Below are 57107 nucleotides of genomic sequence, written 5' to 3' on the forward strand. Positions count from 1 at the left end.
CCCGGCGTTAAGGCCATAGAACGGCGTGGAGAAGTCGCTGATAAACTGGGCGCGGTCTTTACGCAGCCCGTCGCGAATGCCTTCAAACACGCTTTGATCCACACCCTGCGGGTAGTCGGCGGCTTTGCCGAAAATCGGCGTCACCGCGCCCAGCAGCACCAGCGCGTTGACGCGGGCGCTGCCGTAGCGGCCAATGTAGCGCGTCACGTCGCCGCCGCCCATGGAGAAGCCCACCAGCGTCACGTCGTTCAGGTCGAGGTGGTTAATCAGATCGTTGATGTCAGAGGCGAACGTATCGTAGTTATACCCTTCCCACGGCTGGTCGGAGCGGCCAAAGCCGCGGCGGTCAAAAGCGATAACGCGGTAGCCGCGCTCGGCCAGGAAATTCAGCTGGCTGTCCCACATATCCGCATCCAGCGGCCAGCCGTGGCTGAAGAGTACCGGTTTGCCTGAACCCCAGTCTTTGTAATAGATCTGAGTGCCATCCTGCGTCTTAATCGTGCTCATAACAAATCCTCAATGTGAGTAAAAGGCTTAAGGGAGTGACGTTGATGTAATGGGCGCTATCAGATAGCGAACTGCCGGCGGTTCCCCGCCCCGGTGATACGCCTGCACCTTGCCGATGAGCAGCAGGTCATTCACCGTATGGCGCTCCTGCTGGCGCAGATGCTCTATCCACGCGCCGAGCACGAACGTCTCCATAAACATGCCGGGGCGCTGAATATCTTCATACACAGACCAGCTCAGCGCGCCGCCGCGCTGGCGCACGCGGCGCATCTCCTGGATGGCGACCACGAAGTCATACACGTCGTCCTCATCAATTTGATACTCATAAATAACCATCACCGGACCCCGGTCGAGCGACACGTCCATCTCGCGGGCGCGGTTATCCACGTCGCGCAGGTCGAGGTTCAGGTCCGGGTTCTCATTGAGCCGCCAGCGTAGCGTCGTCGCGCTCGCCAGCACCATGCCTACCGTCGCCACGCAGAGCGAAAACGGAATGCTGAAGTGCGAAGCCAGTTGCCCCCAGATGGCGCTGCCTACCGTCATCGAACCAAAAAAGACGGTGAGATAAACCGCCAGCGCGCGCGCTTTCACCCATTTCGCCGCGCTGCGCTGCGCGCCCATGTTGAGCGTGGAGAGCACCGCAATCCAGGCGAAGCCGGTCAGGAACATAAACCCGTTCAGCAGCCAGAAATGACGCACGAAGGCGAGCGCCAGCGTGCTTGCCGCGAACAGCAGGCTGGTCGCCACCATCAGCCGGTCCGGGTTGAGATGGCGGCGAAGGCGTGGCAGCACCACCGCGCCGCAAATCGCGCCCAGCCCGATAAACGCCAGCAGAACGCCGTAACCGCCCGGGCCGAGGCCCAGCTCGCGGCGCGCCACCAGCGGGAGCATCGCCCAGCTGGCGCTGCCGAAGATAAAAAACGCCACGGTGCGCACCAGCACGTTGCGCAGCACAGGGGCGGCGTGAACGTAACGCAGCCCGGCGCGCACGGCGGGGAAGAAGTGCTCCGGCGGCAGCCGCTGAATGTTCGGCTCAGCTTTCCAGCGGTACAGCACCCACGCCACGCCCAGCACGGAGAGCGCATTCAGCGCGAACACCACCCACGGCCCGGCAAGAGAGAGGATAAACCCGCCCAGCGCCGGGCCGATGGCGCGGCTGATATTAATGCCAAGCGAGTTCAGGGCCACGGCGGGCGCCAGTTCGCTTTTCTCCACCAGATCCGGCACGATGGCCTGGAACGGCGGCGAGCTCATGGCGGCCCCGGCGCTCAGCAGGAACGCGGCCACCAGCAGCACGCCCGGCGTGACGTAGCCGGTAAACGACAGCAGGGTCAGCCCGGCGGCGGCGATAAACACCCAGAGCTGCGAAAAGAGCAAATACTTGCGCCGGTCGACGATATCCGCCATCACCCCGGAGGGGAGGGCGAACAGAAACATCGGCAGGCTGCTCGCCGCCTGGACCAGCGCCACGGAGAGCGGGTCGGCGCTGAGCGTCAGCATCGTCCAGTTCACCCCCACGTCGTTCATCCAGGAGCCGATGTTGGAGACCACCGTGGCAATCCACAGCATGCGAAAGACGCGGTTGCGCAGCGGCTGCCAGGAGGAGGCGGGCGCCGGGTGCGGTGCGGCGGCTTGCGCTGTCGCCGCGTGGATATCATTTACCTGCGCCATACGGCAGCTCCCGTGTCTGGGTGAGGCCGGGCCGCCAGCGGCCCGGGCCGGTTAACGCCAGCGTGGTGAAGATAATCAGTAGCAGCCAGCCGAACTGCCCTTCGGCGATGCTCCAGCCAGGATGCACCACCAGCATCGCCACCAGCAGCACGCCGATGACAGGCAGGCAGGCGAGCCGCGCGCCGACGCCGAGAATGATAAAGACCGGGCAGATGACCTCCGCGAAAATCGCGGGCAGCAGGCTCGCCCACGGTCCCAGGCCGAACGGATCTTCAATTCGGGTTAGCTCTTCGCCAAAATGCATCACCTTCGGCAGACCGTGCACGTAAAGCAAAAGCAGGCTGCCGGTGAGGCGCAGGAAGAACAGCCCCGCATCAACGCGGGGCGGCACAGCCGATGAACTTTTCATAGGCGTCAGAAGGCAAAGCAGCTGCAGCCGAGCGCGCCCCAGAAGGCGTTATCGTCTGAAACCGGAACGGAGGAGCGACGCGCCACGTCATGCTGGTGGCTGTGTACGCCGCACGGACCGCTGCAATGGTGCGCGGCGGGCATCATCCCCACGCGGCTTTGCTGCACCGGCGCGCTGCGGTAGTGGCCCGGCACGTTGACCACTGGCGACCATTCCGGCAGTACCGGCAGGGAAGGGGGCGCCTCCGCGCTGAAAGGGCCGGCGGCGTAAACCACGTCGCCGCCCACCACCGTCAGCACCGATTCGATGCCCTTGATCTCCTCTTCCGGCACGCGGAAATAGTCTTTGCTCAGCACGGCGAGATCCGCGAGCTGGCCGGTTTTAATCTGCCCCTTTTTGCCCTGCTCGCTGGAGAACCAGGCGCTGCCCTGGGTCCAGAGCATCAGCGCGGTGTCGCGGTCGAGGCGCGCGTTGACGTCATACATCTGCATGCCGCCGACGGTGCGCCCGGAAACCAGCCAGTAGAGCGCGGTCCACGGGTTGTAGCTGGCGACGCGGGTGGCGTCGGTGCCAAGGCCCACCGGCACGCCGGTTTCCAGCATTTTCGCCACCGGCGGCGTGTGGCGCACCGCCTCCATGCCGTAACGCTCGGCGAAGTACTCGCCCTGGAACGCCATGCGGTGCTGCACGGCGATGCCGCCGCCCAGCGCTTTAATGCGGTCGATGTTGGCCTGGGTTACCGTTTCGGCATGGTCGAAGAACCAGTGCAGGCCGTTGAACGGAATGTCGCGGTTCACTTTCTCGAAGACATCCAGCATGCGGCTTATCGATTCGTTATAGGTGGCGTGCAGGCGGAATGGCCAGCGGTGCTCGACCAGATGGCGCACCACGCGCTCCAGCTCATCCTCCATGCCCGGCGCGAGATCAGGGCGCGGCTCGAGAAAATCTTCAAAGTCGGCGGCGGAGAAGACCAGCATCTCCCCCGCGCCGTTGTGGCGGAAGAAATCGCTGCCCTGGCCCGGCGTCAGCATGTCGGTCCATTTTTCGAAATCTTCCAGTTCGTGGCCGGGGCGCTGGGTGAAGAGGTTATAAGCGATGCGCACGGTCATCTGCTTTTTGGCATGCAACTCGCTGATGACCTCGTAATCATCGGGGTAGTTCTGGAAACCGCCGCCCGCGTCGATGGCGCTGGTCAGCCCCAGGCGGTTTAGCTCGCGCATAAACTGGCGGGTGGAGTTGACCTGCTGCTCCAGCGGCAGCTTCGGCCCTTTAGCCAGTGTGGCGTAGAGGATCATGGCGTTCGGACGGGCTATCAGCATGCCGGTGGGGTTGCCGTTGCTGTCGCGCTGGATCTCGCCGCCCGGCGGGTTAGGCGTATCTTTGGTGTAGCCCACTACTTTCAGCGCCGCGCGGTTAAGCAGGGCGCGGTCGTAGAGGTGAAGAATAAATACCGGCGTGTCGGGCGCCGCGTCGTTAATTTCATCCAGCGTCGGCATGCGGCGCTCGGCGAACTGAAACTCCGACCAGCCGCCCACCACCCGCACCCACTGCGGTGAAGGCGTGCGCAGCGCCTGCGCTTTTAGCATCCGCAGCGCGTCGGCAAGTGAAGGCACCCCTTCCCAGCGCAGCTCCAGGTTGTAGTTCAGCCCGCCGCGAATCAGGTGCAGGTGCGAGTCGTTAAGGCCGGGAATGGCGGTGCTGCCTTTGAGGTCGATAATTTTCGTGCCTTCGGCCTGGTGTTGCATCACATCCGCTTCGCTGCCGACTTCCAGAAACTTGCCGTCGCGGATGGCGACCGCCTCGGCGAGCGGGTTCTCCCTGTCCACGGTGTGAAATTTGCCGTTGAGTAAAATCAGCTCTGCTTTACCGAGCGAAACCATAAGTCCTCCTGTCTGTGACGTCCAAAAGGCGGCGCGCCGCCGGACGGTAAGATGGTGTGCCCTGGCGTAGCAGAGCATCGAAGCTGGCGGGATTATGTTCAGCAGGAGAAAACGGCGTCTAGTTATACGAAGGTATAGGTATACGAACGTATAGTTATACACAGAGATAATAGTTCTGCCGGAAAAGGACTTTTACTATCCGTCCCGACAGCGACGTTCGGGCCGGACCGGCGAAAGCGTTACGCCAGATGAGCGATACCCCGGTCACTGTCAGTTTCCTTCCGCTTTCTCTTTCGCGGTTTACTTGCTACTTAACGACTATGGGTATTCTCATGACCAACACTAAGCTTGAAGTACTGACTCCTCAGAATTGCCAGATGATTTTCATCGACCAGCAGCCGCAGATGGCCTTTGGCGTGCAGTCTATCGACCGTCAGGTGCTGAAAAACAACGTCGTTGGCCTGGCGAAAGCGGCTAAAGTCTTCAACATTCCCACCACCATCACCACCGTGGAAACCGAAAGCTTCTCCGGCAACACCTTCCCGGAACTGCTGGATGTCTTCCCGGAACACGACATTCTTGAGCGCACCTCCATGAACTCCTGGGACGACCAGAAAGTGCGCGACGCGCTGGCGAAAAACGGCCAGAAAAAAGTGGTGGTGTCCGGCCTGTGGACTGAGGTGTGCAACAACACCTTCGCCCTGTGCGCCATGCTGGAGGGCGGCTATGAGATTTATATGGTGGCGGATGCGTCCGGCGGCACCTCCAAAGAGGCGCACGACTACGCCATGCAGCGCATGATCCAGGCGGGCGTTATTCCGGTCACCTGGCAGCAGGTGCTGCTGGAGTGGCAGCGCGACTGGGCGCATAAAGAGACCTACAACGCGGTGATGGACATCGTGAAAGAGCACTCCGGCGCCTACGGCATGGGCGTGGATTACGCCTACACCATGGTGCACAAAGCGCCAGCCCGCGCCAAAGGCTCTCACCACACCCTGGCACCGGTTCCGGCCAACAAATAAGACGAAAGGGCTGGCCGCGCGCCAGCCTTTCCCCTTTTATGGAGAACCCCATGAGCACAGGGCTTATCTCTCTTGGCGCGGGCGTGCTGATCGGCCTCGTCTATGCGTTGTTAAAAGTCCGCTCCCCCGCGCCCCCCGCCATCGCGCTGGTGGGGTTGCTGGGGATGCTGGTTGGCGAGCAGATCACTTCCGCGCTCGTCTCGCATAACGAGCCGCGCGCCTCGCAGGCCGCGCCTTCTCAGACGGCGAACCCCGCGTCGGGCTATACACGGACAGGCTGACTATGTTGAAATCCTATCTTGTTTCCCTGGTGACCGGTCTTCTGGCGGGTGTCATCTACGGCGCAATGCAGGTTCATTCGCCCGCACCTCCGGTCATCGCGCTGTTGGGGCTGTTCGGCATGCTGGTGGGTGAACAGCTTATTCCGGTAGGCCGACGGCTGCTTAACCGTCAACCGGTTACACTGGCATGGTTTCGTCATGAATGCGTGCCCAAAATCAGCGGCACTCCGCCTGCGCAAGACAAAAAAGCACCCTGAAGGAGCGCCGCTCACCGTCGCGTGAGCCCAGACCGAGGACAACAGCATGACGCTGTCAGCACGCATTGTCATTGTTGACGATGAACGCTCCGTTCGCAGCGGACTTAGCAATCTTCTGCTGTCGGAGGGTTACGATACCTGCGCCTTCGAGTCCGCGGAGGCGTTTCTCAATGACGAGGCGGCGCTGGCTGAGGCTTCCCTGCTCATTCTCGATGTTAAACTGCGCGGCATGAGCGGCCTTGAGCTTTACCAAAACCTCATCCTGCAACCGGCCACGCCGCCGGTGATATTTATCTCCGGCCACGGCGATGAAAATATGCAGCGCTACGCCCTCGGCTGCGGCGCCGTCGCGTTTTTACACAAACCCATCAATATTGATACGCTGCTGGAATACATTCGCCGGGAACTCGCTGCGTGAGGATTGCTATGAGTGAAAAACTGTCCGCCGCCGGAAGCGTGATGGAGGGTGAGGTATTCACCCTCACTGACGATACCCTGTTCACGCCGCTGGCGCAGGAAGGCGGCATCGCCTGGACGCTGTGCCAGCCGCTGCACGCCGCGGACAGCTTTATTCTCGCCAGCGCTGCCGCAGCCAGCGAAGAGGCGGTTTACCAGACGACCCAACTGCTGAAAAACGAATTCGCGCTGCGCATGCAGCTTTCCGGCGCGTGGGCGGTGAAGCCCATCAGCTCCACCAGCCACCACGGACGTTATGCGCTGGTTTACGCGCCGTTTCCTTTTCGCACGCTGGCGCAGTCGGCTCACTTAAAAATGGGCGGCATCGCCGATTTTCTCTCGCTCGCCATTCGTCTGTGCGCGCCGCTGCGCCAGATGCACGCGCAGGGGCTTATTCATAGCGATATCAAGCCCGGCAACTTTTTTCTCGACCCGGGCGGCAGCTACCGGCTGGCGGGTTTTGGGCTTGCCAGCGGGGCGGCGGATATCGCCACGCAAACGCGCCTTATCGTGTCGGGCGGCACGCTGGCTTATATGTCGCCGGAGCACACCGCCCGCACCCGGGACGCGGTGGACAGCCGAAGCGATCTCTACAGCCTTGGCATCGTGCTCTACGAACTGCTGACCGGCGCGCTGCCCTTTGCCCTCAGCGAAGGCGGGCAGGCGGAGTGGGCGCATCACCATATCGCCTCCGCGCCCCGGCCGTTGCAGGAGGTGCGTCCCGCCGTGCCGGCGATGCTCTGCGCCATTATCTTACGCCTGCTTGAGAAGTCGCCGGAGCGGCGCTACCAGACGGTGGAAGGGCTGATTGCCGATCTGCGCCGCTGCCAGGCGCACCTTGCAGAAAACGGCGAGATTGCGGTGTTTACGCCGGGCCTGCAGGATGTGGTGCCTGCGCCGCTGCGGCCCGATAACCTGTTTCTGGCGCACCCGCAGGATAACGAACTGACGGCGGCGTTTGAGCGGGTCGCCGCCAGCGGGACGCTGACGCTCGCCGCGGTCAGCGGGCCGCTTGGCATCGGCAAATCCTCGCTTATCGCCTCTGCGCTGCGAAAGCTTAGCCACCAGCCCGCGTTGCTTGCGGTCAGCAAAGCGGATCAATACTCCGCGGTGCTGCCTTATTCGGTGATAGCCGGCGCGTTTCGTTCGCTGGCGCTGCATCTGTTAGGGCTTGATGCGCAGGAGGTGGCGCTCTGGAAACGCCGTCTGGCGCACGCGCTCGGCAGCTACGCCGGGCTTGCGGTGAATCTGGTGCCGGAGCTGGGGCTGCTGCTTGAAAGTAAAACCTTTATGCCTGCCGACGTCCGCGCGGCGGATGCCCGCGCCCGCTGCAATCAGATGGCGGCGCGGCTGGTGGCGGCGCTCTCGAGCCGCGAATGCCCGCTGATTTTAGTGATTGAAGATTTGCAGTGGATTGACCCGGCGAGCCTGCATCTGCTGGAGTCGCTGGTGAGCAACAGCGAATCGCTGCCGCTGCTGATCGTGGTTTCGCATTGCGAGCCGGAGGCGTTCCCCACGGGCAACGCCGCGCATTATCTGGAAAAATTACGCGCCGGCGCGCGCCTGCTGGTGGATATCCGCCCCGCGCCGCTTAGCGTAAAGGCGATATCGCGCTGGCTTGCCGAGCTGTTCCAGGCCCGCGTTTCGGGCCTTGGCGAGCTGGCGGCGCTGATTCATGAAAAGACCGACGGCAACCCGCTCTTCACCCACGAATTTTTTCAGCGCATCGTCAAAGACGGGCTTATTAGCTACAACAAGCTGCACGGCAAGTGGCACTACGATTTGCCCGCCATCAAGGCGCGCAACTATACGGAAAATGTGGCGAGCCTGGTGTTGCAGCAGCTTGAGGAGATGCCGCTGACCGCACGCCGTTTGCTGGGCTGCCTCGCCTGCGTCGGCGGAACCGGCAAGCTGGCGCTGCTAAGCCAGATGCAAGGCCTTGCGCCGGAATGCCTTCAGGAGCAGTTGCAGCCCGCCGTCGTCGCGCGCCTGATTCGTTTTTCCGGCGATGAATACGCCTTTACCCACGACCGGGTGCACAAAGCGGCCCAGGCGCTGCTTGAGCCTGACGAAATCGAACGGCTTAATTTCGCCGCCGCCGGCCTTTTTACCGAGGCGCTGAACCAGAACGAAAGTAACGAGCAGCTCTTCCTGGCCGTACACCATATTACCCGCGCGCTACGGCATATCCGCTTTTCGCCAGAGCGCGACCGCTACCGGGCGGTTTGCCAGTTGGCCGCCCGACGGGCGCGCAGCACAGGCGATTACGCCTCTGCGGTGCGCTATCTGCACACGGCGAAAAGCCTGTATGACGATGCGTTAGTGAAAGCGCCGGACGAGGCGTTTCTGCTTGGCTTTGAAGAGGCGGAGTGCGAATTCCTGCAGGGCAACCTCTCTGCCGCGCTCACGCTCTGCAATCAGCTGATGATCACGCCCGGCAGCCCGCAGCAGAAAGCGGTGGCCGCCTGCATGATGGCGGAAATCCATATGCGGCAGTCCGATATGCCGCTGGCGCTTGAAACGGCGCTGGCGTGGCTTGCCGCCTTCGGCGTTCATCTGAACCGTCACCCCGACGACGGCGACTGCGAGACGGCATGGCGGGAGATAGAGGCGCGGGCGGGTGAAAATCCGTTTAAAACGTTCAACGAGCTGGCGCGTTGTGGCGACTGCGAAGCCGAGGCGATCATGAGCCTGCTGCTCAGCGCCAGCATGTTCGCGGCCTTCGCCTCGCCACGGCTGCATTTTCTGCTGTTGTGTAAAATCATGCACATGACGCTCGACAACGGCCTGTGCGGCGCTTCTACCTCCGCGCTCGCCTGGTACGGCGTGCTTATCGGCCGCCGCTATGATGAGTACAACAGCGGCTTTCGCTACGCCCTGCTGGGGCGTGACCTGGTGATGGAGCACCACTTCAACCCTTTTAAAAGCAGAACGCTGCTGGCGGTGGATCTGGCGAGCGCCTGGAAGCAGCCGCTGAGCTTTGCGGTGGAGAGCGCGAAAACGTGTTTCGCCACGGCGGTGGAGCAGGGCGACCTGACCGTCGCCTGTTTTATCATCCGCCATCAGACCATGAATTTCCTCACGCGCGGCGAGCATCTCGACAGCGTGATGACCACCATCGAACGCGGGCTGACCTTTATCCGCAAGCTGCGCTTCCCGGATGTGGAGATCATGCTGCAGCTTCAGCGTCTCTATGTGACGCAGCTGCGCAGCGGCGCTGCCGACGGCTTTACCGGCACGGATCTTTTTCCGGATTCGCTGCTGATAAGAGAGGGCGAAAAAGGGCGTCAGCCGATGCCGCTGACGCAGTTCTGGTTCTGGCTCTTCCGGGGGATGGCGCACTTTATGGCGGGCGAGCTTAGCGATGCTCGCCGCTGCCTGGCGCGAGCCGAACCCTTCGCCAGCGCGGTGCCGGGCTATATTCACCTGCTCGATTACCACTTCTACAGCGCGCTTTCGCTGACCCTCTCCCTGGCGCCGGGGCGCGTGACCGCAGCGGAGCTGGCGAAAATCACGGCGCATTATGAGAAAATCGCCCTGTGGGCGCGCCATAATCCAGCGACTTTTGCCGATAAAGAGGCGTTGATTAGCGCGGAGCTGGCGCGCCTGTCGCAAAAGAACGACGTGGCCGCCGCGCACTATGAGAAAGCCATCCAGCTCTCCGGCGGCGCGGAGTTTCACCACATCAACGGGCTCGCCTGCGAGATGGCCGGGCGTTTTGCCAGGACCTGCGGTTACCACATCGCTTCGGAAGCCTACTTTCGCAGCGCGTTCAGCGCCTGGCGCCGCTGGGGCGCGACGGCCAAATTGCGCCAGCTTGAGCGGCGCTATCCGCATCTCGCCCCCGGCGGGCAGAGCACCCCTTACGACACCATCGCCTTCGCCCAGAACGAGGTGATACACGATCTCGAAAGCGCGCTGCGGGCTATCCGCGCCATGACCGAAGAGATCAACCTCGACCGGCTGATCCACACGCTGATGACCATGCTGCTTGAGCGCGCCGGGGCGCAGCGCGGGCTGCTGATTCGCATTCCCGATAGCAACATTGCCGAAATCCAGGCCTGCGCGGAGACCTCCTCAGACGGCGTAAAGGTGCGCATTGTTAAAGAGGCGCCCACCGCCAGCGATCTGCCGCTCTCGATTCTTGCCGCGGTGATGCGCACCGGTAAGGAGATCCGCACCAGCAAGCCGGAGATCTTCAGCCCCTTTGGCCAGGATCCGTACCTGGTGACCTCCGGCGCGGCGGTGATGTGCGTGCCGATGTTTAAGCAGGCGCGAATGGTGGGCGTGCTCTACCTGGAAAACCGGGTGATGCCGGAGATGTTTACCGCCGAGCATTCGCGCATCGTCGGCATGCTCGCGGCCCAGGCGGCGGTGTCGCTGGAAACGGCGCGCCTGTACGCCGAGCTGCTGGAAGAGAACATCCAGCGCCGCAGGGTGGAAAAAGAGCTGCGCGCCAGCCAGACCTCGCTGATGCTGGGCGAGCGCATTAGCCACACCGGCACCTGGCGCTGGGATCTTGAGCAGGACCTGATGTTCGTCTCTGACGAATACGCCCGCATTCTCGGGCTGCCGGGGCGGCAGCGCACGCTCTCCATGGCGGATTTCCTGACGCTGGTGCATCCGGAAGATTATCCGCGCATCAGCAAGCTTGTGACCGACAGCGTCAGCAACGGCGTGCCGATGCGGGCGGAGTTTCGCGTTTTTCGCCCCGACGGCGACTGCCGCTACATTCTCGGCGTCGGCAACCCGGTGGGCGATGAAGCGAGCGTGGCGGAATATTTCGGCGTTATCACCGACATTACGGCGCGCCGCCAGTCGGAGGACGCCGTGCGCGTGGCGCAGGCGGATCTCGCCCGCGTTTCCCGCGCCACCACCGTCGGCCAGCTTACCGCCTCTATCGCCCATGAGATCAATCAGCCGCTGATGTCCATCGTCGCCAATGCGGGCGCCAGCCTGCGCTGGCTCAGCCGCGAACCGGCGATGCTGGATAACGCGCGCGCAAGCCTTGAGGAGATAATCAGCGAAGGGGAGCGCGCCGGGAACATTATTCGCGGCCTGCAGGCGCTGACGCGCAACCAGACGACAAGCTATTCGCGGGTCAACCTGCACCATATCGTCTACCACATCATGACCCTTTCGCGCAGCGAACTGGAGCGGCGGCAAATTCTGCTGGAGTACGAGCTCAGGGCTGCGCAGGCGTTTATCTACGGCGACAGCGTGCAGATCCAGCAGGTGCTGCTAAACCTGATTGTGAACGCCATTGACGCGATGACGGAGATCCACAGCCGGGGGCGCATTCTGACGATCCGCTCGGAGAACCCGCAGCCGGGCAAGATCCAGCTGGATATCGCCGATACGGGGTGCGGGCTGAGCGCGGAGGTGAAAGCGCGGCTTTTTGACTCGTTCTATACCACTAAAGCGCACGGCATGGGGATGGGGCTTAGCATTAGCCACGACATTATTGAAAAGCACAGAGGGAAGCTCACGGCGCACTCGCGCGAGCCTTACGGCAGCGTCTTTACCTTTATTCTGCCGACCGACAGCGACGATGAGTAAAAGGCCCGACGGTCGGGCCTTGTTATTACGGGCGGGACGCCGCCAGCAGATGGCGCAGCTCGCCGTGCGCCATCGCCACCTGGGGCGAAGCCTGCAGGGCATCGAGGTATTTCTGATGAAACTCGCTGCCGTTCTCCGGCCCCAGCGCCAGCAGGCCGCCCACGGTTTTACGCACGGTTTCCAGCGCCGCGGCGTCCACCGGCTCCTCTTTGTTATCCAGCCGCTCGTCAATCTCCACCAGGATTTCCGAAATTTGTCGCAGCCAGGCGAATTGCGGGTGGCTGGTGAGCAGTTGCAAATGTTCAAAGGCGCTGCCCGGGTCACCAAAGCGCACGGTTTCAAAATCCACCAGCGCTTTATGCAATTTTCTGAGGGTTGAGGAGAGGGCTTTAAGCTGCGCGCGCGGCTCGGCGATAGGGTCGGTGGTCATGGGGTCTCCTGGAAGTGTCAACGTTTGCGACCGCCGCAGCAAGGCTGCGGCAAACGGTTTAACGGCTTTGTGTTTTCGCGATATTCAGACGCTCCGCCGCGCGGACCAGATCCGTCAGCGAGCGAACCTGCATCTTCTCCATCACGCGTTTTTTATGCACTTTCGCGGTAATTTCGCTCACGCCGAGCGCAGTGGCGATTTGCTTATTGAGCAAGCCGCCGATAGCAAGCTGGAAAACTTCCTGCTCACGCGGCGTCAGGGAGGCGTAATGCGCTTTTAGCGTCTGTAATTCCCGCGTTTCGCCCATTCTGGTTTCGGAAAGTTTCAGCGCGTCCGCCACCGCTTTTAACAGCAGATTCGGCACCGCAGGTTTGGTCATAAACTCATACGCGCCTGCTTTCATCGCTTTTACAGTAAGCGGGATGGTGCCGTAGCCGGTAAGAAAGATCGTCGGGATCAAATAGCCGAGACTTGCGAGCGCTTCGGTAACGGAAAACCCGTCGGCTTCCGGCATGTTCATATCCAGGATCAGGCAGGCGGGATCGGGGCTGAAACCGTGCGCCAGAAAAGCGTCGGCAGAAGGAAAATCGGCCACCCGATACGCTTCCGCTGACAGCAGGCGGACCAGCGATTGCCTTACCGAAGTATCATCGTCTACAACGTAAACAATAGGATCCATAAGTCGTTCCTGGCTGGCATCAGGATATATGCAGGGTCTGGCACCGGTCAGTGGTGAGCCAATTGACCTTTCCTTCCTTAGATTACAGCCACATACATCCAGTTTTTACCAATATATAACCGGATATTAACACAATAATTCTCATTATCACCTTTAAAATAAGGTGAAAGCGTAAAGTTAACTAATCAATTGCGAAAAAAGTGGTAAGGCGGATAAGCATAGACGTGTTCTGAACAAACGCCCGTCTGTTAAACAGGCGGTTAGCTCACCTGCATCACTAAAACACCTGTTTTACAGCCCTCGCACCTTGCGGAACGCGCCAATAGCCGCATCAATACAAATGATAATCAATATCATTTTTGTTTACACAAATTATTTTTTTCTGCACACTGTCGCCGCTTTCCCATCAGAAGGGCCTTCGCCTGCGCAAACCCGCTGAATTAAAAGGGTGAATTCTGGTGGATTTTCGCTCATTACATGGAATGGATAACACGTTATGTCCCGCAGTTTACTCATCACGGCGGCCCTGTGCGCCGCCACGGCTTCGCCTTACCTCTTCGGCGCTGAACAAGACGAGATGGTGGTTACCGCAACGGGTTTTGCGCAGAAGATCCAGAATGCGCCCGCTTCTATCTCCGTTATTTCCAAACAACAGATTGAAGATAAAGCCTATCGCGACGTCACCGACGCGCTGCGGGACGTGCCGGGCGTGGTGGTCACCGGCGGGGCGAGCAGCAGCGACATCAGCATTCGCGGCATGTCCTCCCAGTACACGCTGTTCCTGGTGGACGGCAAGCGCATCAGCACCCGCAGTACTCGCCCGAATAGCGATAACTCGGGCATTGAGCAGGGCTGGCTGCCGCCGCTGGAGTCTATCGAGCGCATCGAGGTAATTCGCGGCCCGATGTCGTCGCTCTACGGCTCCGACGCCATGGGCGGCGTCATTAATGTCATTACCAAAAAGGTGTCGAACACCAAAAGCTGGACAGGCTCGGTGCACGGCGACGCCACTTTCCAGGAGAACCGCGATTCCGGCGATCTCTACCAGACCAACGCTTACGCCTCCGGGCCGCTTATTGACGGGCTGCTGGGGGTGAAGGTGAGCGGGCTCTTCTCGCGTCGCCAGGAGGACCGCATTGTCAACGGCTATAACGAGCAGCGGATGCGCAACGGCGCCGTTACGCTGAACGTTACGCCGGATGACAAAAACGATTTTGACCTTGATATCGCCCGCGAACTGCAGGACCGCAACAGCACGCCGGGCATGTCGACAGAGGCTGAAGTGTGTCGCGGCGCGACCTGCACGCCGAATGAGAAAAGCGAAACCCGCTACGAGCACACCACGTATGCGCTGACGCACCACGGTTATTACGACGATTTCAACTCCACCAGCTACATTCAGCAGGAGATATCGAACAACCCGGAACGTGAAATGAAGGCCTGGAACACCACGTTCAACACCCAGAACCAGATCTTCCTCGGCGACCATACGCTGACGGTAGGCGGGCAATATCGCTATGAAAAGCTGCGCGACAACGGCAACCAGCTGGAAGCGGCGCAGGGCCTGAGCAAACTCACCCGCTGGAGCTGGGCGCTCTTCTCGGAAGATGAGTGGGCGATGACCGACAGCTTCACGCTGACGGCGGGCCTGCGCATGGATAAAGATGAGAACTACGGCACCAACTGGACGCCGCGCGGCTACGGTGTCTGGCACCTCAATGACCAGTGGACCCTGAAAGGGGGCGTTTCCGCAGGCTATAAAGCCCCGGAGCTGCGCCAGTCTTCCGCAAGCTGGGGGCAGGTCACCGGCGGCGGCCGTCTTGACGGCATTATCGTCGGCAACCCGGATCTCAAGCCGGAAAAGAGCCTGAGCGAAGAGATCGCGCTGCTGTGGGATAACGGCGATAACCTGAACGCGGGCGTCACGCTCTTCAACACGGACTTTAAAGACAAAATCACCGAAGTGCGCCGTTGCAACAGCAGCGCCGACCCGGCCTGTCAGATTGGCAACCACCGCTACGATTTTGTCAGCGACCGCGTTAACGTGGATAAAGCCAATATGCGCGGTGTGGAGTCCACCTTCGGCTGGGAGATGGTTAAAGGCCTCAACCTGACGGCGAACTACACCTTTACCGAGTCGGAGCAAAAAAGCGGGCAGTTCTCCGGCAAACCGCTGAACAAGATGCCGAAGCATATGTTCAACACCACGCTCGACTGGCAGGCAACGCCGGATGTCGGCTTCTGGAGCCGCCTCAACTTGCGCGGCAAAAGCTCGGAATATTTAAGCCGCACCGCGATGGCGCAGGGCACGCCTTCTTACACGCAGGTTGATGTGGGGCTGCGTTATCACGCCGCGAAAGATCTGCTACTCACCGCCGGGGTCTATAACGTTTTCGATAAACAGATTGATTACGCCACCTACGACACCATTCTGGATGGCCGCCGCTATACCCTCGGCTTAACCTATAACTTCTGAGCCTTGTCACGCACGCGGCAAAGCCCGAACCCGTTTCGGGCTTTTTTATGTGCGCCGCAGCCGCCGGGTTGCAACTGCTAAGCTTATTGCATGCTAATCCGGAGGAATCATGAAATTAGGCTTCGCTTGTAAATTTTTAAACGCTGAACAAAAACAACTTTTTCCTTTCAAAGCGACGACCCGCACGCGATTCCTGAGCCTGGATAACGAAACCGGGGCCACGCTGCTTTATGAACTCGCCCGCGCCAACCTCACCAATCTGCGGCTTATCTTTCAGGCGCTCGCCCTTGAGCCTGCCGACCTGCGCATGATGCGCATCGGCAGCGATTTGCTGCCGCTGTATACGGTGCCGGAAGCGACGCGGCTCTATAACGAATTTTTGCCCGATCTCTATCCGTTGTTTGCCGACTGCGGCGATGTCGCCCGGGCGAACGACATCCGGCTCTCTTTTCATCCCGGCCAGTATTCCGTGTTAGCCTCCGATAACCCGGACGTGGTGGAAAGGGCGATAGAGGATGTGGAGTATCACGCCCTCTGCGCGCGGCTGATGGGCTACGGCAAAACCTTTCAGGATTTTAAAATCAATATTCACATGAACGGCAAAGCCGGATTCGCCGGGTTTACGCGCGCGTTCAACAAACTGAGCCCCGAAGCGAGGCGGATGCTGACGGTGGAAAACGACGAAATTTCCTGCTCGCTGGACGATGTTTTGCAGGCGCAGGCGCTCTGCCCGGTAGTGGTGGATATTCACCACCACTGGGTAAAAGAGAATGCCTTTATCAGGCCTGATGACCCGCGTATCGCGCAGGTTATCGACTCCTGGCGCGGCGTGCGGCCCGTGCTGCACTACTCCATTTCGCAGGAGGGGCTTATCCCGGCGCAGGGCTTCCCTGAACAAGCCGCGCTCGGCGTGCCGAAAACCAAACTGCGCGCCCACTCCGATTACTACTTCAACCCCACGCTGAATGACTGGGCGCTTTCGTTTACCGATTTCGACATCATGTGCGAGGTCAAAATGAAAAACCTCGCCCGCGACAGGCTTTACGCTTACGCGAAAAGCCGATAGCGCACCTGGCTGCTTGCTCCGGCGCGCCGATCAGGTTTTTGCCAGCGCAAGGCGCGCTCTGGCGCTGACGGCGGGCGCCTGCTGCTCCCTGATCTGCTCAAGCGGCGCCGGGCGGCCAATGTAATATCCCTGCAGGATGTCGCACTCATATTTTTTCAGCAGCTCTTGCTGCTGCGAGTTTTCGACCCCTTCCGCCGTCACGTTAAGGGAGTAGGCTTTACCCAGCCCAATCATGTTTTTGACGATAAGGCAGGCGCTTTCGGAATCAGCCATCGGAATAACAAAAGAGCGGTCCAGCTTAATGCCGTCGAACGGGAAGGTTCGCAGATAGCTCAACGACGCGTAGCCGGTGCCAAAATCATCAATCAGAAAACGCACGCCCATCGCCTTGAGCTGTCGCATCATCTCCAGCGCGATATCCGGCGCTTTCAGCGTGGCGTTTTCCGTCACCTCTATCTCAAAACGCGAGGGCGGGAAGCCGCTCTGTTCCAGCGCGCTATGGACCCGCTCAACCAGCCCGGGCGTCTGGAACTCGCTTGCCGAGATATTCACCGACAGCGCCAGCTCCGGTAAGGTTTGCTGCATCGCCCGGCACGCTTGCAGCATCACCCAGTCGCTCAGTTCGATAATCAGCCCCGTCTCTTCCGCCAGCGGAATAAACTGATCCGGCGTCAGCAGGCCAAGGCGAGGGTGCTGCCAGCGCACCAGCGCTTCCACGGCGTATACCTGGGCGGATTTGATGTCGTAGCGCGGTTGATAAACCAGCCGCAGCTGGTCTGCGCGTATCGCCTCGCGCAGCGCCTGCTCCATTTCACGCCGCTGCACAATCTGCTCGCTCATATCAGGCTGGTAAAACACCCACAGGTTATGCCCGCTGGTCTTGGCTTGATACAGCGCGATATCGGCAAAGCGCAGCAGGTCGTTGGCGTCGGTCGCGTCCTGCGGCGCCAGCGCGATGCCCATGCTCGCGCCGATAAAAATCTCATGGCCGTTAATCTGGTAGGGGCAGGTGATCGCCACGATCAGCTGCTGGCAAAGCGTTTCCACCGCCGCCCGGCTGCGAATATCCGGCACGATCAGGATAAACTCATCGCCGCCGTGCCGGGCCACCAGACCGTTATCCCCCAGACAGCGGCGCAGGCGGCTGGACATTTCATGCAGCACGTCGTCGCCCGCCGCGTGGCCGAAGAGATCGTTGACCGGTTTAAATTTATCCAGATCCAGCATGATCATGGCGAGCGGCCGCTCTGTCGTGGGTTTGGCCCGCAGCTTGCCTTCGAGAAACGCTTTCATCTGCACGCGGTTCGGCAGACCGGTGAGTTCATCGTGATGGGAAAGGTAGTCAACCCGCTGCTGCGCTTCTATCTCAAGCGTAACGTCCGTCGCGGTGCCGCGAAAACCGCGCTGGCCATTCATCATGGTGACGTTTTTCAGCGTCAGGTTACAGTAACGCTGGCGCTGCTGGCCTGAAAGATAGCGGCAGTGGGTCAGCGTCAGGTTGTTTGCAGACTGCGGGTTTTTCAGCCACTGCGTCAGCGCGAAGCTGTCGTTTTGCAAAAACTCCGTTAACGGCTGGCCCAGCCAGTCGCCGATGCGGTAACCGGTAATAGCCGGAAAGCGTTCGGAGATCCAGGTGAAGCGCAACTGCTCGTCCGTCTCCCAGATCCAGTCGGTGGCGGCCTCGGCGACATCGCGAAAGCGATTTTCGCTGGCCGCCAGCGCGAGGCGGCTTTGCTCCAGCAGAAAAGTATTTTCATCATTACGCTGCGCTTTCAACAGCGTATTGCGCATCAGCATGAAGGCGAATACCAGCGTGGCGAACATCAGGAACACCAGCAGCGGCAGCACCCAGGTCAGCAGTGCGCCGCCGGGGTTGTCGCTGCGCCAGACAAGCTGGATAGAGCCACCATAAACCGGCAGCGTCAGGCTCGCTTGCGGATAGTTCGCCACAGGCGTAGCGGGGGTTTTCACCTGCGTATCGTGGATGCCGTATTCAAGCCCCATGCTTTGCAGCTTGCTGAACGTAAGACGATCGACAAAAACCAGCATTGACGCGGCGCCAGGTATAGGCGTCACGTTAATATCGCTGCCGGGCGTAATCCAGGCGGCGGCCAGCAAAATAAGTTCGCCCTGGGCGAGCATCAGCCGGGAAACCGGTTTGCCTTGCGAGCGCGCCAGCGCCTGGCGCAGTTCAGGCGTCGGGTTCCTTCCCAGCCAGTCCGCCAGTGTCCGGGACTGGCGCTTGCCATTAAGAATGCTGTAGCGCGTGTCGTCTTTCCCGTCGAGCACGAAAACGCCTTCATAACCAAAGTTCTTGTAAAGCGAAGCGCCGAGGTTCTGCTTATCCCAGGCCCACGCGGGATTAACCCGCCGGTGCAGGTTTTCGTAAGCTTCGCCCCAGGCGGCGTTGTCCTGAAGGTGGGAGCGGATACTGTCCTGACGGCTGAACAGCGCCTTGCGCAACAGCAACCGACTGTGATCGTCGGCGTGCTCATTAAGATCGTGGGCAATGTTCAGCAGCGCGAAAATGGCTATCAGAAAAATAACCCCCAACAGCGATACCAGCACCGCCAGCGTTTTTTTAATGCTTTCCTTGATGCGGCCCGTAAACGGCTCAGCATGCTTACCAGAAATGATGTTCACCTGATGAAACCTCTTTTTATTTTTTATTCGGGCGCAAGACATGCTCCGCCTTAAACCGTTATCGGCACAGGTAAGGGAGAATGTGATAACGGAATGGGAATTTTGATGAGCGTCACTTAAGTAACGAAATTGACAGCAACGTTACAGCCACAAATGTCATACCAGGCGGCAGCCTTTTCATTTGCCGTCGCCACAGGCGCATCCTGGCCCTTCCCGGCAGGGCCTTGCTTTTCCTCTTATACTCGTTATAGCCCTACGGCAGTTAAGGAGATCTTCTCTATAAAGCGTCACGATGACGATAACTATTCGTGTGAGGTCCTATGTTGACGGAAACGCAAAAACAATTAGTGAAAGATACCGTGCCGGTGCTTAAAGAGAATGGCGTGGCGTTAACGGATTATTTTTATAAACGTATGTTGCGAAAGAACCCTGAATTAAAAGAGGTATTTAATATGGGGCACCAGCGCAGCGGGGCGCAGGCGAAAGCGCTGGCGGGCGCCGTGCTGGCCTATGCGGAAAATATTGATAATCCTGGCGTGCTGGCGCCGGTCATTGAGCTTATCTGCCATAAGCATGTGAGTCTGAATATCAACGCGCCGGATTACGATATCGTTGGCGAAAACCTGCTGCATTCGATAAGCGAAGTGCTCACCATCCCCATGGATCATGAGCTGATTGGCGCCTGGGGCGCGGCTTATCAGGATCTGGCGGATATCTTTATCGCTACCGAGAAGAAAATCTACGAAGCGCACCAGAACACCGAGGGAAGCTGGCTCGGCTGGCGTAATTTCGTGGTGGATAAAAAGGTCAAGGAGAGCGCGGAGATAACCTCGTTTTACCTGGTAGCGAAAGACGGTAAAGCGCTGCCTGACTATAAGCCGGGGCAATATGTCACCCTGCGCATTTACGTTCCGGCGCTGGGCATGAAGCAGCCGCGGCAGTACAGCCTCTCCAGCAGCCCCGGCGATAACTACCTGCGTATCTCCGTCAAGCGTGAAGAGGCCCGCGCGCCGGGGCAGGACCCGGGCTACGTCTCCTCCACGCTGCATAAATCCATTAACGAAGGCGACACGGTGGAGCTGAGCGCGCCCACCGGCAACTTCTATCTGCTAAACCCCGATAAAGACAACGTGCTGATAAGCGCAGGGGTCGGCCTGACGCCGATGATCTCTATGGTCAACCATCTGCTGGCGGAAACCGCCGACCCGCACAGCCATCCGGGGCAAAGCGGCGGCGAGGCGGCGGAGCGAAATAAAAAGCAGATCTATTTCCTGCATGCCGCCCGCGGTTCTGACGTACACGCCTTGCGCAAGGAGATTAAGGCGCTCGCGAAAGAGAACCGCAATCTGCATGTGTTTATCGCGTATGAAGAGGTGAAGGAGCATGACGTGCAGGGCGCGGATTACCATCTGCACGGGCGGCTCGATCTCAGCGCAGTGCCGCCGTCGTACCTGCCGAAAACGGCGGACTATTATCTCTGCGGCCCTCTCCCTTTTATGCAGGAACAGCACCGCGCGCTGATTAACGCCGGGATCCCGCAGGCGCAAATCCACAGCGAGGCGTTCGGCACCGGCGGCGTCGTTTTCTGACCAGACAATACAGGCCGGGGCGCCCGGCCTGTTCATTGCCCGATAAACCTTACTCTTTCACCGTTTCGCGATAGCGGTTTTTCCCCACCACCTTTCCTTTCGCGTCGTAAATGGTAAAGCTCACCAGAAGCTCGCCCGCCGCCTGCGGCGTGATGTTCAGCGTCTCAATCTTGTTCAGGCTATCGGCGGCCAGCGTCCGGCGCGTCTGCGACGCAAGCAGGGTGCGGTTATTCTGCGTCACAGTCCATTTTAACGTGCACGCCCGGCAATCGGCGAAGGTGTCATTAATGGCCCACAGCCCAACGCTGCCAGGCTGGCCTTTTTGCCAGACGGCGGTCACCGGTTCGATGGAGGGCAGCAGCGGCTGATAGGCGCGCTGCAGGGCGTAATAGCCCGCCTTGGGCTTACGCAGGTAATCCACCACGCCCCAGTTTATCGAAGGCCAGGTCTCCACAAACATAAACTGGAACAGCGCGGTGACCGGCTGGTAACGCTGGCGTCGGTAGCTCTCCGCCGCTAGCGCCACCAGTTGCGCCTGGTAGCGCTGGGTATTATGGATAAACGTTTCCAGGTTCTCGCCGCGCGGGATGTGGGCGAACTTAAAGGTCTGGAACGGCTGGAAGTTATGGTATTTCCAGCGCGTCCAGCCCGGGTCGTCCGCCGCCGTGGTGGCGGGCCAGCGCAGCTGCGGCGGAATAATGGTCTTCAGCGTCGCCAGGTCCGGCAGCGCCTGCGCGCCGAATTCGGTGATGATGCCGGTTTTGGCGGGCGCCAGCATGTCGCGCATGGTGCCGAAATACCACCCCTGCCAGTAGTGCTCTTCGACCGCGGAGAAACGGTGGACGATGCGCGATGTGTCCTCCGCCAGCGCATCCGCCACGCGCTCCGTCAACATCCGGTTGAGATTGTTATTCCAGTCCGGGAAGCGTTTTTCCATCCACGGCGAGTTCCATGGCGGCTCGTTGTGGCCGCCCCAGGCGATAATGGCCGGGGAGTTGCCAAACTGCGCCACCATCTCGCGGGTCTGGCGCGCCGCGTTGTCGGCAAACGCCTCGCTGTTGTTATACCCCCACTGGAGCGGCACATCCTGCCAGATCATCAACCCCATCTCATCCGCCACCTGATAAAGCGGCCGTCCCGCCACGTGGCCATGCACGCGAATGGCGTTGGCGTTCATCGCCAGCACCAGTTGAAAATCGCGGCGATACGTTTTCGCCGTCATCTCGCTAAGCCAGGGCGAGCCGATGTAGTTGGAGCCTTTGATGAAAATACGTTTGTCGTTAATCCGCCAGCCCTGGTTATCGGGCATTTCCTGCGCTTTACGCAGCCCGGTACGGGTTTTCGCCACGTCCATCACCCCTTGCGCGTCGTGCAGGCTCGCCCGAATCTGGTAGAGATGCGGCTTGCCGTAGCCTGCGGGCCACCAGAGCTTCGCGCCGTCCATCGGCAGCGTAACGCGCAGACGCTGCGCCGTTTTGCCGGTGGCGCTGAGCGTCACGGGCTGCTCAAGACGAAAGCTGTCGCCGGCAAAGTTAGCGGGGGACGCCGTCAGGCGCAGCGTGGCGTGACGGTTTTCGCGGGCGCGGTAAACTATCTCCGCACCCAGGCGGGGTTTCTCCAGGCCCGCTTGCCAGTCGGGGCGTACGATGACCTCGTCAATCGCCGCGCCGCGGCTCAGGTGCAGCCGCACCGGCGCCCAGATGCCGCCGGAGTTGGCGTCCTGGCCCTCCGGCGACCAGGCGCCGCCGGGGCGCGTGTCGTGCTGGTTCAGCACGCCCTTGACCATGTTTTTATGCAGCGGCCAGATAGTTTTTGGGTCTTCAAACGGGCTGTCCACTTTCACCGCCAGCCGGTTATGGCGGCGCAACGCGTCGGTCGCATCCAGCGAGAAGCGCTGAAAATAGCCTTCGTGGCGGCCGAGCGGCTGGCCGTTAAGCGTCACATCGGCAAAGTAATCCACGCCGTCGAAGGTGAGCGTCGCCAGCGTATCATCGCTAAGTTTCGGCAGGGTAAAGGCGTGGCGATACCAGAGCGCCCCCTGGTGATCGCGTCCCGCGCTGTACCAGTTGGCGGGCACGCGCAGAGGAGACCAGCCGTCATCGCGGGCGCGCACGCCGTCAAAGGCCGGGTCGTTGGCGTCATGGGCGCGCCAGTCGCCGGCAAGAGACCAGGTGACCGGCAGCGCAGTCGCCTGAGCGAAGGCGGCAACACAACACCACAGCGCAAGCGCGTAACGTATCATCGCTTCTCCTCTCTTCGTTGCAGCCAGGCGACGACGCGGGTTTGCTCCTGGCGCAAGGCTTGTAACAGCTGGTTAAGGTGCGTCTCGCTCAGGGTTTTCGCGCCGGTTTCCAGCTGGCGCAGCAGCTCGCCCAGCCGGTTAAAATCGAGGGTGATGGCTTCGCCGCGCAGCTTATGGGCGGCGCGGCGCAGCGCTTCCCGATCCTGCCCGGCGATGGCCTGTTCTATCTCCGCCACCAGCAAGGCTATCTCGCTGCGAAAAATCGCCATCAGCTCGGTCACCAGTTGCGGGTCGCCGCCGCACTGTTCAAGCAGCGCGGCTTCCACCGGCAGCCCTTCGTCCGCAGGCGTCGTTTGCGCGTTTGGCGCGGGCGCAGGCGCCGCGGTCGCCGTCACGCGGTTAAGCTCAGCGGTCAGCGCTTCCCGCGTTATCGGTTTGGCGATATAGCCATCGAAGCCCATCGCCAGACAGCGCTCTTTATCGCCCTGCATGGCGTGAGCGGTCATGGCGATGACGGGCTGACGCGCCCCCGCGCGCTGCCGCTCTTCTTCGCGCAGCAGCGCGATGGCGGTTTCGCCGTCCATGTGGGGCATTTGCAAATCCATCAGCACCACGTCCCAGTTCTCTTCGCGCCAGCGCGCCAGCGCCGCGGCGCCGTCGCCCACCGTCTCGCAACGGTGCCCCAGTTGCTCCAGCAGCCGGTTCGCCAGCCGCTGGTTCACCAGATTGTCTTCCGCCAGCAGAATGCGCAGCGGGCGCTGCGGCGTCTCACCTGGCGCGGGCTGGGGCGAGGCGGCGGACAACGCGGCGGGCGCGGCGGGGCGCAGCAGCGCATTGAGCGCCTGATGCAGTTCGCTCTGATCCACCGGCTTGTGGAGGTAATGGGCGATGCCGATGCGCTTAAGCGTGTTCATGTCGAAATGACGGTTCATGGAACTCAGCATGATGATGCGGCTCTGTCGCGCCTGCGGCAACACGGAGAGCTCCAGCGCCAGCGAAACGCCGTCCATGTCGGGCATTTGCGCATCCAGCAAAATCACCGGGAAAGGGGGCTGCTGCGACACCTGAACCAGCGCCTCCCGGGGGTTATCCACGCACCGGGGCGCGAGGCCCATGGCGGTCAACATCGCGTTCAGCAGCCGCAGGTTGGTGGCGTTATCGTCCACCACCAGCACCCGCTCGCCGCTGAAACGCTGCTCTTTGCGGTTGTCGCTGACGGAAAGGGCGCTTTCCAGCGCCAGCGAGAACGAAAATTCGCTGCCGAGGCCCGGCGCGCTGGTCACCTCAAGCAGGCCGCCCATCATGCCGACAAGCCGCGCGGAGATGGTCAGCCCAAGCCCGGTGCCGCCATAGCGCCGGGTGGTGGAGCTGTCCGCCTGGCTGAAGGCTTCAAATATCAGCTGCTGCTTCTCAGCAGGAATGCCGATGCCGCTGTCGCGCACGCGAAAGCGCCAACGGCCCGCCCGTTTATCCGGCTCTATCGCCAGCAGCACTTCGCCCTGATGCGTAAACTTCAGCGCGTTGCTTAAGAGATTGGTGAGGATCTGGCGCAGCCGCACGCTGTCGAACCGCAGCACGTCCGGCACCTGCGGGGCGATATCCACCAGCAGCTCCACTCCCTTTTCACTGGCGGCGGGCATCTGCGGGCGGATGAGCGTCTGAATAAAGGGGCGGATAGCCAGCGCCTCTTCCTCCAGCTCAATTTTCCCCGCCTCGATTTTTGAGAAATCCAGGATGTCGTTAATGATGTGCAAAAGCGACTGGGCCGAACTCATCACAAGGGTCAAATAGTCGCGCTGCTCGGCGTTGAGATCTGTTTCCAGGCACAGCTGCGTCATCCCCAGAATGCCGTTCATCGGCGTGCGAATTTCGTGACTCATATTGGCGAGGAAGGCGCTTTTCGCCTCGTTCGCCTGGCGCGCCGCTTTCGCCGCGTCAATGGCGATAAGCTCCGCCTCTTTACGCCGGGTAATATCCTGCAGCGTGCCGATAACGCGCTCCATTTCGCCGTCCATCGTGAGCGTGATCACCTGGCCGGAGAGCAGCATCCAGCGCCAGTGCCCCTGCGCATGCCGCACCCGGATCTCACACTCAAACACCGGCTGGTGGTGTTTGCGCGCCTTCTGCATCGCTTCACGCAGCACGGGGCGGTCCTCTTCATGCACCAGCCCCTGAAGGAAGCGCGCGCTGTAATGCCACTCGCCGCGCGGCTGGCCTGTGAGCATCAGCAGCGCGTCGTTAACCTGCAAAATATCGGGCGTGACCTGCCAGTCCCAGATGCCGATATGAATGGATTCCGCCGCCAGCAGAAAATCGTCATGCAGCAACTGGCGGGAGTTGCGGGCCATGTCGAGACGCGTAATGTCCGTGTGCAGGCTGACGATGCCGCCATCCGGCAACCGCTGGTGTTGCACGAAGACGCGGCGCCCGCTCGCGTGGCGCACTTCGCAATGGTTATCCTGGCGACAGTTGGCGACGATGGAGGCCGCCAGCGCCTGGCGACGTCCCGGCTCGGTATCGTAGGCGGCGTCAATAAAGCGGACCGCCAGCTCTGAGAGCGTGGCCCCTTTATGCAGATGCGGCGCGAGCGTCGGATAAAAGCGCGTGATGTTCTCATTCCACGCCGCCAGCCGTTCTTCGGCGTCATAAATCATCACCGCCGCCGGCAGGGCATTAAGATCGTATTGCGAGTGCGCGTTCATGGCTGCTCTCCCGCCTGATAGTGCAGCTCCGCCTGGCGGCGCAGATACTCAAGCCCTGGCGCAATCGACATCGCCCAGGCGGTCAGCACCTCTTCGTCGCACAGCGGGTCGCGCTCGCGCACGGTATTGAGCATCGCCAGACGCCACAGCGCGAAGAAGCCCGGCGGCAGGCCAATCCCGCCGCTGCCCTGGTCGCGGGCCAGGCTTTCCAGAAAGTCAGGCACGAACAGCGAGCCGTCCACCGCCAGCATGGCGAAAAAACTTTTATGGATAAGGCGGCGCAGGTCATCGGCGTTCACCGCCTGGAAATGGCGCTCCGTTTCCGGCGACATATGGATGAACTTCTCGTAAAAGGCGTTGAAAAAGGGCGTTTTGTCATCCTGCGGAAAAACCCGGCTCAGGCTTGCGTCAAACAGGTCGCGGTAGAATTTCATTTTCTGGCCTCCGTACGGCGCTCGCCCGGCAGGCAGAGGCCCGGCGAAGTAAACGTGTCCTGCGCCCGCTGGCTGAAGTAGCTATCGTTTTCGATAAGCCCGCCGCGCAGCAAAGGGCCGCCGTGCGCCTTATAGAAGAGCGCCTCCAGCACCGTGGCGTTGGTGGAGAGCGTCACCATGCGGTTGTAATCGCCGGTCGCTTCCACCCGGCCTTCGTACCAGCCGCGCTTGTCGTCGAACATCCGCTGCGCGACGCGCATCAGGGCGTCGGTATAAGGGGTTTCCCAGAGCGCCCACAGCGCGAACACCGCTTTGGTGGTGACCTGCGCCCGACGCGGGTAATACTTGCCGTCGTCGCCAAGCGTATTCCAGGCAAAGCCGTTGCCCCAGACGGTGTCGGCAACGTGCCAGGGCGCTTCGCCGACAAAATAGTCGGCGCGGGCGGTCAGCACCTTTTCTTTTTCCCAGCGGGTTTGCTGAGTGAGATAGACGAGATTCGCCCGCTCGCGCAGCGACTGACTGATTTCGTCGTTGATGCCGGGCGGCTGCCAGCCGAACTCCAGGCCCGGCAGCATGTAAGGCAGGGTAGAGATAAGCGAAGGCTGCCAGGTGGTGCGCGGGTCACGGGCGTCTACCGCCAGCGCGCGCTGGTAAATAATCACGTTCTGCGCAGGCGGGTTCAGCGCTTTTTGCGGGTCGAAGCCCCAGAGACGAAACGCGCTGGCGGCATACTCGCTTTCGCCAAGACGCAGCTCTTCGCGAAGCGTCGGCGCGCCTTCCACCAGCATTGATGACCACAGCTCCCCGTGCTTATCGACAACCGGGCAGAAATTCCAGCGCAGCACGATGCGCTCAAGGTACTCCTGATACTGCGGCGCCCAGTCGGCGGTAAGGCGCAGCGCCAGCAGCAGGCGGGCCATATCGCGGGCCGACCAGCCGCTTTTCACCGGCTTGCCGGCGAAATCGACCATGGTGGCGGACTGGGTGGAGTACATTCGCCCCGGCGTGCGGCTCTCAGAGAGCATCAGGCGGTTGAGCGTGCCGAGCAGGCGCGTCAGCCGGTCGTCAAACTCCGCCTCTTTTACCAGCCCCAGCTCACGGGCGGCGAGCAGCGCAATCAGCGTATCGCCCATCTGCCAGAGGGTAACGCGCGGCTGCTTGTCGCTGCCGTTCACCAGCCCCGTCTGCGGCTGGGTGTTATTGACGAAGTAGCGCCAGGCAACCGCGGCCCATTCGCGCTCCTGCGGCGTCAGGGCGCTGATGCGCGCCGTGGTGTGCCAGCCTCCTTTGGTGAGCCAGCGCCAGCCCGCGCCGTCTCTTGCGGCGAACGCAAAAGCGAGCAGGGCTATCAGGAGCGCCAGCAACAGCAGGCGGCTTACTGTTTTAAGCATGAGGCGGTCACCGGAGGCAATTTGACAGGCGCATCGTCCTTACAGGAGGCGCACTGGCACGCCTGGCAGGAGGGCGCTGTGCGCAGCGCGGTGCCGGTCTGTTCGCACCAGTTCTTCACGCCCGGCGTCGGGTCGATAAAGGGGCGGTTGCGGCGGGTGTTGTTCTCCTCAAACAGGTTGACCAGCTTTTTCTCCCACAGCGACGGGGCGAAATCTTTGTTTTTGGGCTGGTTGGTGTTAAAGCGCAGCAGCTTGCCCTCTTTTTTGAACAGCAGCGCCTCCATCATGATGCCGTTGTTGTTGGCGGTGAACTCTTTGATAGGGCCGTCGCCGTTTTCATACAGCCCTTCGTAGTAGCCAAGGCCTTGCTGGCTGGCGTTTTCAATGGTGGTCAGCAGGCGATCGGTGTAGGGCGAGTCCCACAGCGCCCACATGCCCAGCGCCGCTTTCAGCGACACCGCCGCCGAGTTGGGCACGTACTGGCCTTTATCGGTAATGGTGTTCCAGTTAAAGCCGTCGCTGAAAACCGTGTCGTAGACAAAGTAGGGCGATTTATCGAGCTGGTGCTCGGAACGGGCGGTTAAAATGCCGGTAATGGCGTAACGGTTCTCCTGCGCCTGATAAACGCGGTCGGCGAAGTTTTTCATCCACGGGTGGGTAAAGTTACGCGGGCTGTCGTCGCGGTCGGTGGGGTTATCAAACCCAAGCTCCAGCCCGTGCAGCAGATAAGATTCGGTAACGACATAGTTATGCTGATAGGTCTGGCGCGGGTCGCGCGAATCATAAGGCACCATCACGCAATAGATTTCCGCCAGATCGTAAGGCTCCGGCCGGTTGGCCTGGCAGGTGTTGAAGCCCCAGAGCTGGTAGCCCGCCGAGGCGTACTCTTCATACCCCAGCCGTCCCTCCTGCACATATTTCGGTTTGCCGTTTTCAACTACCGCGCCGTAGAGCGTGCCGCAGGGGTCGACGACGTGGGAGAAGTCCCAGCCGAGCACGATGTTATCCACGCTGTTGCCATATTCCGGGTAGCGCTCTTTGATGATTTTCAGCCACAAAAGCATGCGGCCGATATCCAGCGCCGAAAAGCCGATATCGCCGGGCTTGTTCAGGTAGTTCACCTTCTGGCCGTTGATGGTGTTATAGGCTTTGTTCGGCAGCTCGTTGTTATAGAGCTGGATGGTGTTGAGCGTGGCGAGAATTTTCAGCATGCGGCGGTCGAACTCCGCTTTATCAATAATGCCGAGCTCGCGGGCCGCGGTCATGGCGGCAAGATACGAAGCGCTGTCCCACATGGTGGTGGACGGGTATTTGTTTACCGCGTTCACAAGCCCGGTAGTCGGCTGATAGTTGGCGACGAAATATTGCCAGGCGTTTTTCGCCATCGTCATCTCCTGGGCGGTGAGCTCGCCGCTGCGCACCGGATAGCCGGAGGCGGGCAGCTCCGTTGCGGCCTGGGCGCCGCTTAACAACAGACCGAGCGCCGCATAGCCGACCCACCGGCGAAACAGGGACAAACAGTTCAGCTTCATGGCGTAGCTCCTGCAAGAGAAGAGGGGCGGGGCGGGGTATCGTTCAGGCAGGCCAGGCACAGCAGTTGGCCATGCGCGATGAAGGAGAGGCTCTCTAGCACCACCGCGTTCGTATCCGCATCAATGACGTTATTTGTGCTGTTATTCAGGTTCAGCCCGCGCTGCCAGCCTTTGCCCGGGACCTGCAGCGCCTGCACCTGCTGGCGCAGCGCCTCGCTCCACTCGTTGCGAAACAGCGCATACCAGGCGAAGGCGGAGCGGGTTGAGGTGATGGCGCGCTGCTCCGGCGGCATGTCGCTTAGCAGTGGCTCGTTAACCGGCGGCTGATTGGGCCGATCGCGCGTGTAATCGGGCGCCGGCTCGGCGTAATCGGTGCTGATGGGCGGCTTACGCACCCGCAGGCTGTGGCGGCGCTGCTGAATTTGCATAATGCGCCAGGCGATTTCGCCGCTCTGCGCGTCAAACCCGCGCTCAAGGCCGGTAAGCAGATAAGGCAGGCTCACCAGCGAGGGCTGCCGCCCCCACGGCGTGCGCAGCCCCTCGTCCGGCACCATGATGCCGTCGATATCCATCATCTGCTGGCCTTCGGGCGGGTTGGTGACGGCAAGCCCCGCCGCGCTGTCGATAAGCCGCAGCGTGTGGCTGGCGTAAAGCCGGTAGCCAAAGCTGTTGCGCGGTTCGTCCGTCGCCAGCGTCCAGTGGCGCACCGGCAGGGAGTCGCGGGTGGTTGCACCGGTGGTGATGAGCGCGCCGGTTTGCCACTGGCTGAAGAGATCCCGTACCTCCGCCGCATGGCCCGGATAGCGCCAGAGCAGCGTTTCCAGCGCCATCAGCAGGCGGCCCATGCCGATGGCGGAGCTGTCGGGCTTGCCGAGGATCGTGAGCGTGTCGGCGTGGTAATAGGCGGCGGGCAGGCCCTGCGCGTTCAGCGGCAGCTGGCCCAGCGCGAACAGCGCGGCGGTGATGCGTTCGTCAAACTCCGCCTGCGTGATGACATCGAGCTGGCGGGCGGCGAGCGCGGCGAAAAGGTAGCTGCCGGTGCTCCAGAGGTTCAGCCAGGGTGCGCCGTCATGGGCGTTGGCGAGGCCATTGGGTTGCGTGTTGTTGACGAAGTATTGCCAGGCGACCCGCGCCCAGACCGCTTCGTTGAAGGTCAGCTCGCGCGGCGCCGGCAGCGGCGGGAAATTTTCGCTCAGCGTCATGCCCGCGCTGCTCTCCACGCGGGTCGGCATCTGCCGCTCCACCCAGACCACAATGGCGAAGCCGAGCAAAAAGCCGAGCAGGATGGTGATGTAGCTGCGGGCGCTCAGCAGCGCCTCCCCGGTTTTCATGACGACGCCTCCTCGTCGGCGGGCGTCCACATCGCCGCGAGAATAAGCGGCAGCATGGCGGCGATATTCACCGCACCCCAGAAGATGTTAATCACATAGCCCGACGGGTCATCCACCTGGCCGCGCGCCACCTGAATGCCGCCCCAGATAAGCCCGGCGAGCGTCAGCGCCACGATGGCGATTTGCGGCTTCACCAGGTAGAGAAACCGTCCGGTCTGCCGCTCTTTCGGCGTCACGTGGAACTTGATCTGCTCGCCCTTAAGCACCGTGTTCAACGCCCGCAGGTTCATGGAGAAAAAAGCCAGATACGAGGCGCGCCCATCCCAGGCGGAGATCCCCCACGTGCCGAACATGAACGCCAGTTCGGAAACAATAAAAAAGGGCAGAAAGTGAAGGTAAAACGGCGTCGACCAGGCGGAAACCGGCGGGATCCCGGTAAAGAGGTAGACGATCGGCGAGATCAGAAACACCGTGTTCCAGACGCAGGCGAGATAGGACCAGAAGGTGGTGCCGTACATCAGCGTTTGCGGCAGCGAAAGCTTAAAACGGCGGCGGCTGAAGATGTTGTCGTGAAACAGAATATCCAGCGAGCCTGCGGCATATTTGAAGCGCTGGATTATCCAGGTCAGCATATCCTGCGGCGAGAGCATCTTCGACTCAATGCGCGGGTGCATCACCGAGCGCCAGCGGCGCGCGTCGTCGCCGTGCAGCACGATGGAGGTATAAATATCTTCCGAAACGTGAAATTTATAGGGCGTCAGCTCGGTGTCAAACGCCACGTGCGGGCGCATGGCCTCCTGCAGCGCTTCGCGCATCGCCGGGTCCTGAATGTCGCGGGTGTGGCGCTCAATCTCCTCTTCCACGTTCCACACATAGCTTCTGAGCGCCGCCTGCATTACCGCCTCGCGACGGTGGACAGAGGCCGCGCCGCAGCAGAAGGCGGCGTTCGCCCAGTTGCGGCGGCGCAGGATGACGTCATAGAACATACGCGGATCGTTAAAAAACGGGTCGCGTCCGAGCGTGACGGGGCCAACGATTTTCTCCAGCGTCCAGCCCAGCGCGTAGCCCGGTTTGCCCGTCCGACGGGCCAGCCAGCGCGGCAGGCGTTCGCCTTCCGGCAGGTCGAAGAACCACTGCGGCGTCTGCACCCAGGCGACATCCGGGTCGCGGAAGTAGCCCAGCGTATGGCTGAGCAGGGTAGGAAAAACGCGGGTGTCGGCGTCGCAGATAACCAGAAAATCGCCATCGGTCTGCTCCAGGCCGTTTCGCAGGTTGCCCGCCTTGTAGCCGATGTTGGTTTGCCGGGTGATGTAATTCACCCCCTCTTCGTCGCAGACCGCTTTCATCTCCGGCCGGCGGCCGTCATCCAGCACGTGTATGCGGTAATCCAGCGGAAAGGGGTAAGCCATTTTCAGCGCGTCGCGAATGGAGAGCCGCACCAGCTCTACATCTTCGGAGTAGGTGGCGATAAAGAGATCAACCTTCACCGGGCGCGGCTCGGTATGGTCCTGCTCCGCGAGACACTCGTTGATATCGGCGGGCGGCGCGAGCTGCGGCGGGTCGACCTCTTTCCACAGGTTGATGGTAAAAAGCAGCGTGCCAATCCAGGCGAGGGTTTCCGCCAGCGCCAGCGGAATGGCGTACCAGAGGGCGTCCATATTCAACGAGGACATCCAGCGCCAGCGAATATAGTTAGCGCCAAGAATAAGCCCGGCCACCGCGAGTATTTGCCAGGCAATTTTCACCCAGCGCGGCGTTTGCAATGGTTCAGGCGGCAAGCGTGATTCAAATCGCGAGAAATAAAACCCCATAGCAACCGGTGTCCTGATGTTTTAATAATTCATGGAGAAATAATTTGCCAAAGCAAATGATCAGCCTGTCCGTGTTTAATAAACCTGATGAAAATAAACCTAATAGTGAGTGTAGATGGCCGCCGTTAACTTTCCAGAAACGCTAATGAATTTGAATCTTCAGTTCTGCTTTATTTTATGATTAGTAGTGCTAAAGGATATATTTTCTCTTTTTAAAACAGCGCGAATTTTGCCGTTAAAAGCGAACTAAGCTATTAAATTATATCCCGCATCGTTTTTTTGAGGCCTGCTGAACGCCATGTCCATAAGCCAGACTGCACCTTCGCCTGCGAAAGAAAGGCTGCTGAAATCAGCGGCCTGGCGTTATTCTCTGGCGGATAAACGCGATTTGCGCATCGACTTTATGCGCGGCATCGCGCTGGTGATGATGGTGGTGGCGCATACCGAGGTGATGTCGGTATTTAATATATTTACCTGGGAGCGTTTTGGTTTAACCACCGGGGCGGAAGGATTTGTCATTCTTTCAGGTTTTATGTTGGGAATGCTAAACCGCCAGCGTTTGCAAAAAGCATATTTATTGACGGTATCCTGGGGGCTCTGGCAGCGGGCATGGAAAATATATCAGGTAAATATCATCATCATACTTTCTATTTATCTGTTATCGCACCTGCCGTTTATTAATACTTTTGAGGTAACGCATTTTACCGATCGTTATTCCGGCACCGCCTGGGCGCTTTTTCCCACCACGCCGCAAATTAAAGAGACGTGGTTTAACATCGTGCTCTATTTGCAAATCGGCCCGCACCAGACGCAAATTCTGGGGCTCTATATTTGCCTGCTGTTGGTCAGCCCGCTCTTTTTATGGCTATTGATTAAGCGCAAAGCGGCCTGGCTGCTCGCCGGGTCGCTGGCGGTCTATTGTCTCTGGCAACGCTTGCCGGTGCGCGTCACCGTTTCAGAGTTTGAGTTCGCCTTTCCGCTGCTCGCCTGGCAGTTTATCTACGTTATCGGCATGACCTGCGGCTGGTACAAGGCGGAGCTGCTGTCGCTTGCCCGCACCCCGCCGGGCAAAATCACGGTGGGCGTGCTGGTGGTTATCGCGCTGGCGCTCGCGTTTGTGGCGCAAAACCACACCAACCCGTTTATGCCGCCCGCTTTGCTGATGCACGTTATTTCGCCTGCGGATTTCAACGCGTTTTACCACACCTGGGCTGCGAAAAACGGTCTTGGCCCGGTGCGGGTGCTGAACGACATCAGCCTGATGGTGGCGGTCTATTTACTGCTCACTTATTGCTGGACGCCGCTCTGGCGCGCTGCCGGCTGGTTCTTTATCCCGCTGGGGCAGCATTCGCTTTACACCTTTATTTTGCATGTGTACGTGGTGCTGGCGGTAAGCCAGGTGGTCACTTTTGATTTATGGCGCGAAGCCTGGTTCACCAACACCCTGGTACACGCTGTGGCGCTGGGCGTGCTGTGGTTAATGGCGAAATATGACGTCGGCGCGCGCTGGATACCCAACTGAGGGAAAAGAGGATGCGGGAAAAGGTCTTGCTGGCAGGCGTTTTGCTGAGTGCGACGCCCGCCGCGTATGCGGCGCAAACGCAGACAAACCATGACGAAACCCTGCGGGACAGCCAGGGCGAGCCGGTGCAGGCGGGGGTCTTCACCAGCCGCTGGGGACGGCTTTTTTCCGGCAATGACAAGCCCTTTTCCGGCGCGTTAAGCTTCAGTTCCGGCCTGAAAGAGCAGTGGATAACCATTCCGAACAGCTCACACAGCGCCGAACAGAAAAAGAAGATCAATCAGACCCTGAACCTGAGCCTGCAATACTCGCCTTACAGTTACTGGTTCGCCAATATCACCACGCGCATGCCGGTCACCGATACCAGCCGCTACACCACGGATTTTCGCTACAGCTTCGGCTATGACGACTGGCACGCCAACACGGTAAGCCTGGTTTACAGCAACTATGGCGATAACCACTTCTGGCCTTCCGGCAACGACAGGCGCACTTACTTTGAGCAGGGCGCGGTTACGCTTGCTTATAAATTTTCGCTGCCGAAGCCGCTGGAAAAGCATCTGCTGATTAACAAAGGCGATTCCCTTATCTGCCAGGCGGGCTACAGCTGGGTGCCTCGCTATTATGACGTTGAAAGTAACGGCCTGAAGAAAAATAAAAACGTCTTGCTGGGCGGCTGCGGCTACACCTTTAAGCAGCACTTTTTTATTCGCGCCACCGCCTTCTGGTATCCCGACCGCAGCCAGCAACAGCCCTGGAACGGCGACTACAGCTACAGCTTCGGCTACGCGGGCTATACGCCCGGTTCGTTCTCTGTTCAATACGCCAATTATGCCGGCACGCGCTTTCCGGGCCATCAGAATGGCAACGCCAAATTCCGCGAAGGCACGGTCAGCCTTATCTGGTATTTACCGCTTTAAGGAGCTGCGATGTCGCAACATGTACTGATTGTGGATGACTCGCTGGTCTACCGCCGCCTGCTGGCGAAAATGCTGGCGCAATGGGGCTATCAGGTCAGCGAGGCGGAGAATGGCGAAGCGGCGCTGAACATCCTCGCGCAGACCGCCGTCAACATGGTCATCAGCGACTGGGAGATGCCGGTAATGGACGGGCTGACGCTTTGTCGCGCCATTCGCGAGCGGCAATTTGGCCACTATGTTTACATCATTTTGCTCACCGCCCGCGAGAGCGCCGACGATCTGACCGAAGGCTTTGACGCGGGCGCCGACGATTTTCTCAGCAAGCCGGTGAACCAGAGCGAACTGCGGGCGCGGCTGCACGCGGGCATCCGCATTCTTGAGCTTGAAGCAAGCCTGGCCGCGCATAACACGCGGTTAAGCGAAGCGTTAGGGCAGATAGAGCAAGATTTACAGGCTGCCGCGCGGCTGCAGCAGTCGGTGCTGCCGTCGCACCGGCTGCGCTATCAGGACTATTTCGCCGACTGGCTGTTTTTGCCCTCCGCCTGGGTGTCGGGCGATATCTTTAACGTGTTTGCGCTCGATAACCATCTGGGGTTCTATTTTGTCGACGTGGCGGGGCATGGCGTTGGCGCGGCGATGATGTCCCTCGCTGTGGCGCGGCAATTTTTACACGGGCGCGTGGTGGAGCGTTTCTTGTTTGACGAGCAGGGCGGCGTGACGTCGCCTGCGGAAGTGGTGCGCATGCTAAACGAGAGGTTCTGTAGCGAAGAGCCGGACATCGTCAGCTATTTCACCATGATTTACGGCGTCATCGACCTGCGCAGCGGGGAAGGGCGGTTGTGTCAGGCGGGGCATCCCACCCCCTTTATCGTGACCCCGACCGGCGAAGCAAAAGAGACCGGCAACGGCGGCGCACCGGTGGGGCTGTTTTCGCACCTGGCGTGGGAGGATACCGCCTTTACCCTCAATGAGGGCGAACGGCTATGCCTGTTCAGCGACGGCATTACCGAATGTGAAAACCCGGCGGGCGAGCAGTTTGGCCAGGTCCGGCTGCAAGCGTGGCTACAGCAGCATGCCGGATTTACGGTAGAAGCGCTGTTGCCGCGCTTTGGCGAGCAGCTGGTCCACTGGCGCAGCGACGCGGGCCGCCACAGCGGAACGATGACTGACGATGTGTCATTGCTGATTATTGAACGCAGAGGAGTTGCCCAATGAATATCGAAATCGAACGCCACCCCGCCGTCAACGTGTTGACGCCGGCGGTAAGACGCCTTGACGCCTCGGTTTCCGCCGCGTTTCGGGATGGCGTGGCGCGGGAAATCAACGCGGAGCCGAAATCGGTGATTATCGACTTTACCCGGGTCGATTTTATCGACAGCAGCTGCCTCGGCACGCTGGTTTCGCTGCTCAAGATGATGAACGGCAAAGGCGAACTGGTGGTCTGCGCGCTGAATCCCGGTATTAAAAATATGTTCGCGCTGACCAGAATGGACCGGATATTTACCATCAGCCCCGACCGCGCCTCGGCGCTGTCCCGTTTTAACCCGTAACGTTATGAACGGTTCTGTGACGTTTCCGGCAGCCTTAAGCGCGCTGCCCGACATCGCGCAGTGGTTAGCGCAACACATGGCGCCTTTACCGGTGGACGACGCGTGGCGCTATGCGCTCGATCTCGCCGTGTGCGAAGCGGCGGCGAACATCATTCGTCACGCGCTGAACGAGCAGAGCGACTGCGTTTTTAGTGTGTCTTTCGAGCGCCAGCCTGACGAAGTGCGCGTAGAGTTTACCGACCGCGGCGCGCCGATGCCGGAAGGCGCCATCCAGAGGGCGTGGAACAAAATCGGCAGCGACAGCGAAATGGATCTGGAAAGCGGCCGGGGCGTGATGCTTATTCTGCTGAGCGTGGATGAATTCAACATTGCGCGGCAGGATGGCGAAAACCACACCACCCTGATTAAGCGCACCGACTATTAAAGAGGCCCCGGTTCTGCTGGGCGGTGCGCTGAGCGGCGGCAACAGGCCCGCAAAGGCCTTAATGTTGCTGGAAAATGACGTGGCCGAGGCGGGCGATGGCGGCGTTGCTCTGCGAGAGCGAAGCGTCAGTTTGGGTGATATAAATGGCGACCACCAGCGGCGTGCCTTTTTCCGGCCAGACCATGCTGATAATCGAGCGCGAGCCGTAGCCGCCCGCGCCAGTTTTATCGGCGATCGTCCAGCCCTTTGGCAGCGATTGGCGCAGCAGCGCGTCGGCGACTTTATCGTCGATCATCCAGCGGGTGAGCTGTTTACGCGACGCTTCGGACAGCGCATCGCCAAGCAGCAGCGTTTGCAGCGTCCGGCTTATCGCTTGCGGGGTGGTGGTGTCGCGCTCGTCGCCGGGTCGGGCTTCGTTCAGCGCCGGCTCAACGCGGTCAAGGCGCGTTGTCTTGTCGCCGTTGGCGCGTAAAAACGCGTTGACGCCCTGCGGCCCGCCCACTTTCTGGCTGATGAGGTTGGCGGCGGTGTTGTCGCTGTAGCTGACCGCCGCGCTGCACAGTTGCAGCCAGTTCATGGATTGCGGGGCGGTGTGCTTTTCGGTCACCGGCGAGTATTCCACCAGCCGGGATTGATCGAATCGTACCGCCTCGGTGAGGCTGACTTTTTTCTCGTCCGCCTGCTTTAGCAGCGCGCCGCACAGCAGCGCCTTATGGGTGCTGTTCAACGGGAAGCGTTCATCGCCCCGGTAGCTGGCGGTTTTGCCGGTGGCGGTGTCCAGCACCGCAACGCCGATACGGGCGTTGAGCGTTTTCTCTTCCTGCTGCGCGGCGGCGGTCAGCTGTGATAAATCGACGGCGTGGCTGAGCGTGGCGCTCCCTAACGCGGCGGCGGCCAGCAGCCGTACTACACCTTTTATCAGCATTATCAGTCCTTTTAATGAGCGTATTCAGGGGCAGGGCGAGTATAGCCGCTGAAAAGGACTCAGCGCCACCGCGCGGCGTTGCTTAGCCTTCAATCAGCGTGGTAGTGATTTCCGCGCCTGGCATCATCTGCCGCAGCCCTTCGGTGAGCGCGCTGCCAGCTTCATGAAGCGCTTCCAGCGGCATCGCGGGCAGGCTTTCCAGAATAAACCACATCTGTTGCGCTTCCACGCCGAGGCGGGTGCGTACGCCCTGGCGCCAGTTCCAGCGGCGGCAGGTCACCCCTTCGTCATCGCGCCAGATAACCTCGCCCGGCTCCGGCGATTCAACAACGGGCTCGCCGGCTTTCAGGGTATCGAAGCGCTCGCGGCCATCGGCAAGGGTCAGGCGCGGCTGTCCGACGTAGGCGGCGGCATTCTCTCCGCCCACCGGAATGGCGTAGCGAAGGCTGACGGCGTTGTATAAATCGACAACCGGATCGATAGCGGGCAGCGAGCCCTCTTTTAACACGCGTTTGCGCAGCGCTTCGGCGGAGCAGGGCGTGCGGTTCGGTTTTGCGCCAAACTGGCGGAACACCTGGGCCCAGGCATCCAGGTGCGCCTGCGCCCACGCGGCGTCGTTGGCCAGCACCTGCCGGCAGGCCAGGGCAAGCGCGGCTTCGCCTGCCTGCGGGTTAACCACAGGCGCGGCCTGCACAGCAATACTCAACGCGCGAAAGCCGGGCGCCAGAGCGGTAACACGGGGATCGATTGACGGCGTAATGGCGACCATTTGATAATCCTGTAATGACTAATTTATTTCATGGTAGTGACTAGTGACCAATAAAGTCAATATACTGACTGAAAGCGGCGCCGACGTGCAGTCGGTCAGCGAGGCGGTGGCCCTGCGCATTAAAGCCTGGCGCAAACAGCAGAAACTCACCCTGGATGCGCTCTCACACCGTGCGGGCGTCAGCAAAGGGATGCTGGTGGAGCTGGAAAAGGGAATGGCCAATCCCAGTATCGCCATTCTTTGTAAAGTGGCGGCGGCGATGGGCGTTTCGGTGGCGGAGATGGTGGATGTCGCCAGCAAACCGAACGTGCACGTGATCGACGAGGCGGATATTCCCGTGCTGTGGACGGGCGAGAAGGGCGGTGCGGCGCGGCTGCTGGCAGGGAGCAGCGGGCCGGATATGGTTGAGCTCTGGCGCTGGAGCCTGCCGCCCGGCGAGCGGTTCGCTTCGCCAGGCCACCCGCAGGGCACGTTTGAGCTTTTTCACGTGGAGCAGGGCACGCTGACGCTGATTGTCGACGGCGTTCGCACAGCGCTTACGCAGGGGAGCGCAGCGGTGGCGCGTACCGACGTTCCCCATGAATATGCCAATGAAAACAACGAGCCGCTGAGCTTCACCATGACGGTGGCGGAACTGCAACGATAAGCAACCTGAGGATAAACATGACCGCACCGCTTAACTGGCGCCGCGAGCGTTTTTGCATCACGACCGATAAAACGCGGCTCGATATTGACGCTATTCACGCTTATCTCACCCGCTCCTCCTGGGCGGAGGGCATTGATAAAGAGACCGTGCGGTTGTCGGTGGCGAACAGCCTCTGCTTTGGCCTGTTTGCTGACGAGACGCAGATAGGTTTCGCCAGGCTTGTGACCGACTTCGCCACCTTCGGCTATCTGTGCGACGTGTATGTGCTGGAGGAGCATCAGGGCGGCGGCTTGGGGTTGTGGCTGATTGAATGCTGCCAGTCCCATCCGCTAATGGCGAAACTGCGACGCATCATGCTCGTGACCTCTACCGCCGCCTGGCTTTATGAAAAGGTCGGGTATAAGGCGGTAAACACGCCGGACTTTGTCTGGCAGATAGCGCGACCGGATATTTATCAACGCTAAGCCCTTATTTCGCATCAATACGATCTTCGTCTGGCTAAATGGGAGCGCGGTAACGGCGGGGTGTCACAAAAACGTCATACTCTCGGGTGACTTTACTTACAAAAAAGGAGCCTGCATGACCCGTTTAACACTCGCTTTGCTTATCAGCGCTTTATCCGTCAACGCACTGGCGCAGACGCAGGACGCGCCGGAGGGATACCAGCTTCAACAGGTACTGATGATGAGCCGCCACAACCTGCGCGCGCCGCTTGCCAATAACGGCAGCGTGCTGGAGCAATCCACCACCCGGCAGTGGCCGCAGTGGGACGTGCCTGGCGGCGAGCTGACCACCAAAGGCGGCGTGCTCGAAGTCTATATGGGCCACTATATGCGCGAATGGCTGGCGCAGCAGGGGCTTATTAAAGAGAACGAATGCCCGCAGCCGGCGAGCGTTTACGTGTACGCCAACAGCCTTCAGCGTACCGTAGCCACCGCGCAGTTCTTTACTAACGGCGCTTTCCCCGGCTGCGACATCACCGTTCATCATCAGGCGGCGATGGGCAAGATGGACCCGACCTTCAACCCGGTTATCACCAACAAAGAGAGCGCCTTCAACCAGCAGGCCGTGCAGGCGATGGAAAAGCAGCGTGCAAACTATGCGCTGGACGAAAGCTATAAGCTGCTTGAGCAGGTGACCGACTACAAAGACTCCGCCTCCTGCAAGGAGAAGCAGCAGTGCGACCTGGCTAACGGCAAAGACAGTTTTAAAGCCAACGCGGGCGAAGAGCCGGGCGTTTCCGGGCCGCTGAAGGTGGGCAACTCGCTGGCGGACGCCTTTACGCTTCAGTATTACGAAGGCTTCCCGCAAGACCAGGTGGCGTGGGGGGAGATCAAAACGCCAGAACAGTGGCGGCAGCTTTCCGCCCTGAAAAACGGCTACCAGGATACGCTTTTCACCTCGCCGGAGGTGGCGCGCAACGTGGCGGCGCCGCTGGTGAAATATATCGACGGCGCGCTGGTGGAGAACAAAACACGCGCGCCGGTGACGGTACTGGTGGGGCATGACTCCAATATCGCCTCGCTGCTGACGGCGCTTGATTTCAAGCCTTATCAACTTCACGACCAGTACGAGCGCACGCCGATTGGCGGGAAGATTGTTTTCCAGCGCTGGCACGACGAAAAAAACAACAAGAACCTGATGAAGGTGGAGTATGTCTACCAGAGCACCGAACAGCTTCGCAACGCCACGCCGCTTTCGCTGGCAAGCCCGCCTCAGCGCGTGACGCTTGAGCTGAACGGCTGCCCGACCGACGCTAACGGTTTCTGCCCGTGGGAGAAATTCGAAGAGGTCATGAAGCAGGCGCAGCGATAATCCCTCAGAGCGCGGAACCCCTTCCGCGCTTTTTTCCCCTCTCGTTTTGCATGAAGCCCCACAAATGCGGATACTTCCTGTTCAGCGTTTTTTAAAAGGCGGGGCATAGCGTATGAAAACGGGCGGGCAACAGGGCGCAAGCCGGGACTGGATCCACCTGCAGCGCGACGGGGAAACCGGAATAGAGAGCGTGCATGCCCATTTTTGCGGCCACGCGTACGACCCGCACGACCACGATGAAATCCTGGTCGGCGTTACGCAGCAGGGGCTTCAACGCTTTAACTGCAACCGCTCGCTGCACACCAGTACGCCCGGCAGGGCGATTCTCATCGAGCCTGGCGCGGTGCATGACGGCCACGCCCCGCACGCGGAAGGTTTTACCTACCTGATGCTCTACCTGCCGCAGGCGTGGGTGGCGGAAAAACTGGCCCGGCGCGGGCTGGGCGACGTATCTGCGCTACAGGCGGCGTTCAAATATACCCTTACCGACGACAGCTTTCTCAATAACGCCATCGTGCAGGCCTTTGCGGCTATCCACCATGGCGAAGGGCGGCTCGCCCGCGACCAGACGCTCGATCACCTGCTGGCGCTGCTCTCAAAGCACATCTGTACCCGGCCGCAGTCGGTTTACAGCGACGCCGCCAGCCAGATGCTGCGGGTGCGTGACTATCTGCATGACGGCATGGCGCTGGATATCGGCCTTGACGAGCTTTCCCGCTACGCCGGCGTCGACCGCTTTCGGCTGACCCGCGAGTTTAAAAAAGCGTTCGGCTTATCGCCTCACACTTACCTTGTGCGCTTAAGGCTGCGCACGGCGCGCACGCTGCTGGCGCAGGGTTTTAAGCCTGCGCTGGTGGCGACGCAGGTGGGCTTTGCCGACCAGAGCCATCTGGGGCGCTGGTTTCAGCGCGCCTACCGGCTAACGCCTGCGGCCTATCAGCGCCAGTGCGCGAACGCGCAGTGAACCGTCACGCCCTGCGCACGCGTTGCGGTTTCCTTCCTGCACAAACGTTCTAGATTTCATCCTGTCAGAATTCCGATGATGGGCTTTTGCCGTCCATGAATCCGGAGAACCTGATGTTTGATACCAAAGTAGCGATTATTGTCCGTGACGATCTGGCCGTCTGGCAGCGTCTGAACGTTGTGGCCTTTCTGGCGACGGGCGTGGCTTCCGCCGCGCCCGACGCGATGGGAGAGCCTTATGTCGATGCCAAAGGCCGCCAGTACGGCAATATGCTTGGCCAACCTGTGCTGGTGTTTGAAGGCGACCTTGCGGGCCTGCAAAAGGCGCACCGGGTAGGGGTTGAGCGGGAGCTGACGCTGGTGCCTTATGTTTTCGCCATGTTTTCAACGGGCCATGACGCCGCCAACCGGGAGGTCTTTATGGCGGAAGACGCCGACAACTTAAATCTGGTGGGGCTGGCTCTGCGCGGGCCGAAAAAAGCGGTGGATAAAGCCATCAAGGGCTTATCGCTGCACCATTAAACGCGTGGGCCTGGCGGGACTCCGCCGGGCATTACAAAACGCGGCATCAGGCCGCCCGGCAACGCTCCTTTCTCGATACTCCTTGCTTACCGATTTTTTGTGAACCTTTGCGCTTCGCTGTACACATTCTGTCTCACGCATTTACATCATTAAACCAAATGAGTATATTTCTCATTCTTATTTTCATGCGCAATTTTTGCATAAAAACGACTACATACGCGCTTATCGCCGTTGCGCTGGCGGCGCGTCATCATTTCAAATACTAAAAAGGTTAATGATGTCTTTCACTATTCGCTCCAGGAAGGTGCAGGTTCAGCCTGCCGTTGCGCCCTCGCTACTGGCGGCCAGCATCGCTTTAGCGCTGCTGCCTGCAGCCGCGAAGGCCGCTGAAATCAAAACCGAAGACACCGTCGTGGTGGAAAGCAGCGCCCCGGCCGCCGCCGACGGCTCAACCGATTACAGCGTGAAAACCACCACCACCGGCACTAAGCTGTTGCTGGTGCCGCGCGATATTCCGCAGTCCGTCAGCGTTATCAGCCAGCAGCGCATCAAGGACCAGGATCTCGACTCGGTGGGCGAGGTGCTGAGCAACACCACGGGCATTACCACCAATACCATCGACAGCAACCGCACCACTTTCTACGCGCGCGGTTTCTTCATCAACAACTACGCTTACGAAGACTTGCCGACCACGGTCAGCGACCGCTGGAACTTCGGCGATACCGCGCTTGATTCCGCCATTTATGACCGCGTGGAAGTGGTGCGCGGCGCGGCGGGGCTGATGAGCGGCACCGGCAACCCGTCCGCCTACATCAACCTCGTGCGCAAGCACGCCGACAGCCGCGAGTTCCAGGGCTCGGCCTCCGCCACGTACGGCAGTTGGGATAAGCAGCGCTATGTGCTGGACCTGCAATCGCCGCTCACCGAATCGGGCAACGTGCGCGGGCGCGTTATTGCCGGTTATCAGGACAACGACACCTGGCTTGACCGCAACCACTACCGCAAAAAATTCCTCTACGGCATCGTAGATGCGGACCTGACCGACACCACCACGCTCTCGCTCGGTTACGACTACCAGGAAAGCAGCGAAGACAGCCCGACCTGGGGCGGCTGGCCGACCTGGTACAGCGACGGCAGCCGCACCCATTACGACCGCGAGTTCAACCCGGCGGCGGACTGGGCCTATTCCGATAACGATTCCCGCAAAGTCTTTGCCAACCTGGTGCAGCGCTTCGGCGACGGCTGGGAAGCGCGCGTTAACGCGATGCACACCGAAACCAACTTCGACAGCAAGCTGATGTACTGGGATGGCTACCCGGAACGCTCCACCGGCTATATGGACCCGGCGGCGTATCAGGGCGCGTGGGGCGGCTGGAACCGCGGCAACCGCAAGCAGGATGCGGTGGATGCCTTCGTACGCGGCGGCTTTGAGCTGTTTGAACGTCAGCATGAAATCATGGTCGGCGGCAGCTACAGCCGTCAGCGCAACAACTACGATAACTCTTACCCGAGCGCGGGCATCATTCCGATTGGCAACGCCTACAACGACGGCAGCCAGCTGGCGGACCCGCAGTGGACCGACTGGGCGCTCTACAGCCGCGACACCATCCGTCAGAAATCGCTTTACGCTTCTGCGCGGTTTTCGCTGGCAGACCCGCTGCACCTGATCGTCGGCGCGCGTTATACCGACTGGAGCGCGCAGTACAACCTCGAGCGCAAGCCGGATGAGATCCGCAACAGCCAGTTCGATGATGTGACCCCGTACGCGGGCCTGGTTTACGATATCAACGACACCTGGTCGGCTTACGCCAGCTACACCTCAATCTTCCAGCCGACGGAACAGCGCGACATTAACAGCGAATTCCTTGACCCGACCAAAGGCCGCAGCTACGAAGCGGGGCTGAAGGCGGACTGGAACAACACGGCGTTGACCACCACGCTTGCGGTCTTCCGCACCGAGCAGAAAGGGGTGCCGGTCGGCACCGGCGAGTACATCCCGAACAGCGGCGGTCAGGAAGCGTATGAGTCTGTGGATGCGGTCAGCCGCGGGGTGGAGTTCGAGCTGAACGGCGCGCTCACCGACAACTGGCAGCTCACCTTTGGCGCTACCCGCTACGTGGCGGAAGAGAACAACGGCACGGCGGTCAACCCGGACCAGCCGCGCACTACGCTGAAGCTCTTCACCCGTTATCAGCTGCCGATGCTGCCAGCGCTGGCCGTGGGCGGCGGCGTGAACTGGCAGAACAAAACCTGGCGTGACGTTGCCGGCCCGAACGGCGATGAGCGCATTACCCAGGGCAGCTACGCGGTGGTCGATCTCTTCAGCCGCTACCAGGTCACCAAAAACTTTGCGCTGCAGGCGAACCTCAATAACCTGTTCGACAAAGAGTATTACAACTACCTGGGCACATATGGCGTATACGGCGCGCCGCGTAACTTCTCCGTCAGCGGTACCTACAGCTTCTGATTGAGCGGTTCATATAAAAAGGAGGCTGCGGCCTCCTTTTTTATTTCCTGTAACTTATTGCTGTAATAGATATTTTTCAGAAAAAGCGGCGGGCGAACAGGGCGGTTTTGTGTAAGGTATCAACGAGCCGGGAGAGTATGATAGCGGTGGCGCTTGAGGCTTTTTGCTTCAGGCCGTCGGCAGAAGTGCGGATAGTGTTGAGGCAGAAAGAAGAAAGCCCCGAAGGTCATTTTATTAACCAACGAGGCCTACTCTGCATGCTCGACACATCCAGAGTAGCCTCTTACCCGCCGAAAGGCAAGGAGACAACGCTATGAAGCTGCTGCATAACCCCCGGATCTTACGAGCATTAATGGTCTGTGTAACGCTGTTATTACTCGTTTTCCTGCTGCGAAACCCGCTCTGCGGCGTTCACTATAAGGACGGATTCAGGGAGGTTGTTGCGCTTATGGCTTACGAATCCGGTAAGTAGCAACCCGAAAGCGGGGGCGACCCCGCTTTTACAGGATGGGTCAGCATACCGCGAGCGCCTTTAAACGGGCTGTCAGTTCAGGCTGGCAGCCCTTTTGCTTTCTTGTGACGAGAGGGTTTGATGAGTCGGGGAACGTCAGGATACGGGGAATGATGTGAAGGTTTCAGGCAAAGCATAAAACAGTAAAATCATTTTTTAATAAATTGTCTTATGCCAGGTAATTTTTAGAAAGGTTGCCTACAGACTAACGGCTACCAGAATTTATGAAATGCCTGCATTACCCTTTCGGCTCAATACCTAATTTCTTCAGCTCTTCCCGCCCCAGGTTTTTAAACCAGTTGCCAAGGCTCATGCCCTGCGCTTTGGCAGCCTCTTCAAACTGCGCTTTCAGCTCCGGGGTAATCCGAATCTGAAAGGTAGGGGACCAGCCGGTTCCTTTAGGGCTTTTGTCTCGTTTGATCGTTGACATGTACGTACGTAATAAAGATGATGGGTGTCGTTACGTACGTACGATAAAACCGAACGTAACCGAAAGCAACGCTCCGGTGTGCACCACCACAACCGGAGCGTCTGACCACAATCTGTTAAAAGAGGTAACAGCTATGGCTACCGCCAATAGTAACACATACGCTCGCCCTGAATTTGATTACCCTTTTCCCAAACTTCATCCGCGCAATACGGCGCGGCTGTCCGTCGTCAGTTCTCCTGTTCAGCCCATGCCGGATTTCCTGAACGAGACAACGCTCCGCGAGGGTGCGATAACGTCAGAAATGGATTTCTTCCACCTCGCCACGCTGAGCGAGAAACTGGTGAGCGAGCTGCTGGAATGCCACGATGACTCGCTGTTTCTGGCGCTTGCGGGCAGGCTCGCCTGTGCGCTGGACGCGCTGTCGGCGGCGCTGGAGCGGCCCATCCCGGCGCATCTTTACCCGTCGCTCACTGCAAGCGAACTTTCCCCGGAGCTTCCCCTGTGCCTTGGCAGCGAAGAGCCGATTCTGGCAGGCTACTGCCGGGCGCTGAACATGGCACTGTTGAGCCGCGCCTTAACGCCGGAACTGGCGAAGCCGCTCACCGGCCTGTTGTTTGACCTGGTCTGCCACCTGTGCGACTTCATTAAAGAACCCTGCTTCGTACTGACCGAACGCGGCTACGAAGACTGCACCGGGCAGCTTGTTCATCCTGCGCATTAAAATAAAAAGGCCGGGTTTCCCCGGCTTTTTTCATTTCAGCGCACCGGGCCCTAAAGCCCCTCGGTGCTCTCCTTTTTCGCCTCTTTCGCGAGAATGGCGCGATACCAGCGCGGGTGATGCTTCTGCGCCCAGCGGCGGCTGACCTTGCCGACAATCATCCCCTTGATGGAGCCTTTCACCCAGAACGCCATATACATATGAATCAGAATGGCGTGGATAAGCACAATGGCGGCGGTCGCGTGGATAAGCAGGCTGTAGCGCACCACCTTGATCGGGAAAAAGTCGGCGAAATAAGGCCGCCAGATAATCACGCCGGTTACCAGCAGCACAAAAATCATGCTCATGATGCTCCAGAACATCATCTTCTGCCCGGCGTTATATTTACCGACGTCCGCCACCTTATGCTCGTTGCCCTTCAGCACCTCGACAATCCCTTTCAGCCACGGCAAATCGTGTTTATCCGGAATGTTGTGATGCACGAAGCGCACAAACATAAACATCAGCGCGAAGAAAATCAGCACGCCAAAGAACGGGTGCAGAATACGCCCCATCTGCGGCGTGCCGAAGGTCTCCGTCAGCCATTGCAGCGTCGGGAAAAAGAGCGCGATGCCGGAGAGCGCCACCAGGAAGAAGCAAATCACCACCGTCCAGTGGCAGGCGCGGTCGATGAAGGTCGTCCTGACAATCATTTTGCGTTTACTCATGCTCTTCCTCCTCGTCATCCGTCTCTTCGTTCGGGCCCACGCCAACGTAGTGGAAAATCAGCCCGGCGAAGGTGGCGATAAAGCCCGCCGCCGACAGCGGCTTGAGGATCCCTTTCCACAGGCTGATGGGCGTATCAATCTGCGGATCGTTCGGCAAGCCGTGATAAAGCTCCGGCTGGTCGGCGTGGTGCAGCACATACATCACGTGCGTGCCGCCAACGCCCTGCGGGTTATAAAGCCCCGCGTTCGGGTAGCCGCGCGCCTTAAGCGTTTCAACCCGCGCTTCGGCCTTCTCCAGCATCGTCCTTTTGGTGCCGAAGCGGATAGCGCCGGTGGGGCAGGTTTTCACGCAGGCGGGCTCCTGGCCTACGGTCACGCGGTCCACGCACAGCGTGCATTTGTAAACGCGGTTATCCTCTTTGTTAAGGCGTGGAATGTGGAACGGGCAGCCGGCGATGCAGTAGCCGCAGCCGATGCAGTGCTCCGACTGAAAATCGACGATGCCGTTGGCGTACTGGATGATGGCCCCGGCGGAAGGGCAGGCCTTCAGGCAACCGGGGTCTTCGCAGTGCATGCAGCCATCCTTGCGGATGAGCCACTCCAGCTTGCCGTTCTGGCGCGTCTCGCTAAAGCGCATCAGCGTCCAGGATTTGGCGCTGAGATCGGCGGGGTTGTCATACACCCCGACGCAGTGCCCCACCTCGTCGCGAATGTCGTTCCACTCCGAGCAGGCGACCTGGCACGCCTTGCAGCCGATGCAGCTGGTGACGTCGATAAGCTTGGCGACGTGCTCTTTATCATCGCGCCCTCGCGGTGGGGGCGTGAAGCTGTTGGTCGCCGAGCGTTTGATAATATCCTGAGATTGCATGGACATAAGTTCGCTCCCTACGCCTTCTCAATGTTGACCAGAAACGCCTTGTACTCTGGCGTTTGCGAGTTGGCGTCGCCCACCGATGGCGTCAGGGTGTTGGCGAGATAGCCCTTGCGCGCCGCGCCTTCAAAGCCCCAGTGCAGCGGAATGCCGATGGTTTCTACCTCGCGGCCCGCCACCTTCAGCGTTTGCAGGCGCGGCGTCACCACCGCTTTCGCGCGAATAAAGCCGCGCTTGCTGCTCACCTTCACGCTGTCGCCGTTCCGGATGCCTTTCGCTTTCGCAAGCTGTTCGCTGATTTCCACAAACTGCTCCGGCTGCGCAATCGCGTTGAGGCGCGAATGTTTCGTCCAGGTGTGGAAATGTTCGGTCAGACGATAGGTGGTGCCGACATACGGAAACGCCTTATGGTTGCCCATACGCTTCGCGTCCGCTGCAAAGAGGCGCGCCACCGGGCTTGAGACCACGTTCGGGTGCAGCGGGTTGGTGCCAAGCGGCGTCTCGAACGGCTCGTAGTGTTCCGGGAACGGCCCGTCGGCGAGCTTGTCGAGGGCGAACAGGCGGCCTAAACCTTCCGGCTGCATGATGAACGGCCCGGCGCCGCTGCCTGGCGCCGAGGTGTTGAAGTCCGGCACATCGTTGCCGACCCACTTCGCGCCGTTCCACTCGATAAGCACCCGTTTCGGGTCCCAGGGCTTGCCCTGCGGGTCCGCCGAGGCGCGGTTGTAGATAACGCGGCGGTTGAGCGGCCAGGCCCAGGCCCAGCCCAGCGTGTTGCCAAGTCCGGACGGGTCGCTGTTGTCGCGGTTCGCCATCTGGTTTCCCTGGGCGGTCCAGCTTCCGGCGTAGATCCAGCAGGCCGACGCGGTGGCGCCGTCGTCGCGAAGCAGCGCGAACGAGCTCAGCAGCTCGCCTTTCTTCGCAAGCAGCACGCCGTTCTGGTCATAGAGATCCTCCAGCGCGTAGCCGTTGTTCTCTTTAGCGATCTCTTCTGCTTCCGGTTTGTCCGGCTGTTTGTAATCCCAGCGCATCTTCAGCAGCGGCTCGACGCCTTTGCCGCCTTCGGTGCGGTACAGCTCGCGCAGACGCTGGTAAAGCCCGGCCAGGATCTCGCCGTCGTTACGCGCTTCGCCCGGCGCGTCCGCCCCTTTCCAGTGCCATTGCAGCCAGCGTCCGGAGTTGGCGATAGAGCCGTCTTCTTCGGCGAAGCAGGTGGAGGGCAGGCGGAACACCTCGGTCTGAATGGCGGACGGGTCAACGTCATTCATCTCGCCGTGGTTTTGCCAGAAGTTGGACGTCTCGGTCACCAGCGGGTCGATCACCACCAGATATTTGAGCTTGCTGAGGCTCGCCACCACCTTGTTTTTATCCGGGAACGACGCCACCGGGTTGAAGCCCTGGCAGATATAGCCGTTGACCAGGCCGCGGTCCATCATGTCGAAGTACTTCAGCACGTCGTAAGCGACGTCCCACTTCGGCAGCCAGTCAAAGCCCCAGCCGTTCTCTTTCTGCGCGGCGTCGCCGTAAAACGCTTTCATCAGGCTGACGTAGAACTTCGGGTAGTTGCTCCAGTAGTTCACCTGGCCTGGCAGCGTCGCTTTCGGCGTGTTGGCTGCAAGGTAGCTTTCAGGCGTGGTGTGCTTCTCGCAAGGCAATGTCAGGTAGCCCGGCAGGCTGGTGGAAAGCAGCCCCAGGTCGGTCAGCCCCTGAATGTTGGAGTGGCCGCGCAGCGCGTTCACGCCGCCGCCCGCCATGCCCATGTTGCCGAGCAGCAGCTGGATCATCGCCATGGTGCGGATGTTCTGCGCGCCGACGGTGTGTTGCGTCCAGCCGAGCGCGTAGAGGAACGTGGCGGTGCGGTTGGCGGCGCTGGTGGAGGCGAGCGCCTCGCACACCTTCAGGAAATCGGCGCGTGGCGTGCCGCAAATATTTTCCACTACCTCCGGCGTGTAGCGCGAGACGTGCGCTTTCAGCAGGTTCCAGACGCAGCGCGGGTCGCTCAGCGTCTCGTCGCGCTTCGCAAAGCCGTTCTCGTCGAACTGGTAGTTCCAGGAGGTCTTATCATACTGACGCTTAGCTTCGTCGTAGCCGCTGAACAGGCCATCTTCAAAGTTGAAGTCTTCGCGCACCAGCAGCGACGCATTGGTGTAGTGCTTAACGTATTCCGCGTTGATTTTATTGTGGGTTATCAGATAGAGCAGCACGCCGGAGAGGAACGTAATGTCCGTACCGGAGCGGATGGGCGCATAGATATCCGCCACCGACGCGGTGCGGGTAAAGCGCGGGTCCACCACAATCAGCGTGGCGTCGTTGTTGTTTTTGGCTTCCATCGCCCAGCGAAAACCGACCGGGTGAGCTTCCGCGGCGTTGCCGCCCATCACCATCACCACGTTGGCGTTTTTGATATCCACCCAGTGGTTGGTCATCGCACCGCGACCAAATGTTGGAGCAAGACTTGCTACCGTTGGTCCGTGTCAGACGCGCGCCTGGTTATCCACCGCCAGCATGCCAAGCGAGCGGACAAATTTCTGGGTGAGCATGCCGGTTTCGTTACTGGCCGCCGAGGCGCACAGCATACCGGTGGAGAGCCAGCGGTTGACGGTCACGCCGGCGGCGTTGCGCTCCATAAAGTTGGCGTCGCGGTCGGTTTTCATCAGGCGGGCGATGCGCTCAAACGCCTCTTGCCAGCTGATGCGCTGCCATTTGTCGGAACCTGGCGCGCGGTATTGCGGGTAGCGCAGGCGGCTTTCGCTGTGAATGTAGTCGAGCAGCCCCGCGCCTTTCGGGCAGAGCGCGCCGCGGCTGACCGGGTGGTCCGGGTCCCCTTCAATATGAAAAATGCTGGAGGCGGCGTTTTTCGCGCCGTCGCCCAGGCTGTACATCAATAATCCACACCCTACGGAACAGTAAGTACAGGTGTTGCGGGTCTCTTTCGCGCGCAGCAATTTATATTCGCGCACTTCCGCCAGCGCCGGTTGCGGAGCAAAGCCGAGCATCGCCGCTGTTGTGCCTGCCATTCCGCCGGCGCAGAGTTTAAAAAACTTTCTGCGGCTGACGTTCATTTTATCCCCATTTTTTATGACGATTTACGGCGGGGGAAAATAGCAACCCAGGGCAGGGGATTATTGCGTGAAATCAAGGCGGCAGGACATTTCGCGGAAATTACCTATTAATAAGTAGGCTAAAATCAGAAAGATAACTCGTACCAGGTTGCCGCTTTATCAGGCCTGTTAACGCGTTGGCGTTAGCTTTATTTATCTGCGGCGGGCGGCAGTGCAGGCGGCGACGGCGTGAGGTGACAGGCGTCGCCGCCAATGCCGGTGGTTTCGCAGTCGGCTTTGCTGTGCGGTACGGGCAGGGTGGTCGTGGTGGTGGTGCAGCCAGCCAGTATCGTGATTAAGGCTATCAGCAGCGTTTTCATGTTCCGGACCTTATGTTTATTTCTGGCTCAGGGTTTATACAAAAACTAAATGGCGGGCTGGCTTCGCGTTATTCTGGCGAGGGTCATTAAACGGCTTATTTATTTCTACTGCTTGTTCTAAGAATAGTCCCCTTTTGCTGCTTCGCTTAAAAAAACGCCGCCACGTTTTATCGTTATTCAGGTGTTAGCGTGATAAACATCACCTGGCGAAAAATCTCCCTGTGCTTTTTCTTTTCTCTGCCGATAACCCTTACAGGCGACCTGCGGCTTTCGGTTCGCGAGCGTACTTCCCTGACATGGCTTAGAGGCAAAGATGGACAATTTTCAGAAAGAGATTGATGAGAGGGCGAACCTCGCCTTATCGAACAAGTTTGAGCTTTTACTGTTCCGTCTGGGGAAAGACGCGCAGGAGGACAAAACGGAGCTGTTTGGCATTAACGTTTTCAAGCTTCGCGAAATTATCCCGATGCCCGCCGTGACGAAAGCAGCCGGCATGAAGTCGCCGCTGCTCGGCGTGGCCAATATTCGCGACCAGATTATCCCGGTTATCGACCTGCCGGCCATCGCGGGCTGCAAGCCGGAAACCGGCCTCAATCTGCTGCTTATCACCGAGTATGCCCGCAGCACCCAGGCGTTCGCCGTGGAATCTGTCGATAACATTGTGCGTCTGGACTGGAGCCAGGTGCATACGGCGGAGGCAGGCGTCAGCAGCCGCAGCAACATTACCAGCATCGCCTGCATCGATGGCGACAGGCAGGGCAACAACCTCGCGCTTGTGCTGGACGTTGAGCAAATTCTCTATGACATCATCCCGGCTTCGCGCGGCCCGCAGGCGGAAGAGGCGCGCATGAAGAGCTTCAACCTCAAGCCCGGCGCGGTCGCCATCGTGGCGGAAGACTCTAAAGTGGCGCGCACCATGCTCGAGCAGGGGCTTAAACAGATGGGCATTCCGGCGCTGCTGCACACCACCGGCAAAGAGGCGTGGGAAAGAATTAAAATCATGGCCGACGAGGCGCAGGCGGAAGGTAAGTCGATCGACGATAAAATCGCGCTGGTGCTGACCGACCTGGAAATGCCGGAAATGGACGGCTTTACGCTCACGCGCAACATCAAGCGCGACGCACGGTTGCAGCATATTCCGGTGGTTATCCACTCCTCGCTTTCCGGCAGCGCCAACGAAGAACACGTGCGCAAAGTGGGCGCCAACGCTTACGTGGCGAAATTCGAAATTAACGAACTCTCTTGCGCCATTCAGCAGGTGCTGAAAAGCGCGTAAGCGACCAGACGCAGTTAGCGTGTGTCTGAAGCCGTAATAAACACAGCCCCGCAAGGGGCTTTTTCATGCCGCTAAAGCGTCATGCCGAGTGTGGCGAAAACCACCGAAGAAGATGTCAGAGCCACCCCCGAGCTAAGAAAACCGCGCTTTTTGAGCGTGGCGGCCAGCAACAGCATAATCATCCCGCAAAGAAAAAGCGGAATGGCGATAAGAGAAAAGGCGGACATACGCGTTCAGGCTCCGGCAGCAGAAAAGAAACAGCATAGCGTGTTTTTTCTTTCTTAGTTACAACATCCTTTTTAAACTACCTGAACGGGTAGGCATTCGCTGCAAATATTTTATCAAGGGAAACAGGCCGGGCAGGCGACAGAAATATTTAAAACCGTGGCAAGACAAATTTTGGATAATAAAAAACCCGCTCGGGGCGGGTTTATTGCTTATCGCAACGCTTCACTGCTCAGGTCATTGCCTTCATCGCTATCGTAAGCGTCGGCGATAACTCACGCTTATTACAGCGCGGTAACGTTGGCGGCTGCCGGGCCTTTAGCACCATTTTCAATGGTGAAAGAAACCTGCTGACCTTCATCCAGCGTTTTGTAATTATCGCTCTGGATTGCAGAGAAATGTACAAATACATCTTTGCTGCCGTCATTCGGCGTGATAAAGCCAAAACCTTTATCGGAATTAAACCATTTTACTAAACCAGTCATTTTACCAGACATAGATACTTCCTTAATTAATGAGCCACTCAGGGCGGCGATGATGGCCTGTTATGCAGAGCGTTACTTATTAGGCGCTTAGGAGAAGACTCATGAAGAAGGGTATCTGGGGATAACACTTGAACTGAGGACTGCTTTACTAAAACTGCTTTCATAAGGTCTGTTTTCCAAACCGATGACGCTATTAAGACATGGAAAAATTAATTAAGCAATGTTTATTTTAAACGCATAAGCGCCCGGACGGCCGTATGGCCAGAAGCGTCAACAACGGTAAAACAAAAAACGGAACGGCGAATAGGCCATGCACGGTTTTATTTATTCCTTATAAGCGCAGCGGTGAGAAAAATAATGAAATTTGTTTTGTAAAATAATGTGCTGCCAGCGCTTCGAATTTTCCGCTGGTTTTCAGATAACCTTACGCACGCTTTTTTAAAGCGAGGCGGGTAACCTTAAGCAAAAAATCGGGCGTAGAAACCGTCTTACTTTTTTATTTTCCGCCGGCGGGCAAAAGCGCAAAAACCCACCCGTTTGCGGGGCTGGCGCAATAGCGCAGGCGCTTTATTATCGGGTGACTGAAATTCACAGCGCGAGGTCGCTATGTCCGTTACATCCACGCCCGTACTGCATCTGCTGTGCGGCAAAATCGCCTCAGGAAAATCGACGCTTGCCGCCACGCTTGCCGACAAGCCCGGCACCGTGCTCGTCAGCGAAGACGCCTGGCTCGCCCGTCTTTATGGCGAGGAGATGCAAAGCGTTGCCGATTACGTTCGTTATGCCGCAAGGCTTCGGGAGGCGATGCAGCCGCACCTGACGTCGCTGCTGCGCGCAGGCGTGTCGGTGGTGCTCGATTTTCCCGCCAATACGGTGGAAAACCGCGCCTGGATGAAGCAGGTCATCGAGGCGAGCGGCGCGGCGCATCAGCTGCATTATCTGGATGTGCCGGAAGCGCTGTGCAAGGCGCGGCTGCATGCCCGCAACGAAGCGGGAACGCATGATTTCGCCGCCACCGACGCCCAGTTTACTTTGATCACCCGCTACTTTACTGCCCCCGCTCCGGATGAAGGGTTTAACATTGTTCGCCACACGCCGCCGCAGGCGTAACCCGCCAAAGCTGTCTATCCTGAAAACTTAAGTCTTTGGGACATAAGGAGCGGTGTTATGAAGTTCTTTTACTTTGTCGCCCTGATCGCAGCGGTGTGTTATCTGTTCGCCTTTCTTCCCCGCGCCAAAACGGACCGCGAGCCGATAGCCTGGTGGGGATGCTGGGCCTATGTCGGCGCTTCCGCGCTCTACTGGGCTTACTACGGCCTGGACCACTATTTGAACGTCTTTTAACCGCACGAAAGGTTAAAATCAGAACAGACCGCTTGCGGGTGAAACCAGCGCTTCGCTTCGCCCGCAGAGCTTTATAATTTCTTCACTTACTTTACAAAATTTCGCTATCTTTTTACCGGCGGAAAGCCCACTGTGGTGACGGGCGGCCTCATCGTCGCAGTCATATCGCTTCATTGACCATCGCCCCAAACAGGTGGCTCGTCTTTTCAACTCAACCCTCCTTTTTCTCGCCGCACGGCGGACAAAAAATCGGGTCGCGTAGACCGTCGCAACGTTTAAACAGCTAATCAGGGTTACTTATCATTCGCGCATTATGTTTTCGCGTCCGCGTGTCGCAGGGGGTACTGCCGGTTCACGCACGGGCGTTTTTTCTGTCGTCTACATCAAACAAAACAGAGTGTACCGCTAACGAAAGGGTTTCTTTATGCGATACCGCTACAGGCATAAAGGGTCAATCATGAACAAAACCGGACACTTCTCTTCATCGCTCCTGCATCCCCGCTACTGGCTTACCTGGTGCGGTCTGGGGCTGCTCTGGCTGCTGGTGCAGCTACCTTATCCGCTGCTGATGCGTCTTGGCGCTTTTCTCGGCGCGAAGGCTCGGCCCGTGCTGAAAAGACGCGAGAAAATTCTGCGTCGCAACCTCGAGCTCTGCTTTCCCCATTTTTCACCCGATGAGAAAGAGCGGCTGATTGCCGATAACTTCCTCTCGCTCGGCATGGCGCTGCTGGAAACGGGCATGGCCTGGTTCTGGTCGGATAAACGCATCAAGCGCTGGTTTGATGTTGAAGGGTTGCACAATCTGCAACAGGCCGTTGATGGCAACCGCGGCGTGATTGTTATCGGCGTGCATTTTATGTCGCTGGAGCTGGGCGGGCGCGTAATGGGCCTTTGTCGGCCGATGATGGCGATGTACCGTCCGCACAACAACCCGGCGCTGGAGTGGGCGCAAACCCGCGGACGCATGCGGTCAAACAAGGCGATGCTCGATCGCAAAGATCTCAAAGGCATGGTCAACGCCCTGAAAAAAGGCGAGGCGGTCTGGTTCGCGCCGGATCAAGACTACGGCCCGCGCGGCAGCACCTTCGCGCCGCTGTTTGCGGTGAATGACGCGGCCACCACCAAAGGCACCTTCGTGCTCTCCCGCCTCAGCGGCGCGGCGCTGCTCTCTATCGTGATGATAAGAAAAGCGGACGGCAGCGGTTATCAGCTGATAATCCAGCCGGAGCTGAAAGATTACCCGCGCAACGACGAAGCCGCCGCAGCGTGCTACATGAACAAAGTGATCGAGCGGGAAATCCTGCGCGCGCCGGAGCAGTATCTCTGGATCCACCGCCGCTTCAAGACCCGCCCGGCGGGCGAAGCGTCGCTCTACCTGTAACGCGATATACCTTAAACCGGTGGCCCAGGCCGCCGGTTTTTTTATGGGCGCGCGCCGCGGTCTATAGTTACTTTTTACCTTAAATAAGGAGCCGCCCATGCCACGCGTAACCGGTGTTGACCATCTGGTGCTGTCCGTCAGCGATTTTGCCCGCTCGAAAGCCTTCTACGGCCCGCTAATGAAATTCCTGGGTTTTGAGATAATGGACGAAATGGAAAACGCCATCGGCTGGCGCAATGAGGTCACGCGCCTGTGGATTTATCAGGCCGATGAACAGGGAAAAGAAACGCCTTATCGCAAAGGCAACCCCGGCTTTCACCACTACGCCTGGTCCCTTGGCAGCCGCGCCGAAGTGGATGAACTCCAGCGGTGGCTGGAGGCGCAGCAGGCGACTATCGTTGACCCTGCCGGTGAATATTATCCTGACTATTACGCTGTCTTTTTCCTCGACCCGGATGGCATGAAGCTCGAGGGGATGTATTACGGCAAGTGATCATGAATGGGGTTGTAACGAGCCGCCGCTGCTGTTTTTTCGCCTCCCGCTGGGCTTATCGTACTGATAGCGTCCAGGCTTTACGGATGTCACTTTCGTTGAACCGTCTGGCTTAAAGCAGGAGGAAAGATGTCACAACAGGATAACTCCGGCATTTCACGCCGCCAGCTCGTTGGCGGCCTCGTGGGCAGCATGGCGGTGACCGCCGTCGCGGGCCACGCTAACGCGGCAAGCACCCCGCAAACCCAAACCACGGAACCCGGGCCGCACCCGCTCACCGGCAAAGACCCCCGCGACGCTTACCCGAAACCGCCTTTCGAATACCAGACGCAGGAGCCGCCGGGGCTGGCGAGCAAA

At 59.6% G+C, this 57107-nt stretch carries 50 protein-coding genes (2 of these 50 running past the window's edge); 27 read left to right on the plus strand and 23 right to left on the minus strand.

What is annotated here, in order from left to right; genetic code table 11:
• The 4 genes in view from MT962_RS00675 to MT962_RS00690 are tightly spaced (at most 27 nt apart) and all read right to left on the minus strand, a layout consistent with a single transcriptional unit that may run on beyond the window.
• Window positions 1-507, minus strand: the 5' portion of a protein-coding gene (locus MT962_RS00675) for an alpha/beta hydrolase (protein ID WP_024557736.1). 315 nt of this gene lie to the left of the window's left edge; the window shows 507 of its 822 coding nt (coding positions 1-507); the start codon lies at window positions 505-507; its stop codon lies off the left edge, out of view.
• A gap of 27 nt (window positions 508-534) precedes the next feature.
• Window positions 535-2178 (minus strand): MFS transporter, encoded by a 1644-nt coding sequence (locus tag MT962_RS00680; protein WP_247364140.1) that lies wholly within the window; start codon window positions 2176-2178, stop codon window positions 535-537.
• The gene (locus MT962_RS00685) at window positions 2162-2587 is read right to left on the minus strand and encodes a DoxX family protein (protein ID WP_024557738.1); all 426 of its coding nucleotides are present in this window, start codon (window positions 2585-2587) and stop codon (window positions 2162-2164) included. Before MT962_RS00685 ends, MT962_RS00680 begins: the two co-directional genes overlap by 17 nt.
• Window positions 2588-2592: 5 nt before the next feature.
• A complete protein-coding gene (locus MT962_RS00690) occupies window positions 2593-4467 on the minus strand; it encodes an amidohydrolase (RefSeq protein ID WP_024559855.1) in 1875 nt (624 codons plus the stop codon).
• 332 nt (window positions 4468-4799) lie between these two features.
• Between MT962_RS00690 and MT962_RS00695 the strand changes: the two genes are divergently transcribed.
• The 5 genes from MT962_RS00695 to MT962_RS00715 are packed head-to-tail and all read left to right on the plus strand — an operon-like array spanning window position 4800 to window position 12042.
• Window positions 4800-5489 (plus strand): hydrolase, encoded by a 690-nt coding sequence (locus tag MT962_RS00695; RefSeq protein ID WP_024557740.1) that lies wholly within the window; start codon window positions 4800-4802, stop codon window positions 5487-5489.
• 50 nt (window positions 5490-5539) lie between these two features.
• Window positions 5540-5770: a DUF1427 family protein gene (locus tag MT962_RS00700; protein WP_024557741.1), complete on the plus strand. Its 231-nt coding sequence runs from the start codon at window positions 5540-5542 to the stop codon at window positions 5768-5770.
• 2 nt (window positions 5771-5772) lie between these two features.
• Window positions 5773-6027, plus strand: a complete 255-nt coding sequence (locus MT962_RS00705; protein WP_024557742.1) for a XapX domain-containing protein — start codon at window positions 5773-5775, stop codon at window positions 6025-6027.
• Between the two features lie 46 nt (window positions 6028-6073).
• A complete protein-coding gene (locus MT962_RS00710; protein ID WP_024557743.1) occupies window positions 6074-6445 on the plus strand; it encodes a response regulator in 372 nt (123 codons plus the stop codon).
• A gap of 8 nt (window positions 6446-6453) precedes the next feature.
• The gene (locus tag MT962_RS00715; protein ID WP_247364141.1) at window positions 6454-12042 is read left to right on the plus strand and encodes an AAA family ATPase; all 5589 of its coding nucleotides are present in this window, start codon (window positions 6454-6456) and stop codon (window positions 12040-12042) included.
• Between the two features lie 25 nt (window positions 12043-12067).
• On the opposite strand, the gene MT962_RS00720 is transcribed toward MT962_RS00715, so the two are convergent.
• Together MT962_RS00720 and MT962_RS00725 are read right to left on the minus strand one after the other, a co-directional pair.
• Window positions 12068-12472: a hypothetical protein gene (locus MT962_RS00720; RefSeq protein ID WP_024557745.1), complete on the minus strand. Its 405-nt coding sequence runs from the start codon at window positions 12470-12472 to the stop codon at window positions 12068-12070.
• A 58-nt stretch (window positions 12473-12530) separates the two neighbouring features.
• On the minus strand, window positions 12531-13151 hold the full coding sequence (locus tag MT962_RS00725) for a response regulator (protein ID WP_024557746.1): 621 nt from the start codon (window positions 13149-13151) through the stop codon (window positions 12531-12533).
• 496 nt (window positions 13152-13647) lie between these two features.
• Here MT962_RS00725 and MT962_RS00730 point away from each other — a divergent pair, with 496 nt between their 5' ends.
• Complete coding sequence (locus tag MT962_RS00730) at window positions 13648-15627, plus strand: ligand-gated channel protein (protein WP_247364142.1); 1980 nt, start codon at window positions 13648-13650, stop codon at window positions 15625-15627.
• Window positions 15628-15736: 109 nt separating this feature from the next.
• Window positions 15737-16693 (plus strand): UV damage endonuclease UvsE, encoded by a 957-nt coding sequence (locus tag MT962_RS00735; protein WP_024559859.1) that lies wholly within the window; start codon window positions 15737-15739, stop codon window positions 16691-16693.
• Window positions 16694-16723: 30 nt separating this feature from the next.
• On the opposite strand, the gene MT962_RS00740 is transcribed toward MT962_RS00735, so the two are convergent.
• Window positions 16724-19336, minus strand: coding sequence for an EAL domain-containing protein (locus MT962_RS00740; RefSeq protein WP_348773162.1), 2613 nt, complete (start codon window positions 19334-19336; stop codon window positions 16724-16726).
• Window positions 19337-19656: 320 nt separating this feature from the next.
• On the opposite strand from MT962_RS00740, the gene hmpA reads away from it, so the two are divergent.
• Entirely contained in the window at window positions 19657-20925 is a 1269-nt protein-coding gene (gene hmpA, locus MT962_RS00745) for an NO-inducible flavohemoprotein (protein WP_152526295.1), read from the plus strand.
• A 49-nt stretch (window positions 20926-20974) separates the two neighbouring features.
• Here the strand turns inward: hmpA and MT962_RS00750 are convergent, their stop codons facing one another.
• Genes MT962_RS00750 through MT962_RS00780 form a run of 7 tightly spaced genes read right to left on the minus strand, consistent with a single transcriptional unit; the run spans window position 20975 to window position 32368 of the window.
• Window positions 20975-23167, minus strand: a complete 2193-nt coding sequence (locus tag MT962_RS00750) for a sugar-binding domain-containing protein (RefSeq protein WP_247364143.1) — start codon at window positions 23165-23167, stop codon at window positions 20975-20977.
• Window positions 23164-25869 carry a response regulator gene (locus MT962_RS00755; RefSeq protein ID WP_247364147.1) on the minus strand — a complete coding sequence of 902 codons (2706 nt, stop codon included), beginning with the start codon at window positions 25867-25869 and terminating at the stop codon, window positions 23164-23166. Before MT962_RS00755 ends, MT962_RS00750 begins: the two co-directional genes overlap by 4 nt.
• A complete protein-coding gene (locus MT962_RS00760; RefSeq protein WP_024557753.1) occupies window positions 25866-26303 on the minus strand; it encodes a globin in 438 nt (145 codons plus the stop codon). Before MT962_RS00760 ends, MT962_RS00755 begins: the two co-directional genes overlap by 4 nt.
• On the minus strand, window positions 26300-27694 hold the full coding sequence (locus MT962_RS00765) for a DUF3131 domain-containing protein (RefSeq protein ID WP_247364148.1): 1395 nt from the start codon (window positions 27692-27694) through the stop codon (window positions 26300-26302). The genes MT962_RS00760 and MT962_RS00765 overlap by 4 nt, the downstream gene beginning before the upstream one ends.
• The gene (locus MT962_RS00770; protein WP_024559864.1) at window positions 27679-29226 is read right to left on the minus strand and encodes a DUF3131 domain-containing protein; all 1548 of its coding nucleotides are present in this window, start codon (window positions 29224-29226) and stop codon (window positions 27679-27681) included. The genes MT962_RS00765 and MT962_RS00770 overlap by 16 nt, the downstream gene beginning before the upstream one ends.
• On the minus strand, window positions 29223-30557 hold the full coding sequence (locus MT962_RS00775; RefSeq protein ID WP_048887297.1) for a DUF3131 domain-containing protein: 1335 nt from the start codon (window positions 30555-30557) through the stop codon (window positions 29223-29225). Before MT962_RS00775 ends, MT962_RS00770 begins: the two co-directional genes overlap by 4 nt.
• Window positions 30554-32368 carry a cellulose synthase catalytic subunit gene (locus MT962_RS00780; protein ID WP_247364150.1) on the minus strand — a complete coding sequence of 605 codons (1815 nt, stop codon included), beginning with the start codon at window positions 32366-32368 and terminating at the stop codon, window positions 30554-30556. The genes MT962_RS00775 and MT962_RS00780 overlap by 4 nt, the downstream gene beginning before the upstream one ends.
• Before the next feature lie 298 nt (window positions 32369-32666).
• On the opposite strand from MT962_RS00780, the gene opgC reads away from it, so the two are divergent.
• From opgC to MT962_RS00805, 5 genes are read left to right on the plus strand one after another with little or no spacing between them, the layout of a single operon-like run.
• The gene (opgC, locus tag MT962_RS00785; RefSeq protein ID WP_247364154.1) at window positions 32667-33890 is read left to right on the plus strand and encodes an OpgC domain-containing protein; all 1224 of its coding nucleotides are present in this window, start codon (window positions 32667-32669) and stop codon (window positions 33888-33890) included.
• Between the two features lie 11 nt (window positions 33891-33901).
• Window positions 33902-34807: a hypothetical protein gene (locus MT962_RS00790; protein WP_188723078.1), complete on the plus strand. Its 906-nt coding sequence runs from the start codon at window positions 33902-33904 to the stop codon at window positions 34805-34807.
• A gap of 9 nt (window positions 34808-34816) precedes the next feature.
• On the plus strand, window positions 34817-36022 hold the full coding sequence (locus MT962_RS00795; RefSeq protein WP_024557760.1) for a SpoIIE family protein phosphatase: 1206 nt from the start codon (window positions 34817-34819) through the stop codon (window positions 36020-36022).
• Window positions 36019-36357, plus strand: coding sequence for an STAS domain-containing protein (locus MT962_RS00800; protein WP_024557761.1), 339 nt, complete (start codon window positions 36019-36021; stop codon window positions 36355-36357). The genes MT962_RS00795 and MT962_RS00800 overlap by 4 nt, the downstream gene beginning before the upstream one ends.
• Window positions 36358-36373: 16 nt before the next feature.
• The gene (locus MT962_RS00805) at window positions 36374-36781 is read left to right on the plus strand and encodes an ATP-binding protein (RefSeq protein ID WP_235147524.1); all 408 of its coding nucleotides are present in this window, start codon (window positions 36374-36376) and stop codon (window positions 36779-36781) included.
• A 58-nt stretch (window positions 36782-36839) separates the two neighbouring features.
• Here MT962_RS00805 and bla read toward each other — a convergent pair whose 3' ends face one another.
• Window positions 36840-37706, minus strand: a complete 867-nt coding sequence (gene bla / locus MT962_RS00810) for a class A beta-lactamase (RefSeq protein ID WP_247364157.1) — start codon at window positions 37704-37706, stop codon at window positions 36840-36842.
• A gap of 82 nt (window positions 37707-37788) precedes the next feature.
• A complete protein-coding gene (locus tag MT962_RS00815) occupies window positions 37789-38475 on the minus strand; it encodes a B3/4 domain-containing protein (RefSeq protein WP_247364160.1) in 687 nt (228 codons plus the stop codon).
• A gap of 43 nt (window positions 38476-38518) precedes the next feature.
• Between MT962_RS00815 and MT962_RS00820 the strand changes: the two genes are divergently transcribed.
• From MT962_RS00820 to MT962_RS00850, 7 genes are all read left to right on the plus strand, one after another.
• The gene (locus MT962_RS00820) at window positions 38519-39121 is read left to right on the plus strand and encodes a helix-turn-helix domain-containing protein (protein ID WP_029590908.1); all 603 of its coding nucleotides are present in this window, start codon (window positions 38519-38521) and stop codon (window positions 39119-39121) included.
• Between the two features lie 17 nt (window positions 39122-39138).
• Window positions 39139-39585: a GNAT family N-acetyltransferase gene (locus tag MT962_RS00825; protein ID WP_024557766.1), complete on the plus strand. Its 447-nt coding sequence runs from the start codon at window positions 39139-39141 to the stop codon at window positions 39583-39585.
• A gap of 115 nt (window positions 39586-39700) precedes the next feature.
• Complete coding sequence (gene agp, locus MT962_RS00830) at window positions 39701-40936, plus strand: bifunctional glucose-1-phosphatase/inositol phosphatase (protein ID WP_024557767.1); 1236 nt, start codon at window positions 39701-39703, stop codon at window positions 40934-40936.
• Window positions 40937-41048: 112 nt separating this feature from the next.
• Entirely contained in the window at window positions 41049-41900 is an 852-nt protein-coding gene (locus MT962_RS00835; protein WP_024559873.1) for an AraC family transcriptional regulator, read from the plus strand.
• 113 nt (window positions 41901-42013) lie between these two features.
• Window positions 42014-42421, plus strand: coding sequence for a DUF2000 family protein (locus MT962_RS00840; RefSeq protein ID WP_024559874.1), 408 nt, complete (start codon window positions 42014-42016; stop codon window positions 42419-42421).
• Window positions 42422-42698: 277 nt separating this feature from the next.
• Window positions 42699-44888, plus strand: coding sequence for a ferric-rhodotorulic acid/ferric-coprogen receptor FhuE (gene fhuE / locus MT962_RS00845; protein WP_247364163.1), 2190 nt, complete (start codon window positions 42699-42701; stop codon window positions 44886-44888).
• A gap of 313 nt (window positions 44889-45201) precedes the next feature.
• Complete coding sequence (locus tag MT962_RS00850) at window positions 45202-45360, plus strand: Hok/Gef family protein (RefSeq protein WP_247364166.1); 159 nt, start codon at window positions 45202-45204, stop codon at window positions 45358-45360.
• Between the two features lie 277 nt (window positions 45361-45637).
• Here MT962_RS00850 and MT962_RS00855 read toward each other — a convergent pair whose 3' ends face one another.
• Window positions 45638-45829 carry a toxin-antitoxin system HicB family antitoxin gene (locus tag MT962_RS00855; protein ID WP_024557772.1) on the minus strand — a complete coding sequence of 64 codons (192 nt, stop codon included), beginning with the start codon at window positions 45827-45829 and terminating at the stop codon, window positions 45638-45640.
• 133 nt (window positions 45830-45962) lie between these two features.
• Between MT962_RS00855 and MT962_RS00860 the strand changes: the two genes are divergently transcribed.
• Window positions 45963-46550: a hypothetical protein gene (locus tag MT962_RS00860; protein ID WP_247364171.1), complete on the plus strand. Its 588-nt coding sequence runs from the start codon at window positions 45963-45965 to the stop codon at window positions 46548-46550.
• A gap of 50 nt (window positions 46551-46600) precedes the next feature.
• Here MT962_RS00860 and fdnI read toward each other — a convergent pair whose 3' ends face one another.
• The 4 genes from fdnI to MT962_RS00880 form a co-directional block, all read right to left on the minus strand.
• Complete coding sequence (gene fdnI, locus MT962_RS00865; protein ID WP_024557774.1) at window positions 46601-47254, minus strand: formate dehydrogenase-N subunit gamma; 654 nt, start codon at window positions 47252-47254, stop codon at window positions 46601-46603.
• The gene (gene fdxH, locus MT962_RS00870) at window positions 47247-48128 is read right to left on the minus strand and encodes a formate dehydrogenase subunit beta (RefSeq protein WP_024557775.1); all 882 of its coding nucleotides are present in this window, start codon (window positions 48126-48128) and stop codon (window positions 47247-47249) included. Before fdxH ends, fdnI begins: the two co-directional genes overlap by 8 nt.
• An 11-nt stretch (window positions 48129-48139) precedes the next feature.
• Window positions 48140-51187 carry a formate dehydrogenase-N subunit alpha gene (gene fdnG / locus MT962_RS00875; protein ID WP_247364178.1) on the minus strand — a complete coding sequence of 1016 codons (3048 nt, stop codon included), beginning with the start codon at window positions 51185-51187 and terminating at the stop codon, window positions 48140-48142.
• A gap of 188 nt (window positions 51188-51375) precedes the next feature.
• Window positions 51376-51546 (minus strand): hypothetical protein, encoded by a 171-nt coding sequence (locus tag MT962_RS00880; protein WP_154663426.1) that lies wholly within the window; start codon window positions 51544-51546, stop codon window positions 51376-51378.
• A gap of 313 nt (window positions 51547-51859) precedes the next feature.
• On the opposite strand from MT962_RS00880, the gene MT962_RS00885 reads away from it, so the two are divergent.
• On the plus strand, window positions 51860-52822 hold the full coding sequence (locus tag MT962_RS00885) for a chemotaxis protein (RefSeq protein WP_024559881.1): 963 nt from the start codon (window positions 51860-51862) through the stop codon (window positions 52820-52822).
• A 71-nt stretch (window positions 52823-52893) separates the two neighbouring features.
• Here MT962_RS00885 and MT962_RS00890 read toward each other — a convergent pair whose 3' ends face one another.
• Both MT962_RS00890 and cspA read right to left on the minus strand, forming a co-directional pair.
• Window positions 52894-53049, minus strand: coding sequence for a hypothetical protein (locus MT962_RS00890; RefSeq protein ID WP_154663425.1), 156 nt, complete (start codon window positions 53047-53049; stop codon window positions 52894-52896).
• A gap of 282 nt (window positions 53050-53331) precedes the next feature.
• The gene (cspA, locus tag MT962_RS00895; protein WP_024557779.1) at window positions 53332-53544 is read right to left on the minus strand and encodes an RNA chaperone/antiterminator CspA; all 213 of its coding nucleotides are present in this window, start codon (window positions 53542-53544) and stop codon (window positions 53332-53334) included.
• A 594-nt stretch (window positions 53545-54138) separates the two neighbouring features.
• On the opposite strand from cspA, the gene MT962_RS00900 reads away from it, so the two are divergent.
• The 5 genes from MT962_RS00900 to MT962_RS00920 all read left to right on the plus strand — a co-directional run.
• Entirely contained in the window at window positions 54139-54642 is a 504-nt protein-coding gene (locus tag MT962_RS00900; protein WP_247364180.1) for an ATP-binding protein, read from the plus strand.
• A gap of 57 nt (window positions 54643-54699) precedes the next feature.
• Window positions 54700-54876: a hypothetical protein gene (locus MT962_RS00905; protein WP_167541506.1), complete on the plus strand. Its 177-nt coding sequence runs from the start codon at window positions 54700-54702 to the stop codon at window positions 54874-54876.
• A 457-nt stretch (window positions 54877-55333) separates the two neighbouring features.
• Window positions 55334-56257: a kdo(2)-lipid IV(A) palmitoleoyltransferase gene (lpxP, locus tag MT962_RS00910; protein WP_024557781.1), complete on the plus strand. Its 924-nt coding sequence runs from the start codon at window positions 55334-55336 to the stop codon at window positions 56255-56257.
• A 97-nt stretch (window positions 56258-56354) separates the two neighbouring features.
• Entirely contained in the window at window positions 56355-56750 is a 396-nt protein-coding gene (locus MT962_RS00915; RefSeq protein WP_247364183.1) for a VOC family protein, read from the plus strand.
• A gap of 129 nt (window positions 56751-56879) precedes the next feature.
• Window positions 56880-57107, plus strand: the 5' portion of a protein-coding gene (locus MT962_RS00920) for an SDR family oxidoreductase (protein ID WP_024557783.1). It continues 798 nt past the right edge of the window; only the first 228 of its 1026 coding nucleotides appear in the window; it begins with the start codon at window positions 56880-56882; the stop codon falls past the right edge of the window.

The sequence above is a fragment of the Franconibacter sp. IITDAS19 genome, assembly GCF_023079515.1.
In the GTDB taxonomy this organism is placed as follows: Bacteria; Pseudomonadota; Gammaproteobacteria; order Enterobacterales; family Enterobacteriaceae; genus Franconibacter; species Franconibacter pulveris.

What these genes read in the sequence shown, in the direction of transcription:
- MT962_RS00680 (WP_247364140.1), bottom strand. Translation starts at nt 2,178, where the DNA reads ATGGCGCAGGTAAATGATATCCACGCGGCGACAGCGCAAGCCGCCGCA.
- MT962_RS00685 (WP_024557738.1), bottom strand. Translation starts at nt 2,587, where the DNA reads ATGAAAAGTTCATCGGCTGTGCCGCCCCGCGTTGATGCGGGGCTGTTC.
- MT962_RS00690 (WP_024559855.1), bottom strand. Translation starts at nt 4,467, where the DNA reads ATGGTTTCGCTCGGTAAAGCAGAGCTGATTTTACTCAACGGCAAATTT.
- MT962_RS00695 (WP_024557740.1), top strand. Translation starts at nt 4,800, where the DNA reads ATGACCAACACTAAGCTTGAAGTACTGACTCCTCAGAATTGCCAGATG.
- MT962_RS00700 (WP_024557741.1), top strand. Translation starts at nt 5,540, where the DNA reads ATGAGCACAGGGCTTATCTCTCTTGGCGCGGGCGTGCTGATCGGCCTC.
- MT962_RS00705 (WP_024557742.1), top strand. Translation starts at nt 5,773, where the DNA reads ATGTTGAAATCCTATCTTGTTTCCCTGGTGACCGGTCTTCTGGCGGGT.
- MT962_RS00710 (WP_024557743.1), top strand. Translation starts at nt 6,074, where the DNA reads ATGACGCTGTCAGCACGCATTGTCATTGTTGACGATGAACGCTCCGTT.
- MT962_RS00715 (WP_247364141.1), top strand. Translation starts at nt 6,454, where the DNA reads ATGAGTGAAAAACTGTCCGCCGCCGGAAGCGTGATGGAGGGTGAGGTA.
- MT962_RS00720 (WP_024557745.1), bottom strand. Translation starts at nt 12,472, where the DNA reads ATGACCACCGACCCTATCGCCGAGCCGCGCGCGCAGCTTAAAGCCCTC.
- MT962_RS00725 (WP_024557746.1), bottom strand. Translation starts at nt 13,151, where the DNA reads ATGGATCCTATTGTTTACGTTGTAGACGATGATACTTCGGTAAGGCAA.
- MT962_RS00730 (WP_247364142.1), top strand. Translation starts at nt 13,648, where the DNA reads ATGTCCCGCAGTTTACTCATCACGGCGGCCCTGTGCGCCGCCACGGCT.
- MT962_RS00735 (WP_024559859.1), top strand. Translation starts at nt 15,737, where the DNA reads ATGAAATTAGGCTTCGCTTGTAAATTTTTAAACGCTGAACAAAAACAA.
- hmpA (WP_152526295.1), top strand. Translation starts at nt 19,657, where the DNA reads ATGTTGACGGAAACGCAAAAACAATTAGTGAAAGATACCGTGCCGGTG.
- MT962_RS00750 (WP_247364143.1), bottom strand. Translation starts at nt 23,167, where the DNA reads ATGATACGTTACGCGCTTGCGCTGTGGTGTTGTGTTGCCGCCTTCGCT.
- MT962_RS00755 (WP_247364147.1), bottom strand. Translation starts at nt 25,869, where the DNA reads ATGAACGCGCACTCGCAATACGATCTTAATGCCCTGCCGGCGGCGGTG.
- MT962_RS00760 (WP_024557753.1), bottom strand. Translation starts at nt 26,303, where the DNA reads ATGAAATTCTACCGCGACCTGTTTGACGCAAGCCTGAGCCGGGTTTTT.
- MT962_RS00765 (WP_247364148.1), bottom strand. Translation starts at nt 27,694, where the DNA reads ATGCTTAAAACAGTAAGCCGCCTGCTGTTGCTGGCGCTCCTGATAGCC.
- MT962_RS00770 (WP_024559864.1), bottom strand. Translation starts at nt 29,226, where the DNA reads ATGAAGCTGAACTGTTTGTCCCTGTTTCGCCGGTGGGTCGGCTATGCG.
- MT962_RS00775 (WP_048887297.1), bottom strand. Translation starts at nt 30,557, where the DNA reads ATGAAAACCGGGGAGGCGCTGCTGAGCGCCCGCAGCTACATCACCATC.
- MT962_RS00780 (WP_247364150.1), bottom strand. Translation starts at nt 32,368, where the DNA reads ATGGGGTTTTATTTCTCGCGATTTGAATCACGCTTGCCGCCTGAACCA.
- opgC (WP_247364154.1), top strand. Translation starts at nt 32,667, where the DNA reads ATGTCCATAAGCCAGACTGCACCTTCGCCTGCGAAAGAAAGGCTGCTG.
- MT962_RS00790 (WP_188723078.1), top strand. Translation starts at nt 33,902, where the DNA reads ATGCGGGAAAAGGTCTTGCTGGCAGGCGTTTTGCTGAGTGCGACGCCC.
- MT962_RS00795 (WP_024557760.1), top strand. Translation starts at nt 34,817, where the DNA reads ATGTCGCAACATGTACTGATTGTGGATGACTCGCTGGTCTACCGCCGC.
- MT962_RS00800 (WP_024557761.1), top strand. Translation starts at nt 36,019, where the DNA reads ATGAATATCGAAATCGAACGCCACCCCGCCGTCAACGTGTTGACGCCG.
- bla (WP_247364157.1), bottom strand. Translation starts at nt 37,706, where the DNA reads ATGCTGATAAAAGGTGTAGTACGGCTGCTGGCCGCCGCCGCGTTAGGG.
- MT962_RS00815 (WP_247364160.1), bottom strand. Translation starts at nt 38,475, where the DNA reads ATGGTCGCCATTACGCCGTCAATCGATCCCCGTGTTACCGCTCTGGCG.
- MT962_RS00825 (WP_024557766.1), top strand. Translation starts at nt 39,139, where the DNA reads ATGACCGCACCGCTTAACTGGCGCCGCGAGCGTTTTTGCATCACGACC.
- agp (WP_024557767.1), top strand. Translation starts at nt 39,701, where the DNA reads ATGACCCGTTTAACACTCGCTTTGCTTATCAGCGCTTTATCCGTCAAC.
- MT962_RS00835 (WP_024559873.1), top strand. Translation starts at nt 41,049, where the DNA reads ATGAAAACGGGCGGGCAACAGGGCGCAAGCCGGGACTGGATCCACCTG.
- MT962_RS00840 (WP_024559874.1), top strand. Translation starts at nt 42,014, where the DNA reads ATGTTTGATACCAAAGTAGCGATTATTGTCCGTGACGATCTGGCCGTC.
- fhuE (WP_247364163.1), top strand. Translation starts at nt 42,699, where the DNA reads ATGTCTTTCACTATTCGCTCCAGGAAGGTGCAGGTTCAGCCTGCCGTT.
- MT962_RS00850 (WP_247364166.1), top strand. Translation starts at nt 45,202, where the DNA reads ATGAAGCTGCTGCATAACCCCCGGATCTTACGAGCATTAATGGTCTGT.
- MT962_RS00855 (WP_024557772.1), bottom strand. Translation starts at nt 45,829, where the DNA reads ATGTCAACGATCAAACGAGACAAAAGCCCTAAAGGAACCGGCTGGTCC.
- MT962_RS00860 (WP_247364171.1), top strand. Translation starts at nt 45,963, where the DNA reads ATGGCTACCGCCAATAGTAACACATACGCTCGCCCTGAATTTGATTAC.
- fdnI (WP_024557774.1), bottom strand. Translation starts at nt 47,254, where the DNA reads ATGAGTAAACGCAAAATGATTGTCAGGACGACCTTCATCGACCGCGCC.
- fdxH (WP_024557775.1), bottom strand. Translation starts at nt 48,128, where the DNA reads ATGTCCATGCAATCTCAGGATATTATCAAACGCTCGGCGACCAACAGC.
- MT962_RS00880 (WP_154663426.1), bottom strand. Translation starts at nt 51,546, where the DNA reads ATGAAAACGCTGCTGATAGCCTTAATCACGATACTGGCTGGCTGCACC.
- MT962_RS00885 (WP_024559881.1), top strand. Translation starts at nt 51,860, where the DNA reads ATGGACAATTTTCAGAAAGAGATTGATGAGAGGGCGAACCTCGCCTTA.
- MT962_RS00890 (WP_154663425.1), bottom strand. Translation starts at nt 53,049, where the DNA reads ATGTCCGCCTTTTCTCTTATCGCCATTCCGCTTTTTCTTTGCGGGATG.
- cspA (WP_024557779.1), bottom strand. Translation starts at nt 53,544, where the DNA reads ATGTCTGGTAAAATGACTGGTTTAGTAAAATGGTTTAATTCCGATAAA.
- MT962_RS00900 (WP_247364180.1), top strand. Translation starts at nt 54,139, where the DNA reads ATGTCCGTTACATCCACGCCCGTACTGCATCTGCTGTGCGGCAAAATC.
- MT962_RS00905 (WP_167541506.1), top strand. Translation starts at nt 54,700, where the DNA reads ATGAAGTTCTTTTACTTTGTCGCCCTGATCGCAGCGGTGTGTTATCTG.
- lpxP (WP_024557781.1), top strand. Translation starts at nt 55,334, where the DNA reads ATGAACAAAACCGGACACTTCTCTTCATCGCTCCTGCATCCCCGCTAC.
- MT962_RS00915 (WP_247364183.1), top strand. Translation starts at nt 56,355, where the DNA reads ATGCCACGCGTAACCGGTGTTGACCATCTGGTGCTGTCCGTCAGCGAT.